Genomic DNA, 42,988 nt, shown 5'->3' with positions numbered 1-42,988 from the left:
CCCACAGTCCTAGGAGTGATTGAAATCCCCGTCTCATAGCAGAAGTCGGTTAAAACCGACTAAAACATTAAATTCAACTCTCAACTCTCTTGAGTCCTCTTTCAGAGGACTTGCGCTATGAGACAGGGAATTCATTCCCTGTCGGACTGTCGGATGTAACGAATGACAAGTTGAGGGCGAGGGCCTTGAGATTCACCCACAGTCCTAGGAGTGATTGAAATCCCCGTCTCATAGCAGAAGTCGGTTAAAACCGACTAAAACATTAAATTCAATTCTCAGCCATCTTCAGTCCTCTTTCAGAGGACTTGCGCTATGAGACAGGGACTTCATTCCCTGTCGGACTCTGGGAGTCAACGAGGGGCGAGTTGATGCTGGATTTATTTTGCTTTCATCCTTGACATTGACACTAATGTCAAGGTTTAGGCTACAGGAGTCATTCTACCAAATCAAATTTCCCCCATGACTCCCAATTCCCTCCCCATTTCTCGCCTCTGGCGCCTCGCCCAAGAACATCCAGATGCTGTGACTGCCGCCCTGTGCGGAATTCTAGTAATCTTGGGTTCGCTAGCCCTGCAATTCGGCTGGCTGGGTGTAGCCGTGTTAATCTTGCCCGCGGCTTATGTTATCGGCGGCTATTCCAGTACCCGCGAAGGCTTAACTACGCTTTTTCAAGAACGCGAATTAGATGTAGATTTGTTAATGATTGTCGCTGCTTTGGGCGCGGCCGGTTTGGGGCTGTGGCGGCAAGAATATCATTTAATTGTTGACGGTGCGGTGTTGATTTTAATCTTTGCAATTAGCGGCGCCCTTGAAGGTTATGCTATGCAGCGGACTGAACGCAGCATCCGCAGTTTGATGAGTTTGACGGCGGATACTGCTAGGGTGGTAAGGTACGGCGGGGAACGGGAAATTGCGATCGACAAATTGCAGATTGGCGATTGCATTTTAGTCAAGCCCGGAGAAATCATCCCCACAGATGCGATAATTATTGAAGGCTACAGCGCGATCGACCAAGCCTCGATTACCGGCGAATCGATGCCCGTGGAAAAAAGCAGGGGCGATGAAGTCTATGCAGGTACAATTAACGGTGTCGGCGCACTGAAACTCGAAGTGCATAAAACTCCAGAAAGCAGCTTGATTCAGCGAGTGATTCGGCTGGTTCAAGAAGCACAAACAGCAGCGCCGCCTTCTCAAATGTTTGTGGAAAAATTCGAGCGCGGTTATGCTAAATTAATTGTCGGTTTAGGCTTGCTTCTCGCAACTTTGCCGCCCTTTGTTTTGGGCTGGAATTGGGAAGAGACAATCTATCGGGCGCTGATTTTCCTAGTAGTCGCATCCCCCTGCGCGCTGATGGCTTCGATTATGCCGGCGCTGCTTTCGGGAATTGCTAACGGGGCGAGACAGGGGATTTTGTTTAAAAGCGGCGCGCAATTAGAGATGATTGGTAAAGTCAGGGCGATCGCCTTTGACAAAACCGGAACTCTCACCACGGGAAAACCTGAAGTTATCCAAATTGTACCAGCAGCCGGATATACTGAAACAGAAGTTCTGCAATTGGCTGCAGCCTTAGAAGCTCATTCCGAACACGCGATCGCCTCTGCAATTGTCAGCGCCGCCCAGCAGCAACAGTTACAATTGTCAACCGCTACCGACGTACAAGCAAAAATCGGCCAAGGAATAGTCGGCAAAGTTAACAATCAAATCATTGCCATTGGTAAAGCCGAATTTGTCGAAGCAACTTCCGAATTGACTCAAATCAGCCAGCAGTTACAAGCCGAAGGTAAAACAGTTGTTTGGGTGGCAAAAGGCGAGCAACTTTTAGGAATCATTGCAGTAGCAGATACCATCCGCCCCGAAGCAGCAGCAACGGTAAAACGCTTGCAAAAATTAGGCGTAGAACATATAATTATGCTAACCGGCGACAACAAGCAAACAGCTCAACACATCGCCCGCCAATTAGGCATCAATGAAGTGTACGCCGAACTTTTGCCAGAAGACAAAGTGCAGGCAATTAAACAACTGCAAACCCAGTATCAAACTGTAGCAATGGTGGGAGACGGCATCAACGACGCCCCCGCCCTCGCTCAAGCTTCCGTAGGCATTGCGATGGGGATTTCCGGCAGCGACGTTGCTTTAGAAACTGCTGATATCGTATTAATGGCAGATAAATTAGAGCAACTAGCTAAAGCCATTAGTTTAGGCCGCCGCGCTCAAAATGTCGTCAAACAAAACATTGTTTTTGCACTCAGTTGCATTATACTGTTGTTGGCGGCTAATTTTTTCGGAAATATCACCATGCCTTTCGGCGTCATCGGTCATGAAGGCTCTACAGTAATAGTAACCTTAAGCGGTTTGCGACTGCTCAGAAATTAGACACGAAAAACCGCTAAAATCGACGACGCAGAGCAAGAGCGAAATTAGTTTCCCGGCTTGGCCCATTGGTGACAATTTAACGTTAAACTAACCGTCTCTCTTGTTTGTATCGAAGCCTAGATCCCCCCTAACCCCCCTTAACAAGGGGGGGACAAGATTCTTCTCAAAGTCCCCCTTCTTAAGGGGGATTTAGGGGGATCGAGACTCAACTACAAGCGACATTTATTATGAGTTTCAGTCTTAAGCTGTCACCAATGGGCTTTGCCTGGGAACGAGAATCCGATCTGCGTTCATCTGCGGTTAAAACTTCTAAATATTAAGAAAAAATACAATCTGTGTTTTGTCACTCAAAACACGCTACCGTCAAAAGTATAGAATCATACCAAAATCTAAAGTTGCTCGAAAGTGCAATAAAAATTAACCTAGAAAAAGTCTAGAAAATGGTACAGAACTGATTGCACCAAGAGCAATAGAAAACAAGTTTTCTGTTGGAGGCTATTATGAACCACAAAGTCCTTGGGGCCACGCGGAACGTTGCAATTGTTGGCCCTTATTTAAGCGGTAAAACCGCACTGCTAGAAAGTTTGCTATCGGTGACAGGGACAATTACCCGCAAAGGAAATGTCAAAGAGGGTAACACAATAGGTGATAGTTCGCCGGAAGCACGCGATCGCCAAATGAGCGTAGAAGTAAACGCCGCCACCGCTGAATATGAAGGCGTCCGCTTCACATTTCTCGACTGTCCGGGCTCGGTAGAATTTGCCCAAGAAACTTACAATGCGCTGATTGGTGTGGATGCGGCGGTAATTGTTTGCGAACCCGTTGCCGATCGCACTTTAACCCTCGCACCCCTGTTTAAATTCCTCGATGATTGGGAAATTCCCCACTTAGTTTTCATCAACAAGATCGATCGAGCTTACACAGACGAAACTACTTGTGGCAGCAACTTCACCGAGGTGATCGACGCGCTCAAATCCGTTTCCAGCAGACCGATCGTACCTCACCAATATCCGATCGGCAAAAACGAACAAATCATCGGTTTTATCGACTTAGTAACCGAACAAGCTTACCACTACCATCCGGGCGCCGCCGCAGATCCCGTCCCGCTTCCAGAACACCTCAAAGCACAAGAAAGCGCAGCGCGGCAGCAAATGCTCGAAGAATTGGCGAATTTTGACGACCATTTACTCGAAGAATTGCTCGAAGAAATCAATCCCGACGCCGAAGAAATTACCCGCGATTTAAAGATGGAATTAGGCGCAGATTTAATTGTGCCAGTATTCATCGGCATCGCCGAACAAGATTTCGGCGTGCGGCCTCTGCTGGAAGCTTTGCTGAGGGAAGCGCCCACACCCGAAACTACAGCCGATCGCCGCGGCATTATACAAAGTGAAAACAAAGTTTTGGCTCAAATCCTCAAAACCTATTACACGCCGCAGGGAGGCAAACTATCGTTAGTGAGAATGTGGCGGGGGACGCTGGCAGACGGAGCAAATTTGAACGGCGTTCGAGTTAACGGTTTGTACCGCTTGACCGGCCAGCAAACGCAAAGTTTGCAATCCGTCAGCGCGGGGGAAATTGTGGCTGTGGGAAGGCTAGAAGGCTTGAAAACAGGCGATGTGCTGGGTTCGGAAGAATTGCCAAAAGCCGAAATCATCCCGCCTGTCTACGCACTGGCGATCGTCCCAGAAAAGCGCAACGATGAAGTTAAGCTGAGCTCCGCTTTAGCTAAATTGCTAGAAGAAGACCCATCTTTAGTCTGGGAACAGCACGGCGACACTCACGAAATTATACTTTGGGGTCAAGGCGAAATCCACCTGAAAGTAGCCTTAGACAGGTTGCGCCGCAAGTATAATTTGCCGATGGTAACTCACTTACCGCAAGTGCCGTACAAAGAAACCATCCGCAAACCAGCATCTTCCATCCACGGGCGCTACAAACACCAAAGCGGGGGACACGGACAATTCGGCGACGTGTACCTCGATATTACACCGCAGCCTCGCGGAGAAGGTTTCACCTTTACCGACAAAATAGTCGGCGGAGTCGTCCCAAAACAGTACATTCCCGGCGTGGAAGTGGGAGTGCGCGAGTATTTGGATCGCGGCCCGCTGGGTTTCCCGGTGGTAGACGTAGCGGTGACGCTGACGAACGGTTCCTATCATACCGTTGACAGTTCCGAACAAGCTTTCAAGCAAGCGGCGCGTTTGGCGATGCAGGAGGGAATGGCCAAGTGCGAACCCGCATTGCTGGAGCCGATCGCCAAAGTTGAAATTTGCGCTCCGAACGAGTGTACATCAAAGGTGTTGCAGTTGGTTAGCGGACACCGCGGCCAAATTCTCGGCTACGAAGGTAAAAAAGGCTGGAAGGGATGGGATGCCGTTTCTGCTTATTTGCCGATCGCAGAAATGCAGAATTTGATCGTAGAATTGCGATCGCAGACAATGGGAGTAGGATTTTTTAATTGGGAGTTCGATCGATTGCAAGAAGTGCCGGAACCTTTAGCTAAGCGGGTTTTGCAAACTAACGGAAATGGCAACGGAAACGGTAAAAATTAAGCCGTAGGGGCGGGTTCACCAACCATTTCTGGAATCATTCAAAGGATAAATAAACCCGCCCCCACCCCACGGTAAATCTGAATGTACATTGCGATTGTTTGTTGGGTGGGGGCGGGTTTTCGAGATTGTTTGTTTTAGGCTATTATGGTTGGTGGAACCCGCCCCTACCGATTTTAATTATGATTCAGCTTATTCAGTCAACTCATTTAACCCCGAAATAATATTCTCGCCTAGCATTAACGCATTTCTCGCTTCTCTTTGCAAGTTAAACATAGTATCTTCATAATCAGCTTTATTCCTAAGTTCTCTCAATCTGCTTAAATTTTCACCTATTTTGACCATATTTTTCATTTGAGTTGGGTGCTCTATAAATTCTTCGGCTACATATTGATGTTCGTTGATATCGCGATTCTTACGAAAAAGTCTTGGGTCTTGTTCAATGTCACGTAAGTAATTTCGCGCTAGACAAAATGTCGAATAGTATGCTCTACTTATCGCCGATCGCAACTTGGCTTCCCTGTTAGCTGAACTGTCACTATTCGTGGCAGCTAACTCTTGAGCTAAATTCAAATATTCAGACCAATCAAATCTCATTTTACTCCCATTCAAGGCTAATATGTAAATCATTTTTGGGGGCTGCTATTTTAGCTTCGAGCCACCAACTATCATCAAGGATGTTTAACTTTGCAAAAGCTTCATCGACTTCGAGTTTGGTGTAAATGGTAATCCACAGCGATCGCCAGTTGGCAATTTCTGGATCGGTTTTCACTTCTAAGCCTAATCTTTCCGTAGGAAATAGCGCTCGAATGTGATCGTAAGCTTCCAGAATCAAAGGTGCGATAGCTTCTTGTTCGATGAGAATTTTAAAACTTTCTAGGGGGTTTTCAACCGCGTACAGGCTTTTGATTTTATTAAAAGATGCAATTAAATTGTCAAAGGCTTTAGCTATTTCAGAGGGATTTTCCATTTCTCCTTGTGACTGAGGAAAGGAAGGGCTTAAATTTGCAGCATCGGTGCTGTAAATGCTGTCACTTGTCTCGTTGTAGCGTTTGTCTTTTGATTTTACTTGGTACTGCTCTTTTAAGTCGAGGCGTTCTTTTGTGTAAATCTCGTTCAGAGTGTGGTTTTGTTCGGCTAATTTTTCTAAAGCCAATATCTGACTACTTATATTCTCTTCCAACTCGCCAAGCTGGACAGATGAATCTAGTTTAGCTAAAGCAGCGCCAAGGGCTTGCAACCTAATAATATCTGTTTCTTTCATAAGAGTCGATGGTTTGGAAGTTAGGGATTAACTTTACCAGTAATCGTGAAGCCTGTCTGGAGATTGTAGCAGATTTGGCGGTTGAATGTATTTTTGGTTCGTAGGGGCGCGCTCACCAACAATATATAATGATGACCAACAATCTATATAAACCCGCCCCCATCCCAGGGTAAATCTGAATGTACATTTCGATTTATCGTGGGGAGAGGGCGGGTTTTCGAGATTGTTTGTTTCAGGTGATTAGGGTTGTTGAAACCCGCCCTTACGATCGCACAAATTATACGATCGCGAATCAACGAGACATGATATTAGAGAACTCGATAATTCATCAGTGTATCCGTGTCAAAATCTCTTAGAGTGCCTTCTTCCTTACCCTAAAAAGAAATAATCAAGTAACCATTCAGGAACTTAGCACCAGTAACAGACTTCCCAGTCAGCGCCGGAGGCAGCAAAATATTGCGCCGCTGATCGCCCGCTTCGATCGTCACTTCTGGCCCCGATTGAATCAATTTAATTTCTTTCTTGTCAAACCCAGGCAAAAACAAACTAACTTGACGCTGTGCAATGTTTATGTTAATCGGTTTAGGAGCTTTTGCGGCCTCCGAAAAATCTGGCAAAGCATCAATTAGCGGCTGCCAATTATTGTCACTGTGCGCCGGAACCGAAACAGCCGTCAAAGGATCAAACTCGGCAGTAATAGCTTCTGTAACCGATGCTTGATTAACAATGACACCGCCCACAGTCAAACTAACTTGTTGAGAACTTCCCCAAAGATAGCGGGCAGTTGCGATCGCGCTTGCATCCCCAGTCGTCACCAAAAAAGCGGCCGTGCGGTTCGGATCTGCCAGCGCTTCCTTACCCTTATCCAAGAGATTATCGACTTGCTTAGTAGATTGAAAAGCATTGTCTCCCGACATATCCACAGTCAACACGGTACTGACAAGCGGTTGAATAAAAGGCGACGACGACAAAGCTTTACCCAAATCCGAATCTACCAAAGCTTGGCGGAAGCGGCGGATGTACCAACTCAGAATTTCCGGCATTCCCAGCATCCGCAGCGTATCCATGCCGCCATTGCCGTCATAAACAATTACATCGTATTGTTTGCTGTCGTCGTATTCCCGAAGTTCATTCAACGCCAGCGCGCTGTCCATTCCCGGTAACACCCCTAATTCTTGACCGTAAATCTGCTTGAAAAACGGAGTACGGACATATTGAGCTTCTAGTTGTTTAACTTCGTCCCACCTGCGTTCTAGCAGTGGCCCGCTTTGCACCTGAACTGCTTTGAGGTTGGGGGCGATTTCCTGGGGGCTGAGAGTCAGGGGAGTCCCTAGCAGGATACCCAATGCAGGGCCCGGATCTTGGCCGAGCAGCAGAACTCGCTTGCCTTGAGCCGCGTATTTTTTAGCTGTTGCGATCGCGATCGTACTGCGGCCAGTGCCGCCTTTGCCCAAAAATGTCAAAATCAAAGCCATTTTCTGTTCTCACTGCCAAAGCTTACTCTTTAACATTTAAGCGCAACCTTCAGCGAGAGTGGGGGAGGGGGGAGAGTGGAGGAAGAGGAGAGTGGGAGAGTGGGAGAGGGGGAGAGTGGGAGACGAAAGGAAACACAGTTAAATTCAATCCGTGTATCCGTGTCCGAATCCGTGTCGTGCCCCTCTTCCTTCTACATCTGTTAAACGGGTTCTAGCTCATCTTCAAAGAACCAAGTCGCAAAACCGTCAAACTTGACAACCACGCCTACTCCGCTACCGTCAACCATTCTGAATCCGTCAACAGTGCCTACTGGATTCTCCTTTATCTTGCCCACCATATTTGCAGGTATCCGATCTCTGAGACGGCGCACCTTCACTCTCTGACCTACTTCTATTGCCACTGAAATTGTTCTCCTGCTCTATATAACCTATATACAACCGTTTATTTTACAGTTTGGCGTCTACTTCGGAACAGCAACACCCTCCGTCGATCGCTCGCTATGATTTTCCATCGAAATTTCGACCAACTTTCCCTAAAAGACGGTATTCTAGTCGGAGTTTGTCGATCGTCTACCCTGATTCGCTTGGGTTTGCTTCATAATGTTCCACAGCGGCAAGCTCCACTGGCAGAGGCTGTTCACCACTTAGATAATTATTTTTTATTGATTCGCAAAAAGAAGTTTTTTATTAATTGCCACAACTACAGGATTTCTCCCCAATTAGTCATCCTTCAGGCAGAAGCCAAAAGACATTCAAAAGCAGTAATTAATTTTATGTTTGCTATATATAAATCTGCCCTCTCTGACGTTGACAACGGCGAAATTTCATGCTGTAAAGGACTTTGAGTCGGGTTTGCCAAATTTCCCGAAGGTCAGATTTTAGTAAAGTGTCATGTTGTAACACTTTACTAAAATCTGACCCAAAAAAGAAGTTTTAATGCTAAACTTTCAGGCTGATAAAGTTTATTTTTGCTGCAGTGTTACGGCGTAAAAAATGGAACGATTGCCGGATTTAGGGTGTCTGATACAGGAAAGGAAGTCTAGAAACTTCAATATGACAAAATTGAAATTATGAATAAAATTTTTACCTGTGGGCGATCGACCAAAATTCCGCTCCTAAGTTTGTCCTTGGCTGTGCTCGCGAGTCTGTCGCCCTTTCGTGGGACGATCGCCAGTCCGCTCTCTCCATCCCCCAAACAGCAGTCGAACCCTACTAAAATTGTCTCAGTCGCTCGACCGCCAGCATTGCCAACTGACTCAAAATCTCCCAAAAATCCGGCAACAGTGGCGGCGAATCCATCCCCAGCAGACACGATAAACGCCCAGGGAACAGCGGCAGCGCGATCGCTCGAAATAGAAGAAATTAGCGGTACAGTCAGCTTTAAAGGGCGGCCAGCGGTTGTGGGCGATCGGCTACTCGCCCCCGGAGATGAAATCATCACCGGCCCCAATTCCACAGCCCGTTTAGGCATCGACAACAACATCGGCACCGTGGAAGTTGCCGAAAAAACCACACTCAGAATATCCGATTTGTCAAGCCGTGCAGGCGGCGAAAAAAGCACAGCCATTTTTGTCAGCAGGGGGCGAGTCAGGTTGTCGATCGGCAAAACTGCTGCTGCAACTCCCGCAGCCACCACCTCAACAATTATCCCGCCGAACCAAATAGCCGCCCTCAATACCTTCAGCGGACTCGGCAAATCCAGTCAAATTGCCCAACAAACCCGTTCTGCCAGAACCGCCCCAATCAGGGTTGAAACCCCAGAAGGCGTTGCCGGAGTCCGCGGCACATCCTTTGGCGTCAGCGTCGGCGGCGGCAAAACCGCAGTCGAAACTATTGAAGGTGCAGTCGTAGTATCCGGCAACACCGACTCGGAAGTAGTTCTCAACAGCGGCAACTCCACGACTATTTTCCCTCAAACCTCGCCCGTGGCGCCCTCAGCCAGCCCTCGCCTAGCTAAACTCAAAGTCCGCAGTTTATTGAGAGTCAGCGGCAATATCTATCGCCTCAGCGGTCAAATTAACCCGATCGACACAGTTTATGTCCACAATGAAGAAATTAAGATCGATCGAAAAGGCAACTTCAAAATCCAAGGAATTTTACCTCCAAGTCGCCGCCTCGAAATCGTAGTGCGAGGCCCGTCAGTCACAGAAAGGCATTACAGCTTCGCAGTTCGCTAAACAACCTATCGTCGCGAGTAATCTACGCGGGCCGTCTCTGAGGACTTGAATTATATCTAAGATGTTGCACCATTCTCAATAAGCCCTAGGGGCGGGTTCGCCAACAGCCTTAAAGCTTGCAAATAGGTTCTATAAACCCGCCCGACCCCACGAAAAAGCCTGTTCTTGACAATGGTGCAAGATGTGAGTTAGATCCTAAGTTTTATCTGGGTTGATTATTTTGTGTAGGTGCGAAGCATTTTGCGATGAATCTCGGTAGTCAAAATAAATAAATTTTGCCCCCACCCTTCGCCCTTACGGTATTGTAAAACTTCATGACAATCAAGCATCCAGGATACAAGCCCCCGGATTCATCCGTCCAGAAGTAAAAAACCTGTATCCGATAAAGGATCCCCCGAATTTATCCGTGGGGTCAATCTAAAATCTAAAATCTAAAATCTAAAATCGATTGACTCCCACTCCTCTCGAAGTTCGGACTCGAATGTCAATTATTGCGTCTAATTAATTGCATGAAGTTCAAAAAATGGATCGATCATCTCAAACAGAATCAACTGATCGGCTTGCGGCAATATGTATTCACAAATCCTCCCTGGATGACAGGGGCAGTAGTAGGTCTAATGTCTGTAGCCATGCTACAATTTGGAATGTGGAAACCCCTTGAATATTTGGGATACAAAACGCTATTTCAAATTCGAGAATCGGGAATTTTGCCAAATCCCGGATGGGATGAGAGAATTGCGGTAATTGCGATCGAACGGCATTCCTTGCAAGAATACGGTCAATTTCCTTGGCCTCGCAACCGCTACGCCCAACTGCTAGAAGCACTGAAAAAATCTCCCCCTACAGCAGTTGGTTTTGACATTCTTTTCCTCGATCCAAGTCCGAAAGATGATATTTTAGCCGCTGCAATCGCCACCAACGGCAAAGTTGTACTCGCTAAAACCACCAAAGAAGAACCCGTAGCATCTTTAAAAGCAGCAGCCGCAGGTGTCGGCCACATCGGCCAGGAACCCGATAGCGACGGTATTAGCCGCGAGTCAAAAATCTTTCTCAACGGGATTCCTAATTTCGGTTTAGCAATGACTCACAGGTACAATGCTGCTAATCCCCAAGATCCAGTATTGCTCCCACAGTCCAAAAATAAGCAGGAAAAAAAAGTCTGGGTTAACTGGCCAGGGAAAACAGAAAATCTACCTACCTATGCTTTTGTTGATGTCGTAGAAGGTAGAATTCCAGCAGATTCTCTGACTAATAAGTTAGTTTTAGTGGGCATAGTTGCTACCGGTTTCGATCCGATATCTTCACCTCTCAACAAGACTACGGCTGGGGTTTATTTATATGCAGCGTTGATTGACAATTTGCTCAATCAACGCTTGCTCCAGCGGCTGCCGGTACTCGTAGAAATTTTGTTATTGTTGGGGATTGGCCCGCTTACCGCTTTGGTTCTGGGCAACCGAGGTGTTAAAGAGAGAATTGCGATCGCTCTCGGTTTGCCTATAATTTGGATTGGGGCTGCCGCTTTGTTATTTGGCTTCTTTTTTTGGTGGGTTCCGATTGCCGCACCTATCGGCACTCTCATTTTATCTAGCACTGCTTTGCAACTTCGGGAACAGTACGAAAAGCAGCAGTTGATGAGGTTATTTGAAAAGCACGTCGATCCAGAGACTGCTCAGCTTATTTGGCAACGCAAAGCTGAGATATTTGAACAGGGAGAACTCGAACCTCAAGAACTTACAGCAACGGTGCTGTTTATGGATATTCGTAGTTTTACTTCAATTTCAGAAAAAATGCCACCGCGGGATTTGCTCACCTGGCTGAACAATTATTTGGAAGCGATGACTAACTGTATTATGGATCACGGTGGCGTTGTAGATAAATACATCGGTGATGCAATTATGGCAGTTTTTGGAGTGCCTTTTTGCCATAGCGAATATGCAGAAATTCAACAAGATGCTTTGAATGCAGTTGCGGCTTGTATTGCGATGCACGAACGGCTGCACCAACTTAATCAGCAGCTTAGAATTGAACGCAAACCTTTAATTAAGTTTGGCATCGGGTTGCATACCGGACAGTTAGTTGCTGGTAGCGTGGGCGGTTCCCGGCGTTTGAATTATTCTGTGATCGGCGATGCTGTCAACGTTGCTGCTAGATTGGAGGCGATGAATAAGGAAATTGTTTCTGACAGTCCTTTTAATTTGTTGGTGACGGCGAGGACTTTTTCTTACGTGCGCGATCGCTACGAAGGCCAAAAAGTAGGCTCGATTCAATTGCGCGGCAAAAAAGAAGAGACTGTGGTTTATGCTATTTTGGGCGAAAAACATTAGTCAGTTGTCAGTTGTCAGTTGTCAGTTGTCAGTTGGGAAAATTACCTTTTTCCCAATTCCCCATTAGACATTCCCAATTCCCAATTCCCCGTTCCTAATGACTGCGGACTAAGCTGTCGCGCATTTAATTGGGATAGTTATGTTAGTAAAAATCTTGTGGGGTGGGCATCTTGCCTGCCCTAAAAGTGAAAATTAAATGTAGTATAGCTTACTGACCAATCTAATCAAATACGCTTAGCCCCAAAGTTTTAGCTATTTTTTCTAACAAAAATAACCCACCGATAGAATTTCCATCTTTATCCAGGGGCGGACTGTAAAAGCCGATCGCCCCCTGGCCCGGAATTACCGACACCAAAGCCCCGCTAACTCCCGACTTGGCCGGCAACCCCACCCGCAGCGCAAAACGGCCCGATGCTTCATACAAACCGCAAGTTGCCATCAGCGCTTTGACACTACGGCAATTTTCCCCCATTGCTCGATCGCCGCTATTTACCAAAACCATCCCCAGCTTAGCTAAATCCTCCACAGTTCCCGACAAACAGCAGATGCGATTGTAGGTTTCTAAAGCAATTTCTGGATTTTGAATGTAACCCGATTCTACCATTTTCAAGGCGAGATTCCAATTATTTTGATTCGGATTTGTCTTCACTGAATCGAGCATTAACTCGTCAACAAATAACTGACTGTTTGCCTGTTGATTCAGCCAAGTTCGCAAGTTTTGACAGCGCGACACAGCATTTTGACCGGGAATCAAAGACGCTAGGGCGATCGCCCCGCTATTAATCATCGGGTTTCTCGGCTTCCCTTGGTCTATTTCGAGTTGAGTTAAGGAATTGAAAGGCAGTTCCGAAGGCTCACACCCAACGCAGTCAAACACCCTTTTTTCGCCCAATTCGCACAGCAAATAAAGCAGCACAAAAGGCTTGACTACACTCATCAGCGGGAATGCTTGAGCAATGCTACCCCAGCTCACAATTTGCGCGTCAATTGCCCGAATTTGCACGGCAAACCCTTGTCTGTCGGCTTGCGCTAGGAGAGGTATGTACGCAGGGATTTGACCCGATTTACTGCGATTAATTGCCTCTTTTGCCCAAACTGCCAGTTGTTCCGGTTCCAAGGAAGATAGTTGGCTGGTGGATATTTTCACTCTCGATTATTTCGATCATTTTAAATTTTAGATTGCCATTCCTGGCGCGATATTGAGCCAGAAACCCCGTTTATTAACCGAATTGCGTCACTTGGGGCCGCTCCGGGAAGAAACTGGGTTTCTTCGGGGATCTCAACCAAGCTCGAACTTCAGGCTAGTCAACTACCCAGCATCAAGCGGAGTACCGCCGGAGATGTGGGCTTGTATCTGAACTCCACCGCAATTCCGAGAACCTTTGCAGAATCTCAGCTTTAGTTTCACCGCCCGACACATTAGGGGATGCTGACAAGCTCCCCGTACTCGTCCAGTCCTGCCGAACGAGCAACGTTCTCATGGCAATATTTCGCGCACCCACCAAATCAGCATGAAGCTCATGCCCGCAACACTCGCAACGAAACAATAGTCCTTTTTTAGGTCTATTGCCGGCCGAAGTGTGTCCACATTTTGGACAGCTTTGCGAGGTATAATTAGCTGGAACTTTAGTAGCTAAAGAGCCGTTCAAATTAGCTTTGTAGTCAATATAGCCGTGCAGTTCGGCAAACGACCATTTAGCTTTGTTTCGATTAGCTTTTCGCTGTTTTTTGCTAACCTTTTTACCAGACTTGGACTTGGTTATATCCCGAATTCCGGTTAGGTTTTCCAGTCCAATTAAAGTATTAGGCTTTGCAATATCCTTGCTGATTTGGTGGTTCACGTCAGCGATAAACCGTCTTTCTCTTCCCGACAAAGCAATTAGTCTGCGCTTTGCCGAACGAGTGTCTTTACGCTGAAGAGTTTGTCTAGCTTTATGATAGCGGTTGGCTTTATGTCTAGCTTCTGAACCTGAGTAGAAATTAGACTTGTTTTGTAAGTCTGTTTCTACGGCTAAGTAGCGCATCCCCACGTCAACGCCAGAAACTCTAGTTATTTTCAGTGGGTCGAGTTCAGGGGTTTCTACCTCAATACTTACCATCAAATAGTAAACCTTAGAGGAACGCTGATAGACAATTTTAGCTGCTCCAACTTTGGAACCATTCGCAATGAAATCCAGATGCTTGTTGTAGCCATCATACGAGACTACTATTCGACCAGTCAGGGTAATAATACTCACCTTCTGCTCGGATTTAAACGAGTAGTCACGCTGATAATTCAAGATACAGGTTCGAGAGATATACTTAGGGGGTTGGTCTAGTCCTTTGTACCGTTTCTTGGTGTACCCTTTAGCGATAGCATCGTTAGATTGTTTTACCTTAGTCCAGAGAGTTTTATACGTTGCCGAAACTTGTCTCGGTACATTGCAAGCCATCTGAGCGCCAAGTCCAAATCGAACTCGCAATTCATTGTAGACAGCCTTTTGTAACTTAGCACCATTGCTGGTTTTGTTCGCATCAAAAGCAACTTGTGAAGTATGATTCAAGGCATCGCGATAAGCCAAGGTAGTCTGAGATACCAAAGCTTTTTGCTCGGCATTCAGGTTTAGTTTTAGCTTGGCGGTGATTATTTGAGGCATTACTTTCACGAACTATGACAAAATTCAATCTCGTGAACATACAAAAAGCAAGTGGTGTAGCAAAATAATTTGTTCGCTCATCGACCGCCCCTCGCCTTCCAACACCTAAAGTCGTTGGTTTAGTTCGGGGCGGTTCTCTTCACTCACGCAAATTCCTCCCGACGCTCACCTGGGTACAGGTAGAGCGCGGGACTCCTTTTGATTTAGTTGACGTTTCTGCCCGCCGGGAGCAAATAAATTTTTCATAAAAAACCTGTACTTTGCATAAAAATCTCCCTTTCACCCGGATATATAAGTAGCAGCTTCAAGGCAAGGCTGCTATCTAAAACAAACCAGCACTAGCTGGAAATGCCTTCAGATTCTTATGTTTAAGCCCCAGCAAGGGGCGGGGTGCATATTTAACTTAATTCTTTCAGAGTTCGCGAAATCCTGTCCGGAAAACCCCCGAACCTTTAAGAATGTACTATCCAACCGGATTCACCAAAACCAGGATAAAAAAATGGCAGACGAACCGAAAGCTGAAGCACCAAAGCCCGCTCCCATGATTTTTAAGGGTGTGTGCAAGGAGGGAGTTCTCAAAGGCAAAGAAATTGAAGGCAAACTAGATATCAAAGTCAACGTCGAATCTGTAACAACCCCAGAAGCACCGCCCAAAAAATCTGAGTGGGAGCCAGTTATCTTTTGGGTATTGTTTGCATTCATGGCAAACTTGATTGTCGGCGATCCCGCCGGAATGAGAAAAAAATACAGCTCCCCACAAAGGTCTCATTCTCATCAGATGTTAAACCAATCTGGGGAGCAGTCGCTGTTGCCTAAGAAAAACACCAGCAACTTGCCACTTTAGGCCCTGGGAGCCTGCCAGCCACGCAAATAGTAATAGAAAGACCCGAAATATTCATCGAATACTCGCGTCGTAGTTACCAAAGCTTCTGCACTAGGCAGAAAATCTCCCGCGTCTAAGCGGAGTCTGGATTTCCCTCCTGCCGTGGGTTGAAAAGTGTAGAAGTCGGTAGCCCTAGGAATCACCTGGATTCCCATATTCGCAAAAGCGAGGCTGGCACGGCGCATCTGAATCGCAGATGTTACCAGGATTACTTTGCGCGGGGCGCCACGGCTGTCGAGTATCTTTCTCACTTCTTCGGCGCTGGTGCGTATGTTGCTGCCGTTATCGTCGAGAACGATACTGCTGCGTGGCACGCCCATGTTGTTTGCCAGCAAAGTCTCGATATCCTTCGCTTCCCCAACATAACCCTCCAACTCTGGTCTGGGGCCAGCGGTAACGATGACCATCGGTGCCACTTTTTGGCGGTACAAAACGGCAGCATAGGGCAGGCGATTACCTGTATCTGTCAGTTGAATCGCTACTCGGTTGGGGATGTGAGGCTGAGTGGTTCCCTTGCCTAGGAGAACTATCGCCGCGGCAGTTTCATCGCAGCAAGCTGTGCGGACGGCGGCAGCGGCGTCCCGTTCTGCTTGGTCGGCGAACCAGTAAGCGACAACTGGCATACTCGAAAGGATCAAAACTAGCAGCGCTGCCAGGATCATTCTCGGCGCCGGGTTGCGGATGCCCCCGTTCGTGATCAGCGCCGACGCAATCACCAGCAGAGTGATGGAAAAACCCAACGGCTTAAAGAAGAAGGCTATGAGCCCGAAAATCGCTGCTCCGACTGGTGTGTCTGGCGCAAAAAAAGCGAGGAACAAAAGGCTGATCAGCAGCAAAACGCGCAGTCGGTCTAATAACGGATTGTCTTTACCTCCTGATTGATCCCACCACGATTTGATCAGTGAGAACAGGAGGAATAGAAATAGAATGCGAGCTAACAGTTCTGGCATCTTGCAATATTCTGTGTCTTCATAAATTAGTACGGAAGTGTGGAAACGAGCGCGAATTTAGCTGCGGGAGGAAATACGGGCATCGGTGGGTTTTTAACTTTCGCGAATAACGCAGTCCGATCGCATTTATCCTGATGCTCGCTTCCGGTCAGCTATCAACCATTGGTTGCAGGGTGAAACCCGCTACTTCCAGTCACAGATTGCTGACAGTTAATTGGTAATTGATAACTGGTAATGGTTGATTGGTAATTGGTAATGGAGCGAGTACGCCGCAGGTGGAATTGACAATTCAAGCCTGCTTTGTTCTGCCTACTTTTTTCCCCATTACCTGTTACCGATTCACCAATCCCAATTTATCGGCGCTTCAGTTGATTCCGAATTGCCTGCGTTACCGTTTGAATTACTTTAACACGAGCATAATACTTGTTATTGGCCGCAATTAGCGTCCAGGGAGCAGCCGGCGTGCTGGTGCGCTGAATCATTTGATTCACCGCTACTTCATAATAATTCCATTTTTCCCGATTCCGCCAATCTTCTTCGGTGAGTTTGTATTGTTTAAATGGATTGTTTTGCCGCTCTGTAAACCGCTTTAGTTGCTCGTCAGGACTGATGTGCAGCCAGAATTTAACTAAGACACAACCGAAACTGGTGAGTTGCTCCTCAAATTCGTTGATTTCCTGATAAGCTCGGCGCCATTCGAGTTCGGTGGCAAATCCTTCGACTCGCTCGACCAGCACTCTACCATACCAACTACGATCGCAAATGCTGATCTTACCAGCCGTTGGCAGCCGCTGCCAGAACCGCCAGAGGTATTGATGCGCTTTTTCTTCGTCTGTCGGCACCCCAAAGGCATTAACGGTGTAACTGCGGGGGTCTAATATGTCGGTCAAGCGTTTGATTGCTCCTCCTTTACCGGCGGCGTCCCAACCTTCAAACAGCACTAACACGGGGATTTCCTCTTCGTAGATGCTTTGTTGCAGTTTCCCAAAACGGGTTTGTTCCTCGCGAAGTTGCTGTTTGTATTCGTCGGGCGACAGCGATTGAGTTAAATCTACTTGGGCCAGCAAGTCGGGTTCGGTGGGTTGTAAGTGTTCTTGATGCGGCAATTGTATCGGTGCTGATTGCATCGTTCGTCTGTCTAAGGCTTCTGTAATTGTCGCTGCCATTTGCGTTAAAACTTTGACTCTCGCCCAGCGTTGACAATCGCCTTCTACTAGCGTCCAAGGTGCGGGGCCAGTGCCGGTTTGGGATACCATTTCTTCGGCAAAAGTTGTGTATTCTTCGTATTTTTTGGCTTGTTTCCAATCTTCTGGCCGCACTCGCCAAGCTTGTAATGCGTCATCTTCTAGTTTTTTGAGCCGATGCTTGAGTTCTTTTTTGCTCAGGTGAATCCAAAATTTGGCAATTGCGGCGCCGTCATCAACCATCTGCCGCTCGAAGGCGTTGATTTGCCTGATGGCTGTCGGTACTTCTGCGTCGGAGACTCGATCGAACAATCGGTCTTCTAAAATGTGAGTGTACCAACTGTGGTAGAAAAAGCCAATTTTGCCACGGGCGGGGAGTTTCTGCCAAAACCGCCATAGGAAAGGATAGCCCCTTTCTGCATCTGACGGCGGCCAAATCGGGTGGACGGCAAACCCGCGCGGGTCCATGTACCCCACCATTTTTTTGACCAGCGCGCCTTTACCGGCGGCGGCCCAACCTTCGAGGACGATGATTGCGGGCAATTTTTTTTCTCTGCAGGCCAGTTGGAGCGATCGCAACTGTTGCATTAAAATTTCTATCTTGGCATCATAGGTTTCTTTATCCAGGGAGATATCTAAATCGAGGTTGTCGAGCATATTTACCTCATATTAATCTGTAAAAAACAGTTTAACGTTAGTTTAACGTTAGGATAAAATTAAATCCTCAACTCAGGGAAAAACGTTATAAAAATTACAGTTACGGCTGGTTGAAAGCCGGAGCGCTCCTGCAATCAAATGCCAGCCTCGTTAATACTAGCAAGATTCCCTCGATTTCCAACTTGCCAAAAAAAACAGCTCAGGTTATAGTTGAAATAGGGAACTTTTAAATAAGTTCAACTTCTCCCCTCCCCCGATCGGGCGAGTTAACAGGAGGAGCCCAAAATCCCTGAAAAAGGATTTATTGTAAAACAGAGCAAAAGTAAAAATCAACTACCCAGTGGGGGTGACAACTTCTTTACTTAGCTGTAGAAACTTTATTCAAACAATAGTAGTTACTTAAGCACCAAGCTTGGTAACGAAAGAGAGCGCGACTCATCGACATCCGGCCATAAACTCACATACAAAACTAGCCCAAAAAGGCAAACCAATTTTTATGATTGCGCTATAAGATAAAACCTGAAAGCCTGGGTGATATAAACAGGTTTCTGAGTTTTATCGACACCATTCTCAAATACTAAAAACAGTTGAGGTGCGGGCTCGCGAACCCGCCCCACAAGAACCTTTATTTCTTGTGGAACAGGCCGGAGTGCCTGTTACTGACATTTATCCAAAATGTCTGAATTACTGTACTTGTTTGCCCATACCAACTAAGAGGAACAGTCCGAAATTACGGATTGCAAGTTTTTTATGAATATCTTGACAACACGCTCCTACAAGGGCGAAACTGACTGGTGCGCGATCGCAAATTTAATCGACGCTTGCGAAGCAGTGGATAGACTCGGCGAAGAAGTCTCCGCAACTGAACTCAAGCTAATACTTGATGCACCCAAACTCGACCAAGCCCGCGACGTGCAGTTGTGGGAAGATGGTAATTACAAACTAATCGGTTTGTCACTCCTAGATATGCCCGATTCCCCGGCTGAAATAGACGCTTCTTTGTGGTTTTATGTGCATCCAAATGTCCGTGGCGAAGGATTAGAAAAAGACATAATTAAGTGGGGCGAAAAGCGGCTGCGCGAAGTGGCGAAAGAACGCAATTTGCCCGCAAAATTGCGAACCTACAGCCGGGAGGACAAAACCGATGAGATGCGGCTGTTAGAGAAACAGGGCTTTGAGGTCGATCGCTATTTTTGGACAATGGCCCGATCCCTCGCCGAACCCATTCCCACACCCGAATTTCCCGCAGATTTTGCACTGACACACGTATCAGGAGAACAAGACATCCAACCTTGGGTAGAGATGTTCAACCAATCATTTATCGATCACTGGAATCACCACGATTTAACTGCGGAAACCGTGCGTTATTGGATGCAAGATCCGAATTATCAGCCGGAATTAGACTTGATTGCTGTTTCGGGCGATTCCCTGGGGGATAGCTTCGCTTCACGCAAATTTGCAGCTTTCTGCGACTGTCAAATCAAACCCCAAAAAAACCCCCGCAGCGGCACAAAAGACGGTTGGATTGAATTGTTGGGTACGCGGCGCGAGTTTCGGAAAATGGGTTTAGGAAAAGCGATGCTGTTAGCTGGTTTGCATAAGTTGAAAGCAGCGGGTGCAAACACAGCTAAACTCAGCGTCGATGCTGACAGTTTGACGGGGGCGACAAAGCTTTACAAATCAGTCGGTTTCCGCCCGATGGAAACTTGGATCGAGTGGGCTAAGACAGTGTAAATTCGTTAGGGTGGTCAGAAACCGGGTTTTTGCGAAAATACTGCGTTACAGTCGGCAGATGCGGTAAAAAACCCGGTTTCTTTGGTTTTTGAAGCGTACTGGGCGGATATACGCGGATGGACGCAGATTAGGATACAGTTTGTTTAGTTACTTCTACATAAATATGTTCTAACCGCACCGGATACCGAGCGATTGAATCAATAGAAATCCCGTCGAACAGCAAAATAATTTCTTTTAATTCTAAACGTTCCGGCAGCCAAAAAGCCAAATCGCTACCGTAGCGGCGGGGAATGAAACTGTATTGTTTAGCGCGGGCGATGACTTCAGCTTCTTCGTCGGTTTTTACCACGATAATTTCTTGAGCCGGAATCAGTTTTTGCAACTCTTCCAAACTGCCCTCAGCTACAATACTGCCATTCTTTAAAATTCCAATTCTCTGACACAGCCGCTCAGCTTCATCCAACAAGTGAGTTGTCAGCAAAATTGTAATTCCTTCCGACTGCAAGCGCTGAATTAATTCCCAAATTTCATAGCGAGCCTCAATATCTAAACCCGTTGTCGGTTCATCTAAAATTACTAATTTAGGCTGGTGTACCAAAGCCACCGCAATATTCAAGCGGCGCTGCATTCCTCCGCTCAAAGTTTCCACAGGGCTTGTAGCTCTATCTGTCAAATTAACTGCTTTCAAACAGTGTCTTACTTGATAGCGCCGCTGTTTGCGCTCTAAGCCGTAAATTTGAGCAAAAAAATTGAGGTTTTCTTCGCAGCTAAGGCTTTTGTAAAGCAAATTTTCTTGGGGCGCTACACCGATTAAGGATTTTGTAGCTTCGGAAACAGGCTCGCCATTGATGGAAACTTTGCCGCTGTCGGCATTTAGCAAATTGCATAAAATATTGATAGTTGTAGTTTTGCCCGCCCCGTTTGGCCCGAGCAAACCGTAAATTTCTCCAGCTTGAATGTGCAGTGTTAAATCTTTAAGCACTGAGCGCTCGCCGTAAGACTTATTTAGCTTTTCTATTTGCAGCACTGCTTTAATTCTCCGTATTATTTACGATTTTTTCGGAATTATTTAACCGCAGAGAGCGCAGAGGGCGCAGAGGAAGAGAAGAGAGAGATGAATAATTACGACATAATAATGAGATACTTTTAAAGTCTTCTTTCTACTCTCAGCATCCTGCGGTAAGAAAGCCATCCACCTGCAATCATGGCAATAGAAAATATGAATAAATACCAAAAGTGTTCTGCAATATCAGCCAAATCTTTGCCGTCAGCCCACACGCCCATCAGCGCTTCGTTCATGTGATAGATTGGATTGTACTGGGCGAGATCCAGCAGACTTTTGGGAAACAGCGAAGTAGGCAAAAATGCGCCTCCTAAAATCAACAAAGGGACGCCGAAAGCCGCTACTAGCGAGTTGACATCTTCAGTGCGCCTCGCAAACTGGGTGCCGAGAATAAAGCCTACACCTACATAAGATACAATACTGAGTAAAATAATCGCACATCCTAGCAGAATAGAGCCTTGGAATTGTGCTCCGAAACAAGAGGCGATCGTGTATACTAAAATTACCTGACCGATGCCGATGCAACTGTGAGCCAGGAAAATTCCTAAAAAGTAGGAAGTGCCACTAAGCGGGGAAATAAACAAGCGTTTGAGGGTATGCTGTTCTCGCTCTGCTACTACTGTTGCTACGCTACCGCCGAGACAGCTAAAAAATAAAGCCGCTCCTACTAAGCTTGCAGGTGCAGCAGTTTCAAAGGCTTTTGCTGTGGTGAGATTAGCCCGTTCTTTTAAAATCAAACCGTTAATTAGCAAGATAGAAACTGGAAAAATACTCCACAAGACTAAGCTGCGTCGCCGCCTTCCCAATTCAATTAAAATTCGCTGTGCTACTGCGAGCGTTTCGTACCAGTATTTCATTTTAAATTTGTTAGCATTGTCATGGTTTGTAATCAAAAATTAAAGTTAATAGTTTATGATACAGTCATTACATAAGCTTGTCAAATAACTGTTCAAAATGTACACCATTGAATTGATATCAGGCAAGGTCGGAGATGGCAATGCCCAAGGCGTGTCAACTTAAACTTTTCGTCCGCCAGTCCTCCCGCTCACCCGGCAGTCCGCCAGGGAATGAATTCCCTGTCTAATAGCTAAAGTCCTCTCAAAGAGGACTGAAGAACTCATTAGTCCTATGCAAGAGGACTTTAGTTTTGAGGCAGGGGTTTCAACAAGAGCCGGACTATTGGTTGTACGTTAAGTTGACGCCAATGGGCAATGCCGTTTCCCTAGCCCCAAAATAATCGTCCTGGTGACGATGTAAGCATCGCCCGATTAATTGTAGGGAAACGGCACTGCCGTGTCCTGATTTCGGCTAAGGGGTAAAATCAACCGCATTAGATGATGAAATTACCCTTGCGAGTGGTCTGTTGATACAACCCATCGACAACATGGCTATTGAGGAGACGGCAGTGCCGTTTCCCTACCCCAAAATAATCAATAATTATTACTTAATCGTAAAGTTCTTACCTCTGTAGCATCCTTGAAAAGAAGTTAAACTGGTGCTGTTTATCTGTTCCAATTTAGTAACGAGGGAAGAAGTATTGGAAGTGTCAGCGGTAGCACCCCAGTTGTACATAAAGTCGCCGAGATTGTTTCCGGTTTCTTCGTAGCTGTGCTCTTCTACCGGAATTCCCGAAACTCCTGAAACAGTTTGGTTGTGGTATCCGTTAACGATGATTTTTTCGATAACTGCGCCCGGTTCTGCGGTAATGTTCCACTGCACCGGTTCATAAGCTGAAAGTGCGAGAATTATGGGCTTGTTTCGGCGTTCTACTTTGATTTCGATCGCACTTTGTGATAAATCTCGGTTCTTGTGATCCGCATTGGCTTCGTAAACGCCTATTAAATGAAGTTCTTTGTTTCCGCTTGATGAACCAATATAAGCTGAAAAATCGTCGGAACCGCCAAGCCCGCAGTTGGCGCCAGAACTAATTGGGGAAACAAAAGCTGTTTTTTCGGCTAGTTTCTGCTGCACTGCCGGTACTACCCACAATCCGGTTCCGATGCCTAAAGCACCTATCAAAGCGGCCGCGATACCGAAAGGAAGGGCATTTGTGAGGTTGCGAACAACTGGTTTGGCTGTTAGTTGAGATAGCGTTTGCTGCCAAGTTTCACCAGTTTGATCGGCATTCCCGCCATCAAGACAGGCCAATAAACCTAAACTTTCCGGCTGTTCGAGCAGACTTTGAACCGTTTTCCCTTCGCCGACGTAGAGATTTCTAGTTTCGGTGTCTAAAAGCAGCCAGTAGCGATCGCCCTCGGCGAGGTGGTACTCTTGTACGGCAGGATCGACTAAATCGTGCTGCAAAAACACCAGCCAAGCCATATTATTGCCAGTCCCGACTGTTTTGCCGTCGCTGGAAATAAGTTGGTCGATGTCGGGTTCCCAGCGCCAAGCTACCCAGCGACTATCTCCTCGATAGCCGAGGGATTTTTCTAGTTGCGGATGAGCGGTTATTTCTAAGCGTTGAACTAAGTTTGACACTAGATTTCCTCCTCAAGTGTGATCGGGTCTAGAGCAATTTTGTTCCAATTTATTAAAACAAATATTTTGCTCATGAAGAGCCTCCGAATAATCGGGTTAATTTTGTCTTGCTAATGTTATCAGCCGGTACTTTCCAAACCACACGGGCTTAACAAAAATATGCCTGTTGAATGGTTTAGCTTGAGAACTTGGAGCTGGCGAGCACCCGCCTGGTAATAATTTTAACCTGTGCTGATAACTAATCCTGTTACGGATTAAAGCTAGCTATCTATCACTGCTTCTACCTGGTTGTCCAGTTTTAAAAGAGTGCTTAGCCGATAGCGTCTACAAGTTCTTAGCTTAACTTTTATTTGGCTACTGTGCTACCAAATATGCCGATCGCACCTAACATCAATATTATGCAGGCAAATAAATATTCCGGCTTTCTCGCGGCTGAAATATCCCTGAAAAAGAGAACGTTTCCGAGAAACCCGGTTTCTGTGATGAAAGTTCTGACCGAAAGCATTCAGGATACCCGCCACGTGATTCATCCGTCCAGAAATAAAAAACCTGTATCCGATGAAACTTGCCGAACGTATTTATCTCGCGCAAGTCAATCAAAAATCTAAAATCTAAAATCTAAAATCGATTGACACTTCGCCTATTACTGGCGGGGGCCATCAATCGCATCTCTAGTCGGTGCAACACCTCCAGGGCCAAACGAACTCGGCGGCACTCTCGGAAGATTGAGATTGCGATTGGGAACTAAATCGCTGTTGCTGTCGCCAGCAGTTCCACCCGTGGGAGACGCACTGTTATTGGGATTGGTATTCGGCGCTGTTCCCGGATTGAGATTATTCGGATTGGTATTCGGCGCTGTTCCCGGATTTAGATTATTCGGATTGGTATTCGGCGCTGTTCCCGGATTGAGATTATTGGGATTGGTGGTTGGCGAAGTTCCCGGAGTCAGATTATTGGGAGTACCTGCGGGCGAAGTCCCCGGAGTGGCATTGGGAGTGCCTGCGGGCGAAGTTCCCGGATTGACATTGTTGGGATTGTTGGGATTTGCCGTGCCAGTAGGAGTAGTTATCGGGGTGCCGACAGCATCTCTGGTGATGGCGTTGGGGTTCGGGGGAGGAGGCGGAGTGCTTGCATTGGGGTTATTTGCAGGAGCATTGCCCGCAACCGGATTAGTGTTTTGGGGAGCAGCGTTGCTGCCGCACAAACTGACTAAATCAAAAGTTGTGCCGCCTGGAGTTTCGATGAAGCAAACCGGCACATTTACTTGGGGGTTTGAGGCTCTGGGAAAATCGGCTGTTCCCGGCATGGGACGGCTAAAGGCAGCTTCAGCCATCAGTGGGGTCAAGGCCGCCGATAGAGCGGCGATTGTTCGCAATAATCTCATCAGCGTTTCCTCAAATGTTAAAGTTTATTTTCTCCAGTATTGCCCATACAATGCCAAGTGTCGTCACTCTAAAAGCCGATCGATCTTTTTGATAACTGCTTCTACAGGCCCACCCCTGGCTAAAACATCTCGCGAACGCAGAAAGTACAGGTAGAAAAAGGCTAAGTGCAAAAGTAGAGCATCCGTTGCCCTTCTTCCTTGATATTTTTAGTACCGAATTCGCGGGTCAACGTAAGCATTCAAAATATCAATTACAATGCTGGCAATTACGACAATTGCCGCAAAAAACACCACAATACCTTGAACAGTTGGATAATCCCGCAAGCTAATCGCTTCGTAAAGGCGATTTGCCAACCCCGGCCAAGAAAAAGTAACCTCTGTTAAAATAGCACCGCCCAACAGTGCAGCAAAAGTCAATCCTAAGACAGTAATCACCGGAATTAGCGCATTTTTCAGAGCGTGAGCCCATAAAATCTGCAATTCGGGAATTCCTCTAGCTCTAGCTGCTTCGACATAATCTGCTTGCAAAGTTTGCTTGAGATTCACTCTGACAATCCGCTCGAAAATGCCGCTCAAAAGAATCCCCAACGTCAAACTCGGAAGTGCCAAATAATGCAAAGATGTGAGAAACTGACCAGGGTTAGCGCTCAGGAGGCTGTCAATAGTGTATAGTCCTGTGTAGCCTTCGGGGGCGGGGAATGTGACGGGAAAGCGAGTTCCCAAAGGAAACCATCCCAACTGCACTGCGAAAATTAATTGCAAAACCATACCGGCCCAAAAAGCCGGCAGTGAGTAAGTGATAATGCCAAACAAACGGCCGACAGCATCGAAAATAGTGTTGGGGCGGGATGCTGCCAGGGAACCGATACTGATGCCAACAATTAAAGCTATGGCCATGCTACAAACTGCTAATTCCACTGTAGCGGGGAAATAATCTCCGATAATTTGCCACACGGTTTGTCCGCGAGTGGTGATGGATGTTCCCAAGTTCAGACTGAATAAGTCTTTCATGTAGTTGAGATATTGCTGCCACAGGGGTGCGTCGAGACCGAGTTGAGCTCGCATTGCTTCTTTGGCGGCTGCGGGAGCTCGTGAGCCGAGAATGGCATCTATGGGGTCGCCCGGAGTAGCCCGCAAGAGCAAAAATACTGCTGTGGTGATTGTCCACAACATTAGCGGTGCCAGAAGCAAGCGGAGAAAAATATAAGATTGTAGGGCTTTGGAACGAGACATAATATTTGGGAATTGCCAATTGGAAATTGGAAAGAGACAGTTGAGTGGATGTTACTTACATCTTGCACTATTCTCAAGAACAGGCAAGATGCCTGTTCCACAACAGATAAATTTTATTGTGGGCCGTTGCTCTGAGCAACGGCCTGAAAGGATGATTGAGAATGGTGCAATATCTCAGTTTTAGCGAAAAAGTCGATCGACTTTTTCGCCATTCCCGATTTTCCTATTCGCCCAGCAGCGATTCAAATGCAGCTTGCAAAGACTTGATATCGCCTACTCTGGCTACTAACAAGTTTTCGCTGCCGGCATCCTGCAGCCTGTGTCTCCAATACTGGATGCTATCAGAGTTGTTCATCCAGAAACTAATCACGGTGTCTACAACTCGATCGACATCCCAGCCTTGCTGAGGAGAAACTGTCTCTACGGATGCCACAAACGCATCGAGAGTGCACTTTCGGTTTGCCAAGTATTCTACACCGGACGGCTGCTGTTGTTGCAGCAATTCCTGCTGCTGGTTAAAAAATGTTAAAGTTGGAGATACGCCCAGGATTTCAAATGTATAGTTCATGTCATCCTCCAGAAGTATTATTTTGCCCAAATGTCGATCGTCCAAAAAAGCTAAAAACGCTTTACTTTGCTGGCGTTGATGAAATGCAGATGCTTCAATTATCCTCTTTGTAGTCGATCTGGATTTTGGCGGCTTATCTTATTAATAGCAAATTTTTTAACACCAGATTGTCACAGAATTTACATTTGTCCTGGGACTGTAGAAAAAATGAAAATAAAATTTTTATTAACCGGGCGTAAGGAAGAGAATTCCCACCCGCAAAAAGTGAGCTTATTTTAGATTAAAAAGTTTAGATTAAAAAATTGAATAATTGGCAATGACTGATGACAACCAGGATGGGGAACACGGGCCTAAAGTTGCATTTTTTACGGCGTGTGACTTTTTTATCGGGAGTCTGCAGAGCGATCGCCACATTCACACAAGTAGTGGCATGATTAGTATTACAAGTTTTTACAGTAGCGGTGGAAATCTCAGCCAAGTTTTGAGCGACCGGCCACCCCACTTCACTATTGCTGTACAACTTTGTAAATTATATCTAGGGTATGTTTTAAACGACAAATGATACGCAAACCCGGTAGGTGTCAGAATATTGATGTTATTTAAAAATTTAAGCAGTTGTCTGATGAAAAGCTCCCCCAAGATGTCACTAAGCCTAGTCTTGTTGATACCGCTGGTGGTACAAATCTCCGTAGCAGTCGGCGTGACTGGATGGCTGTCGTTTCGCAACGGCCAGAAAGCCGTTAATGACCTTGCTACGAGGTTAAGCTTGGAAGTTGCAGCCAGAACCAAAGAAAATTTCCGCAGTTTTGGGGATGTATCTCATTTATTTCTACAAATGAATACTGCTGCGATCGCCTCTGGCAACTTAGACCCGGAAGACTTGCCCAACTTAGAGCGCTATTTGTGGAACCAGACCAAGCTGAGCGATCGAAATACAACCATTTACTATGGCGACGAACAGGGCAGATTCGTCTTGCTCAAGCGAGAAGCAGAACACTTAGTATACATCAGAGACGAATCAACCGCTCCAAACCGCGAAATTTATCGCCTAGATAGCCAAGGAAATCGCACTGAGCTAATCCAAATCGTCCCCTATGACCCCCGTACTAGACCGTGGTACAAAGCTGCCAAACAGTCAGGAAAAGCCACTTGGTCTCCCATCTACCCCTTCGCAGCCTCGCCAGTTCTGGGGATTACGCCGGTGATGCCTATTTACAATGAAACAGGAAACCTGCAGGGGGTATTGGCTATTGACTTGACTCTTTCTCAAATCAGCGATTTTCTCAAAAGCATCAAAATTAGCCCGTCAGGACAAGTTTTTGCGATCGAACGCAGCGGGAAAATAGTCGCCAGTTCCACAGACGAATTGCCTTTTGTCACCGGCCAAGACGGACAAGAACGGCTGTTGGCGACTAGGAGCAAAAATTTGCTAATTCGATCGGCTTCCACATACTTACAACAACGATTTGGTAGTTTTGAACAAATTGACAGCAAAGGACAGTTTACCTTCGATATAGACGGCAAACGTCAATTCATTACCGTTGCTCCCCTGCAAGACGGCCGCGGCCTCGATTGGCTGATTGTAGTCGCAATCCCGGAAGCAGACTTTATGGAGCAAATTAACGCCAACACTCGCACAACTATCTTATTGTGCTTTTTTGCCTTGGTACTGGCGATCGTTCTCGGAATATTTACCTCTCGCTGGGTTGTCACACCGATTACCCGATTGTTGCAAGCTTCCAAAGCTTTAACAAAAATGTCTGAGTCATCCGACTTCACTTCCGCAGAATTAAACGGCGAAGTCGAAGTTCAAGGATTCAAAGAAATCGATCTCCTAGCTCAGTCTTTCAATCAAATGGCTAGACAATTGCGATCGTCTTTTGTTGCTCTAGAACAAACCAACTCTAGTTTAGAACAGCGAGTAGCAGAGCGGACGGCAGAACTCGAAGCCGCCGAAGCAGAATTGCGGGCTTTGTTTGCAGCCATGAGCGAATTAATTATAGTTCTCGACGCCAGCGGTCGCTATTTAAAAATCGCCCCCACAAATCTTTCTCTGCTCTACAAACCAATCGAAGAATTAGTAGGCAAAAGACTCACAGAGGTGTTTCCGCAAGCTACAGCCAACAATTTTCTCAACCACATCCGAACAGCTTTAGATACTCAACAAACTGTCAGTATCGAGTACAATTTAACCATTGACGACCGCGAAGTTTGTTTTGCCGCCAGCATTTCACCGCTTTCCGAAGAATCCGTCATTGTGGTAGCTCGCGACATTACCGAACAGAAGCGAGCCGAATCGGCGCGACGCCACAGGCAAAAACAATTGCTCAAACAAAATACGGTTTTGGTAGAATTGGCAAGAAATAAAGCGCTGTATCGAGGCGATTTGCAAGTAGCTTTTAGGCAAATTACCGAAGCAGCTACTCATACCCTAGATGCAGAACGAGCCGGAGCTTGGTTGTACGATGAAAGCCGCTCGAAACTGCACTGTCTCGACCAATTTAGCCGCAGCAACCCGCACCATTCCCAAGGTGCCGAACTCGCAGCAGCAGACTATCCAGCTTATTTTAAAGCTTTGGAAGAACACCGGACGATCGCCGCTGATGACGCTCTCTCAGATGTGAGAACCAGAGAATTTGTGGAATCTTACTTTTCACAAGTGGGTACTACATCAACCTTAGATGCGCCGGTGCGGCTGGGAGGACAAACAGTCGGAGTTATCTGTATCGAACAAGTGGGAACTCCTCGTAACTGGACATTAGAAGAACAAAATTTTGCTGCTTCCCTGGCAGATTTGGTATCATTGGCGATCGAAGCCAGCGAGCGCGATCGTACACAAAGTGCTTTGCGTCAAGCAGAACAAAAATATCGTAGCATCTTTGAAAATGCAGTCGAAGGCATTTTTCAAAGAACCCCCGAAGGCCACTTCTTGAGCGTAAATCCAGCTTTAGCCCGCATCTATGGCTACGCCACTCCCGAAGAATTGACATCAAATCTCACCAACATCAAACAGCAAGCTTACGTCAATCCTCAGCAGGGCGACAAGTTTATGCGGGTGATGGAAGAATTCGGAGAAGTTTCGGGGTTTGAGTCACAAGTTTACCGCGTTGATGGCAAGGTAATTTGGATTTCCGAAAGCGCGCGTGCAGTGTGCGACGCCAATGGCGAGGTACTCTACTATGAAGGCAGCGTCGAGGATATTAGCGATCGAAAAGTCTTTGAATCCGCCTTGCAACTCGCCCTAGAAGCAGCCGAAGCCGCTTCCACCGCAAAAAGCGCATTTTTGGCAAACATGAGCCACGAACTGCGAACACCTCTGAATGCCATCATCGGCTACAGCGAAATGCTCCAAGAAGAAACCGCAGAATTGGGTTACGATGAACTCACCCCAGATTTAGACAAAATTCGCACTTCCGGCCGACACTTGCTATCGCTAATTAACGACATTCTCGACATTTCTAAAATCGAAGCCGGCCGCATGGATCTTTACTTAGAAACCTTCGACATTGCCGCCTTGATTGAAGAAGTCGCATCCACCGCCGCACCGCTAATTGAGAAAAACGGCAACACTCTAAACTTGCACCAAATTACGAATATCGGCACTATGCACGGTGACATTACCAAAGTGCAGCAGATTTTATTAAATTTGCTGAGCAATGCCGCCAAATTCACTCAAAACGGTACAATTACCCTCACAGCCAGCCGAGAAAAAATCGCGGGCGACAGCAGCGAAGCAAAACAAGAAAACACTTCGGAACCTGCCACAAGTTCTCAATCTTCAATTGCTAGTAAAGAATTTTTAGTTATTAATTGTACAGATACAGGAATTGGGATGACTCCAGAGCAGTTGCAGCACATTTTCCAACCCTTTACCCAAGCAGACGCTTCCACCACGCGCAAGTACGGCGGCACCGGTTTGGGACTAGCAATCAGCCAACGTTTTTGTCTAATGATGGGCGGCAATATTTCCGTAAAAAGTCAGGAGGGTGTTGGTTCTACTTTTACGATCTGGTTGCCAGTTAATCTGCAAAATTAGGGTGGATGGCACACGCAGCATTCAATTTCAGAAAAAAAGAATGCTGGCGCACCTTACAAAAGAAGTTTCCCTAAAAAAAGGGGAATACAAACCAACTAGGGAAACGAAAAGTAAAAATAACCTTGTGTTTAGGTTTTATTAGACCTCTTGCAAAAATAACTAGGACGGGCAAGATGCCCATCCCACAAGAGTTATTTTTTCTTGTGGGATGGGCATCTTGCCCGTCCAATAAATTTATGAAAAGGACTTTTGCAAGAGGTCTATTTTTTACTTTTATCTTACTCATTACGGCTGTGTACTTGGGTTAGATTCTCCATTCACCACCCCCGTAGTATCTATCTGATCGGCGATCTCTTGTTTTCCAGTTTCAATAAACCATTTATACTGCTCAAGCGTTTCGGGACGAGCACTCTCCAAACACATTTTTCTCCAGCGGGGTTTCTCTTTTATATCTTTTTTTTCTTCCAGAACATCTTCTAGCAAGCAATAAGCCATCCCTCCACCGAGCTGTTTTCCTTCAATTGCTTGGTCAATAGCAACTGCTTGTCGAAGTTCTTTTTCAGCCGCTTGATACTGTTTTTGTTTGAGCAGTATCCAGCCCAAGTTTAGATGCAGTTCATAATTGAGTTGAGCATCTTCTTTCCTCACCCGTTGTACTCCCATCCGCAGTAAAGTTTCAGCGGTAACTCTATCGTCTTTACTAATATAAACGCGACCTAAATTATTAAAGGCGCGAGCCTCCCCTAGGTTTAACACTTTTTCATATTCCTTCCTCGCTAAATCTATAGATCCTAAAGATTCGTAGATTTGTCCCAAGGCAATTGGAATCTCCCAATTATTGGGGTTTATTTTGGCCGCTTGCTCGTATTTCCCTTTGGCTTTTTCCAGTAAACCTCTTTCGTAGAGTTTTTTTCCTTCTCGATAGTTCCAGTCCCCAATCCGAGGCAAAGAGTTATAGACTCCCACAGAAGCCAACAATAACATTGCGGTAATACCCAAGGTTGCTTGACTGTGAAACTGCGGAGCAATATTGAGTTTTTTGAGGATATTTTTAATCTGTTCTTGTCCTGTGTCCTGCAAGGTGTGGATTACCGTCAGAAGCAACCCTCCTTGTCCGAGCAGACCAAAGCTCTCAGCGAAGCTGATTCCTCCCGTGGCAAAGAGTTGAGCGAAGGTTGTCATATAAGCCGCTACCCCTGCCAATCCAGCGATTGTCAGCCCGTTGAACAACCAATCTAAGCGATTTGAGGGGGAAACTTCCTCGTGGGAAGTCGGTTCGAGGAACCACCACCAAGCTTCTGGGGAGGGGTGAAATGTAGCTCGCCATTCTGCTAATTTTGCTCCTCGGGCGATCGCATTGGCTTGTTGTTTCAGGAAGTTGTCTAATTCGAGTAGTTTAGCCAAACTTTCCACAGAAAGCTGGGTTTTCTCGCTGAGTGCTTCTTTGATGGCATCGCGAGTAACTAAAATATGGAGAATGGCTATTTCTGAGGGTTCAGACTTGGCCAATTTTAGGTGAGCGAGAGCATCCGTATATTGAGCTAAGGCAAATTCTAATTTCACGATCGGACTTGAATAATTAGTAGATTCCTGAAAAAAGTTTACCGCAAATTGCAGGTATATACTTTAAGAAAATTGTACCCCACAGTTGCAGCACATTTTCCAACCCTTTACCCAAGCAGACGCTTCTACCACGCGCAAGTACGGCGGCACCGCTTTGGGACTAGCAATCAGCCAGCGTTTTTGCCGAATGATGGGTGGCAATATTTCCGTAAAAAGTCAGGAGGGTGTGGGTTCTACTTTTACCATCCGCTTACCTGTTAATCCTTAACTAATCTGGGTATTTTTGAGCTATACTTCTATTACCAAATCTCGTAGGGGCGGGTTCACCAACAATCTTTGGTTCACATCCAAAATATTCATAAACCCGCCCCCACCAAACCAATTAACCCTGATTGCGGAACAATTTTTTGAGTATCTGCGATGGGTGAAGGCGGGTTTTTTAGTTCTGGGAATTGATGATATAAATTTGGGTGAACCCGCCCCGACAAATCTTTGAATTCCCACTTACCAATTACCCAGTCCCCATTACCTTTGAATGCTTCTCGGATCGAGAGCATCCCGCAACCCATCCCCCAATAAATTAAACGCCAAAACAGTCAAAATAATCAGTATCGCCGGAGGCCAAACCAACCAAGGCTGCAACACTAAAATTGAAGCATTAGTAGACAGGGATAGTAAATTTCCCCAAGAAGGATCGGGCTGTTGAATTCCCAAGCCAATTAAACTCAAAACCGACTCCGCCACAATAAAACCCGGAACCGCCAAAGTAGCAGAAATAATTACATAAGTAGCAGTTTGTGGCAAAACGTGGCGGACAATAATATAAATTGGATTGGCGCCCATTGCCCGCGCCGCTTGCACAAATTCTCGTTGTTTAATTGACAGTACCTGGCCGCGAATCACCCGCGCTAAACCCGCCCAATTGATAAATGAAGTAATCAGCACAATCAATATAAATCGCTGAGCACTTGTCAATCCCGGCGGCAACACTGCTGCTAGCGCTACTAATAAATAAAGACCGGGAATCGTCATCAATACTTCGGCGAAACGCATTAAAATACTATCAATCCAACTGCCGAAATAACCAGATATGCCTCCGATTAACAATCCCAATGGAAAAGAAATTGCTATTCCTACTAAACCGATGCTGAGGCTGATTCTGCTGCCGTGTACTAAGCGGCTGAATTGATCGCGCGCTTGTTCATCCGTGCCTAAAATGTTAATTTGACCTTCTCCTGTAGTGCCAAAAAGATGCCTATCTAATGGCAAAACTCCTAAAAAATTATAGGGAGAACCTTTGACAAACAAACCGACAGCCGATGGTTTTTGCCAGTCTACAATTACCTCGCGAGCGCCGGTATTCGCATCCACTGGGCCCTGAGTAGTCGGATAAACGTGGGGCCCGATAAATCGCCCGTCTTGGGTGGTTAAATAAATCTGAGTCGGCGGCAATAATGAACCGTCTAATTGAGAGTCGTAGGGGTCGTAAGGTGCCACAAATTCGGCAAAGAGTGCGACTGTATAAAAAATTAACAGTAGCACGGCTCCTAACCGAGCTAGAGGATTTTTTCTAAGATTTTGCCACCATTTCATAAGTTTTTAGGTTTGAGATTTTAAGTTGGTTAGTAATCAAGACTAAAGTGCTTAAATTTATTTGTAGAGACTTTAGTTTTTTATTGATGAACTCAGCAGCCAAAAATTAATTACTGAATTATAAAGTTTTTCATAACAGAATTACTTACTACAACAATTAGACTACTTTTGTTCATCTGCGACCAAGATTATTCGAGTTTCATCTTCGGGTATTTTCCCCAATTCCTCGCCGCTAAAAGGATTGTAGAAAAACGAGCCTGTTTGGGGTGGCAATTTGGGATTGAGTACAATTTCTACTATACTTTTTACAACCCCAGTGAGCGGAATTGCCAGGATAACTCCCAACAATCCTCCCACTCTACCTCCTAACAGCAAAGCTGTGAAAATAATTACCGGGCTCAATCCGGTGAGATTGCCCATGATTCGGGGAGCTACTAAATTATCCTTGATTTGCTGGAGACCGATCGCCACTACCAACACTTGTAGCGCCAGCCACCAATCAATAAACGCTACAATTATACTAACAGTGCCAATTCCCAAAGTTGCTCCAATAAACGGAATTATTTCCGTCAATCCTATAAACACGGCAAACAACAGAAAAAACGGAACTTGCAGCCACCAAAAAGCCAGAGTCAACGAGATGGCCATCAATAGTCCCAGCAATAACTGTCCCGATACAAATCGCTGGAGGTTTCGCTGCAAAGTCTCTGTTAAAACATAGCGAATGTCTGGGGAAAAAATACTGGTCAAACCCTGCCAAACTCTTTGCCCGTCTAGGAGCATATAAAAGGAAATCACCACAATAAAAATCAAGTCCAAAAACCAGTTAACAGTACCGACAACTAAGCCTAAACTCGTACCTGCGAGCGCCTGCACTTGTTCCTGCACTTTCGCTGATAACTGCTGCTCCAATATTTGCACGTTAAACGGCAAATTGCGCTCGGCACTCCATGCTTGAAATTCAGCTAGCTGCAGTCGCCCCGACTCCAGCAAATCCGGGAACCTCACCCCCAACTGTCTCGCTTGGCTGAACACGGGCGGCACAATAGTTAAACCGATTACTATTACTACCACACCTGCTGTTAAATAAACCAGCCCCGCCGCTACTCCCCGAGGCAAAAATACTTGCAGTCTTTTTACTGCATAATTTAATAAAAATGCAATGAGTCCCGCTGTTACTAAAATGCTGACCAGTTCCCCAACATAACTGACAGCAGTCAGGGTAAACCATCCCGTCACTAGCATTAGTAGCCAAGTAATTAGAAACTGTTGGACGGGAGAAAAGACGCTATTCATTGTGATTTTTGTCAATTAAACTGGTACAATTTCCTGACCCGATTTGTCGGGTTCTACGAGAAACACATTAGAGTATAGATTAGCAATAATCAGTTCAAGATTAGACTAAATGCTCTCAGTATTGATAAGCTGGTGACGGCAAAACCGCTTCGGGACAGACAAGGCCAGCCCGATCGACCCCACGATCGGGAATCACGCTAATATTCAGTATGCCCCAGAGACCGATCAAATTAAATGTCGATCGCACAAACTTTGAGCAAATTTAATTAAAATCGCCATTGTAGGGTGAAAGTGCGCCACACTCACCCAAAAGGAGGAAGCGTTAATCCAGAGGCCCTCCGCTAAAATAAAGTAAATATTATCGTAATCTTTCTTTACAATATCAAAAGCACAGGCTCATACTGGCGAGAGGAACTACCGTGACTAATCAAGTTTTTTCAGAAGCCGAAGAAAAGCAACCCCTTTCCCCCGTGGAGAGCGGGCGCGAAAGGAACTCAGCAGTGGATGTAGCTGAAAGTGAAGTCTCAGACAAATCTCGCTGGCAATTCTCCGGTGAGGATGATGAACGAGAAGTTGCGCTGGAAGTTCCAGAAATCGAGGCGGAACAAGTTTGGGAACCAGAAGTAACTGAAGTTGGGCCCAGCAAAGAAATCAGGTGGCCTGCCTTGTTGGCGGGCGCAGGGATTGGCGTGGCTGCAACGTTGCTAGCAGTAAAATTGACTGGGGGCAATCAGAGTTCGCCGCCTGCAGCTCCAATTCCCTCGGCAACTCAGCAGGCGATTGCTCCGACGGTGACAGTCGCGCCTGTGGAATCTGCCCAGGTGGGTGAAACTCTGCAAGCGACGGGCACCGTGGCAGCCTATGACTTGCTACCGGTGCTACCACAAGCCAACGGTTTGCAAATTAAGCAGGTGTTGGTGAATGAAGGGGATGTGGTAGAAAAAGGTCAGACGATGGCGGTTTTGGACGATTCGGTGCTACGATCGCAAATTGCCGAAGCGCTTGCGGAAGTACAATCGGCCAATTCTACGGTAGAGCAAGCCCAAGCTCAGGTACAGCAAGCCGAGTCAGCCCAACAAGAAGCCCAAGCAGGCGTGGCTCAAGCCCAAGCTGGCGTTGAAAAAGCCATCGCTGACGCAGCGCAAGCCAAAACAGGCGTCGGGCAAGCAAGGGCTGGTGTGGAACAAGCTAAAGCCGGTGTCACTCAAGCTAAAGCTGGCATTGCCTCCGCTCAGGCTAAATTAGATCAAGCTCAAAGAGAAGTAAATCGCACCCAAGATTTGGCGGCTCAGGGAGTAATTAGTCAGCAAGATTTGGAAAGGCGAAAGACAGAGCGGCAGACTGCTGTTCAAGACTTGAACAAAGCTAAAGCTGACTTGAATACAGCTTTGCAAGAACAGAATAAAGCAGCGGAAGAAGTGCAATCTTCTCTTGCTAGAGTAGCTACTGCGGAAGCTAATATCAGTACGGCTAGAGCGGCTCTCGCCAGCGCTCGTGCTAAAGTGAATACGGCCGGAGCGAGTGTCAGTAGTGCCAGAGCAAATGTGGGAAATAACGCAGCAAGTGTCCGCAGCAATGATGCACAAGTCAAACAGTTACAAACTCAACTAGAACAAACAATTGTTCGAGCGCCGGATAGTGGCACTGTGGCTGAAAGAATTGGTCGAGTTGGCGATGTTTCTTCGGGAAGTCAAAAACTATTTTCGATTATTCGCGACAACAAGCTGGAACTGCAATTGAAAGTACCGGAAAGTCAGGTTTCGCAAGTGCGGCCGGGAACAGCAGTGCAAATTACTTCGGATTCTGACAAGCGGATTAAGTTGTCAGGAACTGTACGAGAGATTTCGCCGGTAGTTGACCCGCAAAATCGGCAAGCTACGGTGAAGATTGATTTGCCGACAAGTGAGTTTTTGCGATCGGGAATGTTTTTGCGCGCATCCATTTCTACGACAACGGCTCAAGGTTTGAAAGTCCCTGCTAAAGCTATTGTACCGCAATCTGATGGCAGTTCTATGGTTTACAAACTTGTGGGCGAAAACAAGGTGCAGGCTCAACCGGTGGAACTTGGGGAAATTTCCGGGGGTGCTGTGGGCGATTTGACTGCTGCTAAGGTGGTGGTTAAAAAAGGTTTGAAGGCGGGCGATCGGGTGGTTGTTACTGGGACTGGTTTTCTGAAGGATGGCGCTGAGGTTAAGGTTGGTAAATAGTTATGGGTTAGGGTTATTTAGAGTTAGGGTTATTTAGAGATTATTGCCTTTTTTGACCGCAGATGAAGGCAGATAAACGCTGATGAACCCCGATAACCACTGCCAATATTTCGATTACGCACGTCTACGGGGATTGCATAATATAAAGCACAGTCAACAGTCAACAATCACGGACGGTGTAACCGGAATTCATATCAATTATGTCTTTGGTAAATATTAGCGTCTAACTGTCATGGCATATCTGCTCGTAGCGGCAACCTCACGGTAAACGTTGCCCCTTGTCCCTCACCCGAACTTGTTGCACTAACAGTACCGCCGTGGAGTTCTACTAAATGACGGACGATCGACAATCCTAGCCCTAATCCTGAGTCTCTGCGAGAGAAGCTACTATCCGCCTGACGGAAGCGATCGAACACATAGGGGAGAAAATCAGGGTCAATGCCTTTACCAGTATCGGTAACTTGGATTTGAGCCATGCCATCAATGTAGTCTAATGCGATGTCAATTCTGCCTTCGGCTGGGGTGAATTTAATCGCGTTTGAAAGTAGATTCCACACCACTTGTTGTAAGCGAGTTGGATCGCCCAAAATCTTTGGTTGTAAAGGACTTAGCCTGGATTCAAGTTGAATATTTTTGGCTTCTGCTGCGAAACCAATTACCGCGATCGCATTTTCAACCAGTGGATTGAGCTCAATTTCAGAAGCATTGAGCCGAAATTGGCCTGTGGTAATCCGCGAAACGTCTAATATGTCATCGATGAGTTGGTTTTGTGCTTTGGCGGCGCGCTCGATCGTTTTTAGCGCCTCGTTGGTTTTAGCCTCGTCAAATTTTTTCAGGCGCAGCAACTGTGCCCAGCCAATCATCGCATTGAGCGGCGTCCGCAGTTCGTGAGAGAGGACGGACAAAAACTCATCTTTGACGCGGTTGGTCTCCTCAGCAGCCGCACGAGCCGATTGTTCTTGCATCCGAAGGCTGCGTTCTGTCTCCAACAGTCTTTGCTCCGTGATATCCTCGATCGCCAACAGAATCATCTGTGTATCGCCAATCGGAGGCATTTTGCGGGCATTGAGCTGCATTATTTTATGCCCAATATGCTCAAAGTCATGCTCGACCTCAACATCTTGAAACTGGGGAGTGCCTCCCAGAATTTCTTTGAGGAGCGATCGCAACTTGGGAATATTCCACTGTCCATTACCCAGATCGAACAATGAGCGCTGCTCAGTTTGGCTCGGCATCACCTGAAACGTCTCGTAGAAAGAACGATTGGCGGTGATCGCCCGCAGGTCGAGATCTAACACTAGCAATGGTTCCCGCACGGTTTCCACGATCGTTTCGGCGTAATTTTTCGCTTCCATCAAATGCTGGGCGCTCACTTTTAGCTCGTTGATATCCACCAACATCAGCACAGCGCCATCAATCTTGTTGTCGATCGTCCGATAGGGTCGAATGTGGAGATCGTACCAACGACCGTCTCGATCTTGAACCTCCTGAATTTTCAAATTGAGCGTGCGGATCACCCCTAAAATCCATTGCTCTAACTCCGGTACTATCAACTTGTGAGTGATGTCGCTCAAAGACCGCCCGATATCGGCAGAAATCAAGTTGAAGATGCCTTCAATTGCGGGAGTAAACCGGCGGATTCGCAGGTCGTTTCCCAGCATCAGGATCGGAATATTGATGCTGGTCAGCAGATTCTCTAAATCGTTGCTTACCTGAGTCGATTCCACATTGCGCCGCTGCAATTCGTCATTAATCGTGTTGAGTTCTTCATTGGTTGCCTGAATTTCTTCTTTCGCCGTTTCGAGTTCCTCATTCATGCTTTGCAACTCTTCGTTGCTGGACAAAATCTCTTCGTTGGCGGCTCTCAAATCTTGATTAGCTGCTTGATGTTCTTGGACGATCGCTCCGAGATGTTCTTTTGTGGTTTTCAGTTCCTCTAGCAGCCTTGCAATCTCCTGACTTTCACGCTGTGAAGCATCGGAATTGACTCTACCATCGTCAGCAGCAGCCGGGATTGCACATATCGGGGGCTCCTCTTTAAACAACACTAAAAAATAGTCTTTTGCCACAGCGCCGGCTTGGAATGGAATCACATTAATTCCGACCTGCCGGATGATCTCGCCTTCTTTAACTTGCAAGCCTGCCCGTGCGATCGGCTGCTTCTGCTGTGAGGCTTCTTGAATTGCAGTTCGCAGTTCCACGCGCAATCCTTCTTTTGCCATTCTCAGCAGGCTAAAGCTCGCCCTACCGGGAGCCGGTTCTAGGTAGGGATTTGTCTGTCCACGAAATTGCAGAATCTCGCTGGCTGTGTTAATCACGACCCCGACGGGGGCATAGTGATTCAAAACAATGCGATCGGCTTCTTTCTCCATTTCGATTTCGTCCAATCTTTCCGTGTGCACCGGTGCAGGGTTGACGGCTGTCAGAGGATAGTTGCTAGCATTTAAATCCATCCTGAGCCAATGCGATACCAGTTTTTTAGTATAAATTTTATTCTTTTTATCCAATAGCGCAAACAATTCTGAAAACTCACCAACCGTTTCCGAAGTACCTAACAGCAAAAAGCCTGCGGGCCGAAGCCCATAGTGGAACATTGGCAGCAGTTTTTTCTGCAACAGCGGCCCCAGATAGATCAGCACGTTCCGACAGGTAATCAAATCCATCCGGGAAAAGGGCGGATCGGCGATCAGGTTTTGTCTAGCAAAGACGCAGAGTTCGCGCACGGGCTTAGCGATTTGGTATCCGCCCTCGACTTGGACAAAGAAGCGATTTAGGCGTTCAGGTGAAATATCCGCGACTTGGGCCTGGGTATAAAATCCACTGCGGGCGATCGCGATCGCACTTTCGCTGATATCTGTGGCATAAATCTGAATCGGCAGGTTAGTAGAGCGAGCTGCTAAAAACTCTAGCAAGCAAATGGCGATCGAGTAAGCTTCTTCACCCGTGGAACAGCCGGCAATCCAAATTCGGATCGGTTTTTTCGGCGATTTATCTTGGACAATTGCGGGAAAAACATTGCTGCTTAAGGCATCAAAGGTTTCGGGATCGCGGAAAAAGCTGGTGACATGAATTAAGACATCGTGATACAGCGCGGTTACTTCTGTTGGGGTGTTTTGGAGATATTCGGCATAATTTTCAATGCGTTCGAGCTTGTAGAGTAACATCCGCCGATGTATCCGCCGCTTCAAGGTGGTTTGCTTGTAGTTAGTAAAGTCAACTCCTGTAGCCGCCCGCAGCAAACTGTAGATCGTGGCGATCGCATCTTTATTTGCGATCGCATCTTCGCTGCTGGTGGATTCTGTCGCAGGCCCCTCTGCAATGTAGGGATGACGGCCGATCTGTGATATTTTCTGAGCAATTTTTTCCGGTGTCAAGATAAAGTCTACCTGACCCGTAGCCACCGCAGTATTCGGCATACTGCTGACTTGTGCCGATTCTTCACATTGGGCAAAAGTAATACCGCCTGCAGCCTTAATCGCTTTTAATCCTTGAGCACCATCGCCGTCGCCCCCGGACAAAACGACGCCGATGGCTTTGTTCCCCCGTTCTTCGGCGAGGGACAACAGAAAAGTATCGACGGACATAAATACCCCGCGTCCTCTGCCGCGAGGCGTTAGCTTCAGCACCCCTCGATCGATGGTCATGCTGCAATTCGGGGGGATGACGTAGACCTGATTCGGTGTTATTAGCATCCCATCTGTCACCTCATGGACGGGCATCTGGGTCGATCGAGCCAGAATCACACTCAACACACTTCCCTGATTCGGCAACATATGCTGAATTATTACAAACGCCATGCCGGTATCGATCGGCAAATGGCTCAGTAATTGCATAAAGGCTTCCAATCCACCTGCGGAGGCTCCTATTGCGACTACAGGAAATAAGTCGTTTTGATTGTTTTGCTGCTTTTCTTCAGCTTTCATACCAGCTTTAGGTTTAGATTTCTTGGCCTTCTTTTTATAAGTCATTTTTTATACCATATATCTGGCTGTTGGAAGATAGATTATGAGAAATTTTTATTTTTATTTTTATTATATCTCTAACAGATACCCATAAAATGAAGAGTCTGGAATCTACCTGGAGATATATTGATGAGGCGCACTCTACGCGAGGGATTTTCAAATTATTATTATTATTATTATTATTATTATTGAGAGCCATACTACCTTGATCAAAGGCGACAAGCGTGAGAGTTTAAGTCCGTCATAAATTCTACTAATTGTCCTGTTCAAAGTAGAGAAAGAGTAAATTTACTACATTCTGCGATCGTAGCAATTCTATGAAGGTTTTCCCTAGAGTCCGGTTCCCCTAAATCCGCCAACTCATCAAGAAACTGGAAACCCGACTCTTGTCCGCCCTTCTCAAGCAGTGCGGCTAGGGAGAAGCTGCGGGAAAAGAAAACTGTACAATTAAGTAGATAAACTTAAGAAAACAGAACACCCTACAGAACAGCAATTAATTTCGTTTTTAGGCAGGTTGTGGCATCGCAAATTCGCTAGTGCCCCGTCGATGTAAACTATCTTGGGATGATTTTCTAAGTGTCTCATCACGACTTCTTGAGGCATTTTTACCTTTTTAGTCATTTCCAGGGTATCGTCGCTCGGCCGTTGCCAATATTGCTCAAATTCAGCAATTACTTTCTGAACTTCTTCTGGGGTTGAAGTTTGAGGCTGTTAATTGGCAGACACAATCTAATAACTGATTTTTTTTTAACCTTCCCAAAATCCGGCAATCCTAGCTAAACTTGTCAAGAAAAGTAACAAAAATATATTTTAATTGGCTTCGGGAAATTATGGAAATCCCAGCAGCGCTGCAAAGTTCGGATTCTCAAGACAGGCTGCCGGGGGTAAGGGCTGTGAGAAAGGGCTATTCTGCGGTGTCGCTACCGATGTTGCTGAGGAAAGTGGACGATCGCGAGTTTGTGGTGTGGCGGCAGACTGAAACTACGGACTCAATGGCTGCGCTGTTAAAAATGATACAGTTCGATCGCACGATCGGAATGTGCGATCCCAAGCCGCTAACTCTTTGTCAATGTTAGGAAGCGAGGCGATGACATTTTGCTCCGCCACAGTATCATAGCTCGGTTGTGCGATCGCTGCCACTGTTTCATCAATAAATACGTGGTTTTTGATGTGTATAGTATCTAGCCAACGCTTTCATTCATAGCGCAATTTTTGTACAATTTCTGTAGCGAGGCTGAGTCGCTACTAAAGTTTTTTTTACGCCTTAATTTTAAGAGGTTAAAAGTGCAGGACAAACTTGATATACTTAGGATCGCGAATTAAATAACTTACAATTTTAATTGTTATTGTGGGATGGGCGTCCCGCCCGTCATGAGTGGACGGGCGGGACGCC

29 protein-coding genes and 1 pseudogene are annotated in these 42,988 nt (G+C 46.4%); 11 read left to right on the top strand and 19 right to left on the bottom strand.

Features of this window, described 5'->3' with window-relative positions; genetic code table 11:
* The first annotated feature begins 459 nt into the window (after positions 1 to 459).
* Positions 460 to 2,373, top strand: coding sequence for a heavy metal translocating P-type ATPase (locus tag QT987_RS10335; RefSeq protein ID WP_333239528.1), 1,914 nt, complete (start codon positions 460 to 462; stop codon positions 2,371 to 2,373).
* Between the two features lie 500 nt (positions 2,374 to 2,873).
* The gene (locus tag QT987_RS10330; RefSeq protein WP_333239526.1) at positions 2,874 to 4,928 is read left to right on the top strand and encodes an elongation factor G; all 2,055 of its coding nucleotides are present in this window, start codon (positions 2,874 to 2,876) and stop codon (positions 4,926 to 4,928) included.
* 189 nt (positions 4,929 to 5,117) lie between these two features.
* Here QT987_RS10330 and QT987_RS10325 read toward each other — a convergent pair whose 3' ends face one another.
* From QT987_RS10325 to petP, 4 genes are all read right to left on the bottom strand, one after another.
* Positions 5,118 to 5,522, bottom strand: coding sequence for a HEPN domain-containing protein (locus QT987_RS10325; RefSeq protein ID WP_333239524.1), 405 nt, complete (start codon positions 5,520 to 5,522; stop codon positions 5,118 to 5,120).
* 1 nt (position 5,523) lies between these two features.
* On the bottom strand, positions 5,524 to 6,189 hold the full coding sequence (locus QT987_RS10320) for a hypothetical protein (protein ID WP_333239523.1): 666 nt from the start codon (positions 6,187 to 6,189) through the stop codon (positions 5,524 to 5,526).
* A gap of 374 nt (positions 6,190 to 6,563) precedes the next feature.
* Positions 6,564 to 7,664, bottom strand: a complete 1,101-nt coding sequence (locus QT987_RS10315) for a Get3/ArsA fold putative tail anchor-mediating ATPase NosAFP (protein ID WP_333239521.1) — start codon at positions 7,662 to 7,664, stop codon at positions 6,564 to 6,566.
* A 200-nt stretch (positions 7,665 to 7,864) separates the two neighbouring features.
* Positions 7,865 to 8,065 carry a cytochrome b6f subunit PetP gene (petP, locus tag QT987_RS10310; protein ID WP_333054278.1) on the bottom strand — a complete coding sequence of 67 codons (201 nt, stop codon included), beginning with the start codon at positions 8,063 to 8,065 and terminating at the stop codon, positions 7,865 to 7,867.
* A 99-nt stretch (positions 8,066 to 8,164) separates the two neighbouring features.
* Between petP and QT987_RS10305 the strand changes: the two genes are divergently transcribed.
* The 3 genes from QT987_RS10305 (at position 8,165) to QT987_RS10295 (ending at position 12,165) form a co-directional block, all read left to right on the top strand.
* On the top strand, positions 8,165 to 8,509 hold the full coding sequence (locus QT987_RS10305) for a hypothetical protein (protein WP_333239519.1): 345 nt from the start codon (positions 8,165 to 8,167) through the stop codon (positions 8,507 to 8,509).
* Positions 8,510 to 8,734: 225 nt separating this feature from the next.
* Entirely contained in the window at positions 8,735 to 9,841 is a 1,107-nt protein-coding gene (locus QT987_RS10300) for a FecR domain-containing protein (protein WP_333239517.1), read from the top strand.
* Positions 9,842 to 10,350: 509 nt separating this feature from the next.
* The gene (locus QT987_RS10295) at positions 10,351 to 12,165 is read left to right on the top strand and encodes an adenylate/guanylate cyclase domain-containing protein (RefSeq protein ID WP_333239515.1); all 1,815 of its coding nucleotides are present in this window, start codon (positions 10,351 to 10,353) and stop codon (positions 12,163 to 12,165) included.
* A 220-nt stretch (positions 12,166 to 12,385) separates the two neighbouring features.
* Here QT987_RS10295 and glsA read toward each other — a convergent pair whose 3' ends face one another.
* Complete coding sequence (gene glsA / locus QT987_RS10290; RefSeq protein WP_333239513.1) at positions 12,386 to 13,312, bottom strand: glutaminase A; 927 nt, start codon at positions 13,310 to 13,312, stop codon at positions 12,386 to 12,388.
* A 172-nt stretch (positions 13,313 to 13,484) separates the two neighbouring features.
* Positions 13,485 to 14,801, bottom strand: a complete 1,317-nt coding sequence (locus tag QT987_RS10285) for a transposase (protein ID WP_333239511.1) — start codon at positions 14,799 to 14,801, stop codon at positions 13,485 to 13,487.
* A 499-nt stretch (positions 14,802 to 15,300) separates the two neighbouring features.
* Here QT987_RS10285 and QT987_RS10280 point away from each other — a divergent pair, with 499 nt between their 5' ends.
* Positions 15,301 to 15,645, top strand: a complete 345-nt coding sequence (locus tag QT987_RS10280) for a hypothetical protein (protein ID WP_333054272.1) — start codon at positions 15,301 to 15,303, stop codon at positions 15,643 to 15,645.
* Here QT987_RS10280 and QT987_RS10275 read toward each other — a convergent pair.
* Positions 15,642 to 16,634 (bottom strand): YdcF family protein, encoded by a 993-nt coding sequence (locus tag QT987_RS10275; RefSeq protein ID WP_333054271.1) that lies wholly within the window; start codon positions 16,632 to 16,634, stop codon positions 15,642 to 15,644. The genes QT987_RS10280 and QT987_RS10275 overlap by 4 nt on opposite strands.
* A gap of 353 nt (positions 16,635 to 16,987) precedes the next feature.
* Positions 16,988 to 18,475: a polyphosphate:AMP phosphotransferase gene (gene pap, locus QT987_RS10270; RefSeq protein ID WP_333239509.1), complete on the bottom strand. Its 1,488-nt coding sequence runs from the start codon at positions 18,473 to 18,475 to the stop codon at positions 16,988 to 16,990.
* A 750-nt stretch (positions 18,476 to 19,225) separates the two neighbouring features.
* Here pap and QT987_RS10265 point away from each other — a divergent pair.
* Complete coding sequence (locus QT987_RS10265; RefSeq protein WP_333239507.1) at positions 19,226 to 20,209, top strand: GNAT family N-acetyltransferase; 984 nt, start codon at positions 19,226 to 19,228, stop codon at positions 20,207 to 20,209.
* A gap of 127 nt (positions 20,210 to 20,336) precedes the next feature.
* Here QT987_RS10265 and QT987_RS10260 read toward each other — a convergent pair whose 3' ends face one another.
* The 6 genes from QT987_RS10260 to QT987_RS10235 all read right to left on the bottom strand — a co-directional run bounded on the left by QT987_RS10260 (position 20,337) and on the right by QT987_RS10235 (position 26,938).
* Positions 20,337 to 21,236: an ABC transporter ATP-binding protein gene (locus tag QT987_RS10260; RefSeq protein ID WP_333239505.1), complete on the bottom strand. Its 900-nt coding sequence runs from the start codon at positions 21,234 to 21,236 to the stop codon at positions 20,337 to 20,339.
* A gap of 119 nt (positions 21,237 to 21,355) precedes the next feature.
* On the bottom strand, positions 21,356 to 22,129 hold the full coding sequence (locus QT987_RS10255) for an ABC transporter permease (protein ID WP_333239503.1): 774 nt from the start codon (positions 22,127 to 22,129) through the stop codon (positions 21,356 to 21,358).
* Between the two features lie 583 nt (positions 22,130 to 22,712).
* Positions 22,713 to 23,753 carry a hypothetical protein gene (locus QT987_RS10250; RefSeq protein ID WP_333239501.1) on the bottom strand — a complete coding sequence of 347 codons (1,041 nt, stop codon included), beginning with the start codon at positions 23,751 to 23,753 and terminating at the stop codon, positions 22,713 to 22,715.
* A gap of 643 nt (positions 23,754 to 24,396) precedes the next feature.
* The gene (locus QT987_RS10245) at positions 24,397 to 25,137 is read right to left on the bottom strand and encodes a hypothetical protein (protein WP_333239499.1); all 741 of its coding nucleotides are present in this window, start codon (positions 25,135 to 25,137) and stop codon (positions 24,397 to 24,399) included.
* 207 nt (positions 25,138 to 25,344) lie between these two features.
* The gene (locus QT987_RS10240; RefSeq protein WP_333239497.1) at positions 25,345 to 26,370 is read right to left on the bottom strand and encodes an ABC transporter permease; all 1,026 of its coding nucleotides are present in this window, start codon (positions 26,368 to 26,370) and stop codon (positions 25,345 to 25,347) included.
* Between the two features lie 223 nt (positions 26,371 to 26,593).
* A complete protein-coding gene (locus QT987_RS10235) occupies positions 26,594 to 26,938 on the bottom strand; it encodes a hypothetical protein (RefSeq protein ID WP_333055663.1) in 345 nt (114 codons plus the stop codon).
* Between the two features lie 622 nt (positions 26,939 to 27,560).
* On the opposite strand from QT987_RS10235, the gene QT987_RS10230 reads away from it, so the two are divergent.
* Entirely contained in the window at positions 27,561 to 30,974 is a 3,414-nt protein-coding gene (locus QT987_RS10230; protein ID WP_333239495.1) for a PAS domain S-box protein, read from the top strand.
* Positions 30,975 to 31,259: 285 nt separating this feature from the next.
* On the opposite strand, the gene QT987_RS10225 is transcribed toward QT987_RS10230, so the two are convergent.
* Positions 31,260 to 32,537: a tetratricopeptide repeat protein gene (locus tag QT987_RS10225; RefSeq protein ID WP_333239493.1), complete on the bottom strand. Its 1,278-nt coding sequence runs from the start codon at positions 32,535 to 32,537 to the stop codon at positions 31,260 to 31,262.
* A gap of 82 nt (positions 32,538 to 32,619) precedes the next feature.
* Between QT987_RS10225 and QT987_RS10220 the strand changes: the two are divergent.
* Positions 32,620 to 32,805: pseudogene (locus QT987_RS10220) on the top strand (ATP-binding protein); the annotation flags it as partial.
* Positions 32,806 to 33,062: 257 nt separating this feature from the next.
* On the opposite strand, the gene QT987_RS10215 reads toward QT987_RS10220, so the two are convergent.
* The 3 genes from QT987_RS10215 to QT987_RS10205 form a co-directional block, all read right to left on the bottom strand.
* Positions 33,063 to 34,130, bottom strand: coding sequence for an ABC transporter permease (locus tag QT987_RS10215; RefSeq protein ID WP_333239489.1), 1,068 nt, complete (start codon positions 34,128 to 34,130; stop codon positions 33,063 to 33,065).
* 162 nt (positions 34,131 to 34,292) lie between these two features.
* Positions 34,293 to 35,426: an AI-2E family transporter gene (locus QT987_RS10210; RefSeq protein WP_333055658.1), complete on the bottom strand. Its 1,134-nt coding sequence runs from the start codon at positions 35,424 to 35,426 to the stop codon at positions 34,293 to 34,295.
* Positions 35,427 to 35,541: 115 nt separating this feature from the next.
* Positions 35,542 to 35,673, bottom strand: coding sequence for a hypothetical protein (locus QT987_RS10205; RefSeq protein ID WP_333239487.1), 132 nt, complete (start codon positions 35,671 to 35,673; stop codon positions 35,542 to 35,544).
* Between the two features lie 172 nt (positions 35,674 to 35,845).
* Between QT987_RS10205 and QT987_RS10200 the strand changes: the two genes are divergently transcribed.
* Positions 35,846 to 37,633: an efflux RND transporter periplasmic adaptor subunit gene (locus QT987_RS10200; RefSeq protein WP_333239485.1), complete on the top strand. Its 1,788-nt coding sequence runs from the start codon at positions 35,846 to 35,848 to the stop codon at positions 37,631 to 37,633.
* 230 nt (positions 37,634 to 37,863) lie between these two features.
* On the opposite strand, the gene QT987_RS10195 is transcribed toward QT987_RS10200, so the two are convergent.
* The gene (locus QT987_RS10195) at positions 37,864 to 41,556 is read right to left on the bottom strand and encodes a chemotaxis protein CheB (RefSeq protein WP_333239482.1); all 3,693 of its coding nucleotides are present in this window, start codon (positions 41,554 to 41,556) and stop codon (positions 37,864 to 37,866) included.
* Between the two features lie 869 nt (positions 41,557 to 42,425).
* On the opposite strand from QT987_RS10195, the gene QT987_RS10190 reads away from it, so the two are divergent.
* The gene (locus tag QT987_RS10190; RefSeq protein WP_333239480.1) at positions 42,426 to 42,671 is read left to right on the top strand and encodes a hypothetical protein; all 246 of its coding nucleotides are present in this window, start codon (positions 42,426 to 42,428) and stop codon (positions 42,669 to 42,671) included.
* Positions 42,672 to 42,988: the final 317 nt, after the last annotated feature.

This window comes from Microcoleus sp. SVA1B4, from assembly GCF_036700545.1.
Lineage (GTDB): Bacteria > Cyanobacteriota > Cyanobacteriia > Cyanobacteriales > Microcoleaceae > Microcoleus.
This window is presented reverse-complemented; position numbering and strand designations above follow the sequence as displayed.

Excerpts from the sequence above, each read along its gene's own strand:
- QT987_RS10335 (WP_333239528.1), top strand. The coding sequence starts at position 460 with ATGACTCCCAATTCCCTCCCCATTTCTCGCCTCTGGCGCCTCGCCCAA.
- QT987_RS10330 (WP_333239526.1), top strand. The coding sequence starts at position 2,874 with ATGAACCACAAAGTCCTTGGGGCCACGCGGAACGTTGCAATTGTTGGC.
- QT987_RS10325 (WP_333239524.1), bottom strand. The coding sequence starts at position 5,522 with ATGAGATTTGATTGGTCTGAATATTTGAATTTAGCTCAAGAGTTAGCT.
- QT987_RS10320 (WP_333239523.1), bottom strand. The coding sequence starts at position 6,189 with ATGAAAGAAACAGATATTATTAGGTTGCAAGCCCTTGGCGCTGCTTTA.
- QT987_RS10315 (WP_333239521.1), bottom strand. The coding sequence starts at position 7,664 with ATGGCTTTGATTTTGACATTTTTGGGCAAAGGCGGCACTGGCCGCAGT.
- QT987_RS10305 (WP_333239519.1), top strand. The coding sequence starts at position 8,165 with ATGATTTTCCATCGAAATTTCGACCAACTTTCCCTAAAAGACGGTATT.
- QT987_RS10300 (WP_333239517.1), top strand. The coding sequence starts at position 8,735 with ATGAATAAAATTTTTACCTGTGGGCGATCGACCAAAATTCCGCTCCTA.
- QT987_RS10295 (WP_333239515.1), top strand. The coding sequence starts at position 10,351 with ATGAAGTTCAAAAAATGGATCGATCATCTCAAACAGAATCAACTGATC.
- QT987_RS10285 (WP_333239511.1), bottom strand. The coding sequence starts at position 14,801 with ATGCCTCAAATAATCACCGCCAAGCTAAAACTAAACCTGAATGCCGAG.
- QT987_RS10280 (WP_333054272.1), top strand. The coding sequence starts at position 15,301 with ATGGCAGACGAACCGAAAGCTGAAGCACCAAAGCCCGCTCCCATGATT.
- QT987_RS10275 (WP_333054271.1), bottom strand. The coding sequence starts at position 16,634 with ATGCCAGAACTGTTAGCTCGCATTCTATTTCTATTCCTCCTGTTCTCA.
- pap (WP_333239509.1), bottom strand. The coding sequence starts at position 18,475 with ATGCTCGACAACCTCGATTTAGATATCTCCCTGGATAAAGAAACCTAT.
- QT987_RS10265 (WP_333239507.1), top strand. The coding sequence starts at position 19,226 with ATGAATATCTTGACAACACGCTCCTACAAGGGCGAAACTGACTGGTGC.
- QT987_RS10255 (WP_333239503.1), bottom strand. The coding sequence starts at position 22,129 with ATGAAATACTGGTACGAAACGCTCGCAGTAGCACAGCGAATTTTAATT.
- QT987_RS10245 (WP_333239499.1), bottom strand. The coding sequence starts at position 25,137 with ATGAGATTATTGCGAACAATCGCCGCTCTATCGGCGGCCTTGACCCCA.
- QT987_RS10240 (WP_333239497.1), bottom strand. The coding sequence starts at position 26,370 with ATGTCTCGTTCCAAAGCCCTACAATCTTATATTTTTCTCCGCTTGCTT.
- QT987_RS10235 (WP_333055663.1), bottom strand. The coding sequence starts at position 26,938 with ATGAACTATACATTTGAAATCCTGGGCGTATCTCCAACTTTAACATTT.
- QT987_RS10230 (WP_333239495.1), top strand. The coding sequence starts at position 27,561 with ATGAAAAGCTCCCCCAAGATGTCACTAAGCCTAGTCTTGTTGATACCG.
- QT987_RS10215 (WP_333239489.1), bottom strand. The coding sequence starts at position 34,130 with ATGAAATGGTGGCAAAATCTTAGAAAAAATCCTCTAGCTCGGTTAGGA.
- QT987_RS10210 (WP_333055658.1), bottom strand. The coding sequence starts at position 35,426 with ATGAATAGCGTCTTTTCTCCCGTCCAACAGTTTCTAATTACTTGGCTA.
- QT987_RS10195 (WP_333239482.1), bottom strand. The coding sequence starts at position 41,556 with ATGAAAGCTGAAGAAAAGCAGCAAAACAATCAAAACGACTTATTTCCT.
- QT987_RS10190 (WP_333239480.1), top strand. The coding sequence starts at position 42,426 with ATGGAAATCCCAGCAGCGCTGCAAAGTTCGGATTCTCAAGACAGGCTG.